46 protein-coding genes (1 of these 46 running past the window's edge) are annotated in these 57,671 nt (G+C 61.1%); 40 read left to right on the forward strand and 6 right to left on the reverse strand.

All coding sequences use genetic code 11. The annotated features are described in order from the left end of the window. The first annotated feature begins 482 nt into the window (after nucleotides 1–482). The 7 genes from bilR to FGQ67_RS05670 all read left to right on the forward strand — a co-directional run bounded on the left by bilR (nucleotide 483) and on the right by FGQ67_RS05670 (nucleotide 9,200). On the forward strand, nucleotides 483–2,513 hold the full coding sequence (gene bilR / locus FGQ67_RS05640) for a bilirubin reductase, long form (protein WP_249934397.1): 2,031 nt from the start codon (nucleotides 483–485) through the stop codon (nucleotides 2,511–2,513). Between the two features lie 447 nt (nucleotides 2,514–2,960). Next, entirely contained in the window at nucleotides 2,961–3,356 is a 396-nt protein-coding gene (locus tag FGQ67_RS05645; RefSeq protein WP_006235758.1) for a helix-turn-helix domain-containing protein, read from the forward strand. A gap of 181 nt (nucleotides 3,357–3,537) precedes the next feature. Then, the gene (locus tag FGQ67_RS05650; RefSeq protein ID WP_138340526.1) at nucleotides 3,538–6,420 is read left to right on the forward strand and encodes a proton-conducting transporter transmembrane domain-containing protein; all 2,883 of its coding nucleotides are present in this window, start codon (nucleotides 3,538–3,540) and stop codon (nucleotides 6,418–6,420) included. A 12-nt stretch (nucleotides 6,421–6,432) separates the two neighbouring features. Continuing rightward, complete coding sequence (locus FGQ67_RS05655; RefSeq protein ID WP_138340527.1) at nucleotides 6,433–7,041, forward strand: NADH-quinone oxidoreductase subunit B family protein; 609 nt, start codon at nucleotides 6,433–6,435, stop codon at nucleotides 7,039–7,041. After that, nucleotides 7,041–7,757: an NADH-quinone oxidoreductase subunit C gene (locus tag FGQ67_RS05660; protein ID WP_138340528.1), complete on the forward strand. Its 717-nt coding sequence runs from the start codon at nucleotides 7,041–7,043 to the stop codon at nucleotides 7,755–7,757. The genes FGQ67_RS05655 and FGQ67_RS05660 overlap by 1 nt, the downstream gene beginning before the upstream one ends. A 5-nt stretch (nucleotides 7,758–7,762) precedes the next feature. After that, nucleotides 7,763–8,851 (forward strand): hydrogenase large subunit, encoded by a 1,089-nt coding sequence (locus FGQ67_RS05665; RefSeq protein WP_138340529.1) that lies wholly within the window; start codon nucleotides 7,763–7,765, stop codon nucleotides 8,849–8,851. 7 nt (nucleotides 8,852–8,858) lie between these two features. Next, nucleotides 8,859–9,200, forward strand: a complete 342-nt coding sequence (locus FGQ67_RS05670; protein ID WP_138113720.1) for a 4Fe-4S dicluster domain-containing protein — start codon at nucleotides 8,859–8,861, stop codon at nucleotides 9,198–9,200. Between the two features lie 802 nt (nucleotides 9,201–10,002). Here FGQ67_RS05670 and FGQ67_RS05675 read toward each other — a convergent pair. Continuing rightward, nucleotides 10,003–10,632 (reverse strand): response regulator, encoded by a 630-nt coding sequence (locus tag FGQ67_RS05675; protein WP_138340530.1) that lies wholly within the window; start codon nucleotides 10,630–10,632, stop codon nucleotides 10,003–10,005. Beyond that, complete coding sequence (locus FGQ67_RS05680; RefSeq protein ID WP_138340531.1) at nucleotides 10,629–11,801, reverse strand: sensor histidine kinase; 1,173 nt, start codon at nucleotides 11,799–11,801, stop codon at nucleotides 10,629–10,631. The genes FGQ67_RS05675 and FGQ67_RS05680 overlap by 4 nt, the downstream gene beginning before the upstream one ends. Before the next feature lie 172 nt (nucleotides 11,802–11,973). Here FGQ67_RS05680 and FGQ67_RS05685 point away from each other — a divergent pair, with 172 nt between their 5' ends. The 6 genes from FGQ67_RS05685 (at nucleotide 11,974) to FGQ67_RS05710 (ending at nucleotide 20,298) form a co-directional block, all read left to right on the forward strand. Continuing rightward, nucleotides 11,974–12,912, forward strand: coding sequence for an ABC transporter ATP-binding protein (locus FGQ67_RS05685; RefSeq protein WP_138340532.1), 939 nt, complete (start codon nucleotides 11,974–11,976; stop codon nucleotides 12,910–12,912). A 9-nt stretch (nucleotides 12,913–12,921) separates the two neighbouring features. Beyond that, nucleotides 12,922–14,109, forward strand: a complete 1,188-nt coding sequence (locus FGQ67_RS05690) for an ABC transporter permease (protein ID WP_138340533.1) — start codon at nucleotides 12,922–12,924, stop codon at nucleotides 14,107–14,109. After that, on the forward strand, nucleotides 14,096–15,301 hold the full coding sequence (locus FGQ67_RS05695; RefSeq protein WP_138340534.1) for an ABC transporter permease: 1,206 nt from the start codon (nucleotides 14,096–14,098) through the stop codon (nucleotides 15,299–15,301). Before FGQ67_RS05690 ends, FGQ67_RS05695 begins: the two co-directional genes overlap by 14 nt. A gap of 292 nt (nucleotides 15,302–15,593) precedes the next feature. Beyond that, complete coding sequence (locus tag FGQ67_RS05700) at nucleotides 15,594–16,307, forward strand: ABC transporter ATP-binding protein (RefSeq protein WP_249934398.1); 714 nt, start codon at nucleotides 15,594–15,596, stop codon at nucleotides 16,305–16,307. Between the two features lie 8 nt (nucleotides 16,308–16,315). Next, complete coding sequence (locus tag FGQ67_RS05705; RefSeq protein WP_138340536.1) at nucleotides 16,316–18,982, forward strand: ABC transporter permease; 2,667 nt, start codon at nucleotides 16,316–16,318, stop codon at nucleotides 18,980–18,982. 110 nt (nucleotides 18,983–19,092) lie between these two features. Next, nucleotides 19,093–20,298: a DUF362 domain-containing protein gene (locus FGQ67_RS05710; RefSeq protein ID WP_138340537.1), complete on the forward strand. Its 1,206-nt coding sequence runs from the start codon at nucleotides 19,093–19,095 to the stop codon at nucleotides 20,296–20,298. Between the two features lie 164 nt (nucleotides 20,299–20,462). On the opposite strand, the gene FGQ67_RS05715 is transcribed toward FGQ67_RS05710, so the two are convergent. Next, nucleotides 20,463–21,428, reverse strand: coding sequence for an alpha/beta hydrolase (locus FGQ67_RS05715; protein ID WP_138340538.1), 966 nt, complete (start codon nucleotides 21,426–21,428; stop codon nucleotides 20,463–20,465). A gap of 186 nt (nucleotides 21,429–21,614) precedes the next feature. On the opposite strand from FGQ67_RS05715, the gene trhA reads away from it, so the two are divergent. The 8 genes from trhA (at nucleotide 21,615) to FGQ67_RS05755 (ending at nucleotide 30,844) form a co-directional block, all read left to right on the forward strand. Further along, a complete protein-coding gene (gene trhA, locus FGQ67_RS05720) occupies nucleotides 21,615–22,298 on the forward strand; it encodes a PAQR family membrane homeostasis protein TrhA (RefSeq protein ID WP_171025216.1) in 684 nt (227 codons plus the stop codon). 110 nt (nucleotides 22,299–22,408) lie between these two features. After that, nucleotides 22,409–23,782: a hemolysin family protein gene (locus FGQ67_RS05725; protein WP_138340539.1), complete on the forward strand. Its 1,374-nt coding sequence runs from the start codon at nucleotides 22,409–22,411 to the stop codon at nucleotides 23,780–23,782. 24 nt (nucleotides 23,783–23,806) lie between these two features. Then, nucleotides 23,807–24,640, forward strand: a complete 834-nt coding sequence (locus FGQ67_RS10265) for a cyanophycin synthetase family protein (protein WP_229025622.1) — start codon at nucleotides 23,807–23,809, stop codon at nucleotides 24,638–24,640. Between the two features lie 136 nt (nucleotides 24,641–24,776). Continuing rightward, on the forward strand, nucleotides 24,777–25,166 hold the full coding sequence (locus FGQ67_RS05735) for a YtxH domain-containing protein (RefSeq protein ID WP_035136593.1): 390 nt from the start codon (nucleotides 24,777–24,779) through the stop codon (nucleotides 25,164–25,166). After that, on the forward strand, nucleotides 25,166–25,921 hold the full coding sequence (locus FGQ67_RS05740) for a PRC-barrel domain-containing protein (protein ID WP_117634575.1): 756 nt from the start codon (nucleotides 25,166–25,168) through the stop codon (nucleotides 25,919–25,921). The genes FGQ67_RS05735 and FGQ67_RS05740 overlap by 1 nt, the downstream gene beginning before the upstream one ends. Nucleotides 25,922–25,993: 72 nt before the next feature. Continuing rightward, nucleotides 25,994–27,400: a polysaccharide deacetylase family protein gene (locus tag FGQ67_RS05745; protein WP_249934399.1), complete on the forward strand. Its 1,407-nt coding sequence runs from the start codon at nucleotides 25,994–25,996 to the stop codon at nucleotides 27,398–27,400. Nucleotides 27,401–27,728: 328 nt separating this feature from the next. Further along, nucleotides 27,729–29,573, forward strand: a complete 1,845-nt coding sequence (locus FGQ67_RS05750) for a magnesium transporter (RefSeq protein WP_138340540.1) — start codon at nucleotides 27,729–27,731, stop codon at nucleotides 29,571–29,573. A 74-nt stretch (nucleotides 29,574–29,647) separates the two neighbouring features. After that, entirely contained in the window at nucleotides 29,648–30,844 is a 1,197-nt protein-coding gene (locus tag FGQ67_RS05755; protein WP_138340579.1) for an NRAMP family divalent metal transporter, read from the forward strand. 545 nt (nucleotides 30,845–31,389) lie between these two features. On the opposite strand, the gene FGQ67_RS05760 is transcribed toward FGQ67_RS05755, so the two are convergent. Continuing rightward, nucleotides 31,390–33,606, reverse strand: coding sequence for an acyltransferase family protein (locus tag FGQ67_RS05760; RefSeq protein WP_138340541.1), 2,217 nt, complete (start codon nucleotides 33,604–33,606; stop codon nucleotides 31,390–31,392). A 186-nt stretch (nucleotides 33,607–33,792) separates the two neighbouring features. Here FGQ67_RS05760 and FGQ67_RS05765 point away from each other — a divergent pair, with 186 nt between their 5' ends. The 3 genes from FGQ67_RS05765 to FGQ67_RS05775 all read left to right on the forward strand — a co-directional run bounded on the left by FGQ67_RS05765 (nucleotide 33,793) and on the right by FGQ67_RS05775 (nucleotide 36,990). Continuing rightward, complete coding sequence (locus FGQ67_RS05765) at nucleotides 33,793–34,755, forward strand: ribokinase (RefSeq protein WP_138340542.1); 963 nt, start codon at nucleotides 33,793–33,795, stop codon at nucleotides 34,753–34,755. A gap of 30 nt (nucleotides 34,756–34,785) precedes the next feature. Further along, on the forward strand, nucleotides 34,786–35,760 hold the full coding sequence (locus tag FGQ67_RS05770) for a nucleoside hydrolase (RefSeq protein WP_138340543.1): 975 nt from the start codon (nucleotides 34,786–34,788) through the stop codon (nucleotides 35,758–35,760). 219 nt (nucleotides 35,761–35,979) lie between these two features. Next, on the forward strand, nucleotides 35,980–36,990 hold the full coding sequence (locus tag FGQ67_RS05775; protein ID WP_138340544.1) for a LacI family DNA-binding transcriptional regulator: 1,011 nt from the start codon (nucleotides 35,980–35,982) through the stop codon (nucleotides 36,988–36,990). Here the strand turns inward: FGQ67_RS05775 and FGQ67_RS05780 are convergent. Continuing rightward, nucleotides 36,987–37,796, reverse strand: coding sequence for a substrate-binding domain-containing protein (locus FGQ67_RS05780; RefSeq protein ID WP_138340545.1), 810 nt, complete (start codon nucleotides 37,794–37,796; stop codon nucleotides 36,987–36,989). The two genes, FGQ67_RS05775 and FGQ67_RS05780, sit on opposite strands and share 4 nt — an antisense overlap. A 360-nt stretch (nucleotides 37,797–38,156) precedes the next feature. Between FGQ67_RS05780 and FGQ67_RS05790 the strand changes: the two genes are divergently transcribed. The 13 genes from FGQ67_RS05790 to FGQ67_RS05850 all read left to right on the forward strand — a co-directional run bounded on the left by FGQ67_RS05790 (nucleotide 38,157) and on the right by FGQ67_RS05850 (nucleotide 51,542). Then, nucleotides 38,157–39,608, forward strand: coding sequence for an alpha/beta hydrolase domain-containing protein (locus FGQ67_RS05790; RefSeq protein ID WP_249934400.1), 1,452 nt, complete (start codon nucleotides 38,157–38,159; stop codon nucleotides 39,606–39,608). 34 nt (nucleotides 39,609–39,642) lie between these two features. Next, entirely contained in the window at nucleotides 39,643–41,259 is a 1,617-nt protein-coding gene (locus tag FGQ67_RS05795; protein WP_138340548.1) for a glycoside hydrolase family 140 protein, read from the forward strand. A gap of 83 nt (nucleotides 41,260–41,342) precedes the next feature. Next, nucleotides 41,343–42,626 carry a PTS sugar transporter subunit IIC gene (locus FGQ67_RS05800; protein ID WP_171025218.1) on the forward strand — a complete coding sequence of 428 codons (1,284 nt, stop codon included), beginning with the start codon at nucleotides 41,343–41,345 and terminating at the stop codon, nucleotides 42,624–42,626. A gap of 90 nt (nucleotides 42,627–42,716) precedes the next feature. Then, nucleotides 42,717–43,019: a PTS sugar transporter subunit IIB gene (locus FGQ67_RS05805; RefSeq protein WP_138340550.1), complete on the forward strand. Its 303-nt coding sequence runs from the start codon at nucleotides 42,717–42,719 to the stop codon at nucleotides 43,017–43,019. 2 nt (nucleotides 43,020–43,021) lie between these two features. Further along, nucleotides 43,022–43,339, forward strand: coding sequence for a PTS sugar transporter subunit IIA (locus tag FGQ67_RS05810; protein WP_138340551.1), 318 nt, complete (start codon nucleotides 43,022–43,024; stop codon nucleotides 43,337–43,339). Nucleotides 43,340–43,618: 279 nt separating this feature from the next. Next, nucleotides 43,619–45,019, forward strand: a complete 1,401-nt coding sequence (locus FGQ67_RS05815; protein ID WP_138340552.1) for an L-fucose/L-arabinose isomerase family protein — start codon at nucleotides 43,619–43,621, stop codon at nucleotides 45,017–45,019. 2 nt (nucleotides 45,020–45,021) lie between these two features. Continuing rightward, on the forward strand, nucleotides 45,022–45,858 hold the full coding sequence (locus FGQ67_RS05820; protein WP_199576976.1) for a transketolase: 837 nt from the start codon (nucleotides 45,022–45,024) through the stop codon (nucleotides 45,856–45,858). After that, nucleotides 45,851–46,792: a transketolase family protein gene (locus FGQ67_RS05825; protein WP_138340553.1), complete on the forward strand. Its 942-nt coding sequence runs from the start codon at nucleotides 45,851–45,853 to the stop codon at nucleotides 46,790–46,792. Before FGQ67_RS05820 ends, FGQ67_RS05825 begins: the two co-directional genes overlap by 8 nt. Nucleotides 46,793–46,848: 56 nt before the next feature. Beyond that, nucleotides 46,849–48,336, forward strand: a complete 1,488-nt coding sequence (locus FGQ67_RS05830; protein ID WP_171025219.1) for an FGGY family carbohydrate kinase — start codon at nucleotides 46,849–46,851, stop codon at nucleotides 48,334–48,336. A 96-nt stretch (nucleotides 48,337–48,432) separates the two neighbouring features. Next, nucleotides 48,433–49,068 (forward strand): YczE/YyaS/YitT family protein, encoded by a 636-nt coding sequence (locus tag FGQ67_RS05835; RefSeq protein WP_271735540.1) that lies wholly within the window; start codon nucleotides 48,433–48,435, stop codon nucleotides 49,066–49,068. Between the two features lie 131 nt (nucleotides 49,069–49,199). Continuing rightward, complete coding sequence (locus FGQ67_RS05840) at nucleotides 49,200–50,138, forward strand: ROK family protein (protein ID WP_138340555.1); 939 nt, start codon at nucleotides 49,200–49,202, stop codon at nucleotides 50,136–50,138. A gap of 136 nt (nucleotides 50,139–50,274) precedes the next feature. Further along, nucleotides 50,275–50,763, forward strand: a complete 489-nt coding sequence (locus FGQ67_RS05845; RefSeq protein ID WP_138340556.1) for an S-ribosylhomocysteine lyase — start codon at nucleotides 50,275–50,277, stop codon at nucleotides 50,761–50,763. 134 nt (nucleotides 50,764–50,897) lie between these two features. Beyond that, a complete protein-coding gene (locus FGQ67_RS05850) occupies nucleotides 50,898–51,542 on the forward strand; it encodes a DUF4867 family protein (protein ID WP_138340557.1) in 645 nt (214 codons plus the stop codon). Nucleotides 51,543–51,738: 196 nt separating this feature from the next. On the opposite strand, the gene FGQ67_RS05855 is transcribed toward FGQ67_RS05850, so the two are convergent. After that, nucleotides 51,739–52,845, reverse strand: a complete 1,107-nt coding sequence (locus FGQ67_RS05855; RefSeq protein WP_138340558.1) for an ATP-binding protein — start codon at nucleotides 52,843–52,845, stop codon at nucleotides 51,739–51,741. 384 nt (nucleotides 52,846–53,229) lie between these two features. Between FGQ67_RS05855 and FGQ67_RS05860 the strand changes: the two genes are divergently transcribed. The 3 genes from FGQ67_RS05860 to FGQ67_RS05870 all read left to right on the forward strand — a co-directional run. Then, the gene (locus tag FGQ67_RS05860) at nucleotides 53,230–54,660 is read left to right on the forward strand and encodes a 6-phospho-beta-glucosidase (protein WP_138340559.1); all 1,431 of its coding nucleotides are present in this window, start codon (nucleotides 53,230–53,232) and stop codon (nucleotides 54,658–54,660) included. A gap of 347 nt (nucleotides 54,661–55,007) precedes the next feature. Beyond that, nucleotides 55,008–56,807, forward strand: a complete 1,800-nt coding sequence (locus FGQ67_RS05865) for a histidine kinase N-terminal 7TM domain-containing protein (protein ID WP_171025220.1) — start codon at nucleotides 55,008–55,010, stop codon at nucleotides 56,805–56,807. After that, a protein-coding gene (locus FGQ67_RS05870; RefSeq protein WP_138340561.1) for a sensor histidine kinase crosses the window boundary here: on the forward strand, nucleotides 56,804–57,671 show its 5' portion. 632 nt of this gene lie beyond the right edge of the window; only the first 868 of its 1,500 coding nucleotides appear in the window; its start codon is at nucleotides 56,804–56,806; its stop codon lies beyond the right edge, outside the window. The genes FGQ67_RS05865 and FGQ67_RS05870 overlap by 4 nt, the downstream gene beginning before the upstream one ends.

The following is a 57,671-nucleotide window of genomic DNA, read 5'->3' on the forward strand; positions in this document are numbered from 1 at the left end:
GCGCCTTTAGACGCGAGCCCGGGGCCCGTGGGTTATACCCTAAGAGCAAACCACCCTTTTTAAGGGTGGTTCTGATTATCCCGGGACTGTGTTTTCGGTCCAATTCTCGGCTTCTTAAACAAAATCTCGATCTGTAACATCTAGACCCGATTTGGGCGGCTAAGTGTTACAGATCGAGATGTTTCGGCAGGACGGTCTTCGTTTGTCTAAATCTGTAACACGAGGGACGGATTTTGCCGAGTTGTTGTTATAGATTGAGATTTTTTAGCAGGCGGGTTTGGTTTGTCTCGATCTGTAACAGTAAGACCCGGTTTTGTCGCGTAACTGTTACAGATTGAGACAAACCGACGGGCCGCCTCGCCCCATCCACCTGCCGCCACCTGATATTCGCCGATTTCCGTTGTGCCGCCGTGCTCCCATGCCATATCCTCTAGACAACTACGCGGCATCATCGCCGCCGCGCCTACAAGAGAGGAATGTCCATGACCACACCTGCATCCAAGCTGCTCCAGCCCATTACGGTTGGCCCCCTTGAGCTCAAGAACCGCATTATGTTTCCGCCGCTGACCACCGGCTACGAGGAGCGTGACGGCTCCATTGGCGAGCGCAGCCTGGCTTTTTACGAGCGCTTGGCCCGTGGCGGCGTGAGTTACATCGTCATCGGCGACGTTGCTCCCGTCATGACCGCAAGCCCCACGCCCAAGCTGGCGACCGACGCCCAAATCCCCACGTTTAAGGCCCTGGCCGATGCCGTCCACAAGCACGGCGCCAAGGTCGCGCTGCAGCTGTTCCACCCCGAGTACGACGTGCCCGGTGTCGGCCGCATGGTCATGGGATCCATGGCCGCCGCCAAGGCCGCGCAGGAGGCCAAGGCCGCCGGCGACGAGGAGACCTTTGCCGCCAAGATGGCCGAGTCCAACGAGATCCGCAACCAGGCCTACGCCAAGCTGCACCACGACATGCAGCACTTTGTGAACGAGGCGAGTGTGGAGCAGCTCACCCAGATCAAGGAGGCTATCGCCGCCTCGGCCGCTCGCGCGCAGCAGGCCGGGATCGATGCCATCGAGGTCCACGGCGACCGCCTGGTAGGTTCGCTGTGCTCGGCCATCCTCAACCAGCGCACCGACGAGTACGGCGGCTCGTTCGAGAACCGCGTTCGCTACGCGCTGGAGGTCGTCGCTGCCATTAAGGAAGCCGCGCCGCAGCTGATGGTGGAGTACAAGCTCCCCGTGATCATGGAGAACCCCGACGGCACGCCGCGCGGCAAGGGTGGCCTGCAGCCCGACGAGGCCTGCGAGTTTGCCAAGCTGCTCGAGGGCGCGGGCATCGACATGATCCAGGTCGCGCAGGCCAACCACACCGGCAACATGGGAGACACCATTCCGCCCATGGGCGCCATGCCCTACAACTGGACGCTGCCCGTGGCCGAGCGCGTCAAGGCCCTGGTTTCCGTGCCGGTGGCAACCGTCGGCCGTGTTGTCTCGGTCGAGGCCGGCGAGAAGATTCTGGAAGACGGCGCGGCCGACATCATCGCCTACGGCCGCTCGCTCATGTGCGACCCCGACATTGCGCTGAAGGCCGCCACGGGCGAGCCCGTTCGCGAGTGCCTCAACTGCAACAAGGGCTGCGTCGATGCGATTCAAAATCGCAGGTACATCTCGTGCGTGCTCAATGCCGAGAACGGCGACGAGGCGACCATAGCCATTAAGCCGGGCGAGGGCGACAAGAAGATCGCCGTGGTGGGCGGCGGCATCGCCGGCCTAGAGGCCGCACGCGTGGCGGCCAAGCGCGGCTACGACGTGACCGTTTACGAGGCGAGCGATCATCTGGGTGGCCAGATTGTGCTGGCGGCTGCGCCTCCGCGCAAGGACGAGATCATGCGCTCGGTTGAGTACTACGAGAAGATTCTGCCCGGCCTGGGCGTGAAGGTTGAGCTCAGCCATGCCGCTACCGCTGAGGACCTCAACGCCGCCGACGCTGCGATTGTTGCCGTGGGCGCGCACGACGTGGTCATCCCCGTTCCGGGTGCCGACTCGGACAAGGTCGTCTCGAGCTGGGACGTGCTGGCCGGCAAGGTGGAGCTTACGGGCCGCGTCGCCGTCATTGGCGGTGGCCTGGTGGGCACCGAGACTGCCGAGTACCTGCTGCAGCGCGGCTGCGAGGTGGCGATTGTCGAGATGCTCGACAAGATTGCCGCGGGCGAGTCCGAGACCATTCTGCCGCTGATTATGAGCGACTTTGCAGAGCACAACGTGGAGCAGCACGTGAAGACCCGCCTGACCGCCATTACCGACGAGGGCGTGGAGGCCATTCGCACTACCGAGGACGGCGCCGAGGAGCCGGTAAAGATCGCCTGCGATTACGTGGTGATGGCCGTGGGCTCCAAGGCCAACGCGTTTGACCTGGATGGCGTGACGGTGCCCGTGACCTGCGTGGGAGACTGCTCGGGCGAGCGCACCGCCGACATCGCGAGCGCCATTCGCACGGCATATCACGCGGCCAACGAGCTGTAGTTAACTTCGCGGCCAGGCGGGGCGGTAGCACGGATCCGTCTCGCCCGGCTGTGTCCCGTCGGATGTCAACCGGTGCGGGGCCTGCAAGCGCGCAGGTCTCGCCCTTTTTGTTTTGCTCCGGTGGATGGCAATGCGCGGTAATCATGAGGAGTGAGGACGTCTACTGCCTCGCAGATCACTCAAAATTATTGGGGGAGGGGTTAATAACCATATCCTCTATACCAAAGGACATAAAGAGATGCCAATTTTGTTGACAAGCGAATGACGATTAGCCGTGAGTCAGCTACCAGCGTAAATAATCGATAAAGAAATGTCGTAATTTGGTGCCAAATGCCCAGATAACGCCGCGTCTATTTTAATTAACTGCTTTGAGCAAACAGTAAAATGCTACTATCTAACTTGCACGTAAGAAGGCAGATTAACGGTTAAGGCTAAGAAGTGGCAGGTATGTCGGAAGCAACTAGGACTCGCACGCATGCGCCCGAGGTTAGGCAGCGCGCCGTCGAGATCCTCCAAGAGGGGGTCGGTCATCGCGCCCTCGCTGCGGAGCTTGGCATTCCCCAGGCCACGGCTCGTCAGTGGGCCCGCGCGTATGCCGTGGGCGGTGCCGACGCCGTTCTCAATGCCGGTTCGCATCATCACACCTATTCGTACGACGTAAAGCTCGCTGTGGTTAAGGACCGTCTGGAAAACGGCTTGACGGTTCGCGAGGCCATGATCAAGCACAAGATTCCCAGCGAGTCTTCGGTCAAGGCTTGGTGCCGTCAGTACCGTGAGAGCGGTGAGTCCGCACTGGTCGATAAGCCGCGCGGTCGCAAGCCGCGCGTTAAAAAGGCGGAATAGCAAACGGGATGGTGCGCCCACAGGGGCGCATTTTTCTTGCCGCCCCTCTACTCCAATGCGGACAGGCTCCTTGCCTCGTACGCCTAAAACTCCCCAGTTGACCGAAAACCTGTCGCCGCTACTCCTCAATTGAGCTATAACGTTAAACAATTGCAGCGTTTTTGCATGGGGGAGTGATGGTATGACGCTACTGTATTTCCTTACCCTGTTTCCGCTGGTACCGGCGCTGGGCATGCTGCTCGCGCGCGGTGACCGCGCCCGCGATGCGGTGGGGCTCATAGGCTCCGGCATTATTATGGCGGTGACAGTTGTAGTCGCCGTCATGTTTTTTGGCATGGGTCCGCAGAGCTTTGAGGTTGCCTCCGGCACCTCGCATGTGCTCTCGATCATCAGCTCCGTCATCGACGTCATCCTGTGCGCCGTAATCCTGTACAACGCGTACAAATATAGGAACGCGCTCGCCATGGTGCTCGGCATAGTCCAGCTGGTGGGCTCGTTCGCCTTTGCAGCCATGACGCTGCCCGCGGTCGAAGCCGTCACGGCGACGCCGCTCTACCTGGACTACATGAGCGTGATCATGGTCCTCGCCGTCGGCATTGTTGGCAGCCTCATCTGCGTGTATGCCTTGGGTTATATGAAGGACTTCCAGGCCCACGACGAGCACGAGGCCGCACTGCGCGGGCAGACCGCGCCCGACCGTCGCCCGCAGTTCCTGGCGCTTATGTTCCTGTTCCTCTCGGCCATGTTCGTCATCGTGACGAGCGACAACCTTGAGTGGCTGTTCTGCGGCTGGGAAATCACCACCGTGTGCTCGTTCCTTATGATTGGCTACACGCGCACGCCCGAGGCCATCAAGAACGCTTTCACCCAGATCATCCTTAACATGCTGGGCGGTATCGCGTTTTTGGCGGGCCTTATGTTCTTGCACGTTAACGGCATGCCGCTGACCATCTCGGGCATGATCGAGCTTTCCGGCGCCGGTACCGCGCAATCCGCACTGCTGGTGATGCCGATCATCCTGTTGTCGCTCGCCGCACTCACCAAGGCCGCACAGATGCCGTTCCACACGTGGCTGTTGGGTGCTATGGTTGCCCCCACTCCCACGAGCGCCCTGCTGCACTCGTCAACCATGGTTAAAGCCGGCGTGTTCCTAATGGTCAAGCTGAGCCCGCTCTATGCTATCTATCCCGTAACCGGCTTTATGGTCACGAGTGTGGGCGCCATCACGTTTTTGCTTGCTGCCCTCATGGCCATCTCGCAGAGCAACGCCAAACGCGTGCTCGCGTACTCCACCATTTCCAACTTGGGCCTCATCAGTGCCTGCCTGGGTGTCGGCGCGCCCGAGGCCGTATGGGCGGCCATCTTTCTGATCCTGTTCCACACGGTGGCAAAGTCGCTGCTGTTCCTGTGCGTGGGCACGGCCGAGCATCATATCGGCAGCCGCGATATCGAGGACATGGACGGTATGTTCAGCCGCATGCCGCACCTGACGCGTCTGATGATGCTGGGCATCATGGGCATGTTTGTGGCGCCGTTTGGCATGCTCGTGTCCAAGTGGGGCGCCCTGGTGGCGTTCGCGCAGACTGGCAACGTGCTCATGATCATGGTGCTGGCCTTTGGCTCGGCCGCGACGTTCTTCTTCTGGGGCAAGTGGCTTGCCAAGCTTTCGGGTGTCGACCCCACGGCTCAAAACGTTGAGGTCAATGTCCATAAGACCGAATGGATGGCCCTCAACACCATCGCCGCGCTGCTGATTCTGTGCTGCGTGGCGTTCCCGGTTATCTCGAGCGGTCTGGTGTCGCCTTACTTGGCCATGGTGTTTGGCCGCGTGCCGTACGTTATTGGCAAGGACGCCATGTACCTGATGGTGGTTATCGTGGCGTTTATCGCCGTGGTGCTGCTGACTTCATTCCGCGTGAGCAACAAACCGCACGTCAACGTGTACCTTTCGGGCGTGGGGACCGACAAATATCGCCATTTCCGCGGCTCGATGGGACACGAGGTGAAGGCCGAAAAGCGCAATTGGTACTCGGAGGACGCCCTTGGCGAGAAGCGTATTGGCCCCGCGGGTAGCGTCGTGTGCTGCAGCATTATCTTGTTTGCGCTGCTGTGTTGCGCGTGGATTGGGCCCGAGCGACTTGCCATGAGTGCGCCCTCGGTGCTGCGCGGCAAGTATTTTGAAGGTTCGGGCGTCGTGGGCATTTTTATTGGCACCGTGGCATTTGCCTTACTGGCGCCGCTTGTGGGCGGCCTGATCGACGGCATCGACCGCAAGCTGTCCGCCCGCATGCAGGGCCGCGTGGGCCCGCGCCTGCTGCAGCCCTTCTACGACGTTGCCAAGCTGCTGCGCAAGGCCCCCGCCAGCGTAAACACCATGGACGATACCTATATGGCGTGCGCGCTCATCTTTACCGTGGTGGGCGGCGGCATCTTTGTGTCGGGCTCTAACACGCTACTGTGCGCTTTTATGGTGACGCTCGCCGCGATCTTTGTGGTGCTGGCGTCCGCCTCGACGCAAAGCCCGTTTGCCCAGGTTGGCGCCGATCGTGAGTTACTGCAGGTTATGAGTTACGAGCCCGCCGTTTTGCTGATGAGCGTGGGCCTGTACCTTGCCACCGACAGCTTTGATTCCATCGCCGTGACGGGGCAGTCGGTCCCCATCATCGTGCACAGCGCGCCCATTTTCCTCGCGTTGCTCGCGGTGCTTACCATCAAGCTGCGCAAGTCGCCGTTTGACCTTTCGTACTCGCATCATGCGCATCAGGAGATCGTCCAGGGCGTCGCCACCGAGATGAGCGGCGGCACGCTGGCCAAGATGACCCTTATGCACTGGTGCGAGACCGTGCTGTTTTTGATGTGGGTGGGCATGTTCTTTGTCTGGGACAACCCCGTGAGCTGGGTTGTAGCCCTGGTCGTGATGGCCGCGACGTATTTTGTCGAGGTCCTGATCGACAACACCTTCGCCCGTAGCACCTGGCGCAGCTGCGTTAAGCTCGGCTGGGGCGTGGCGCTGGTGTTTGGCCTGCTCAACCTTATGCCCATCCTCGTCGACGTATTTATTTAGGAGGCGGCATCCATGGATCATAAAATGTCGCGCTCGCCGTGGGTTATTCATTACGACGGCTCGAGCTGCAACGGATGCGATATCGAGGTGCTGGCCTCGCTCACGCCGCTGTTCGATGCGGAGCGCTTTGGCGTGGTCAACACCGGCAACCCCAAGCATGCGGATATCTTTTTGGTGACGGGGTCGGTCAATGCCCAGAACCTGCCCGTCGTGCGCCAGATCTACAACCAGATGCTCGAGCCCAAGTGCGTGGTGGCCTGCGGTATCTGCGCGTGTTCGGGCGGCGTATTCCGCGATGCCTATAACGTGATCGGCGGCGTGGACCGCGCGATTCCCGTGGACGTGTACGCGCCCGGGTGCGCCATTCGCCCCGAGACGGTGATCGATGCCATCGTGGAGGCGTGTGGCATCCTGGACCAGAAGGAGGCCGTGATGCGCGCCGGCGGCGACCCGCTTACCGTGGGCGGCGCCGCAACCTGGGACGGTGGCGTTGAGCTGGGCGAGGACGGGTTTGTGGCTGCGGTGGCCGGGACTGATGATGCCGGTGACGTGCCTGCCGGGGAGCCCGCCGCTGGCGACGCGCCTGCTGAGAAGCCCACCTCTGCAAAGGAGGCCGAGTAATGCAAAAGGCTATCTATACTACCGTCGGGATCGACGAGCTCCTGTCGCATGTCCAGGCGCTCAAGGGCGTCGGCGCGCGCTTTGTGCAAATGCACGCCGAGCGCAACGTCGACGACGGCTCGTATCGCCTGGTCTATACGTTTATCAACGTTCGTGCTGCTCAGGAGCATATTGCGCGGGACGGCAGCTATGCGATTGAGAACCTGGTGGTCGAGGGCATCGACCAGTACCAGGAGATTCCGTCCATCAGCTCGTACTATCCGGCGGTATTCCCGTTTGAGAACGAGGCGCACGACCTGTTTGGTCTTGTCATCACCGATATGCAGATTGACTTTAAGGGCTTTTTCTACCAGGTCTCGACTGCCGAGCCCATGAGCGTTATCACGCCCGAGGTGAAGGCCGCGCGCGAGAAAGCCATGAAGGTCCGTGCCGCTGCCGAGGCCAAGGCGCGCAAGGCCGCGGCCGAGAAGGCTGCTACTGCCACGGCCGCTGCGGGGGAGGGCACTGCGGGCGCTGGCGACGCCGCGGGCGCCGCTGCTCAGCCCGCTGCGGCTGCCGGCTCCGATGCTCAGCACGATGAGGCCGCTGCGAAGGCCGCGCTCAAGGCTGCCGAGATGGAGGCAAAGCTCGCCGCCATGGATCCCGAGAAAGCGGCCAAGGTCCGCGCGGCGCTTGCCGCTAAGGCCGCCCGCGACAAGCAGAAAAAGGAGGCGTAAGGTCCATGGCACATCGCTCCGTTATTCCGTTTGGCCCGCAGCACCCGGTGCTGCCCGAGCCGCTTCATCTGGACCTGGTGATCGAGGACGACCGCGTCATCGAGGCAATTCCGCAGATCGGCTTTGTGCACCGCGGACTCGAGAAGCTCACCGAAAAGCGTGATATGCACCAGTTTGGCTACATCGCCGAGCGCATCTGCGGCATTTGCGCCGTGGGTCACAGCTATGGCTATGCCAGCGCCTGCGAGCGCATGCTCGACATCGAGGTGCCCGGCCGCGTGCAGTATATCCGCACCATTTTGCACGAGCTTTCGCGCATTCACTCGCACCTGCTGTGGCTGGGCCTGCTTGCCGACGCCTTTGGTTTCGAGGCGTTGTTCTATCGTTCGTGGACCCTGCGCGAGCAGATTCTCAAGATCTTCGAGAGCACTTGCGGCGGTCGCGTGATTCTGTCGATTAACGAGATCGGCGGCCTGAAGCACGATATCGAGGACTCCGAGCTGGCCGGAATTGTCCAGACGCTCGATGCCATGCGTCCCGACTACGAGGCCCTGGTGCATACGTTTTTGGACGATGACAGCTGCGGCGAGCGCTTGCATGGCGTGGGTGTGATCAGCAAGAAAGATGCGCTGGAGCTTTCGATGGTCGGTCCGTTTGGGCGCGCATCGGGCGTGGATTACGACGTGCGCATGTTTGACGACGGTGCCTATGCGGATCTGGCTGCGTTTGAGCCCATCGTTGCTACCGATGGCGATTGCTATGCCCGCTGTCAGGTACGCTGTGCCGAGGTCACGCAGGCCATGGACATCATTAAGGAGCTTGTGGGCAAGATTCCGCACGACGGGATCGGCGGGCGCACCAAGCTCACGCCGGCCGACGGCGCACGCGGCGAGGTTGTGATTGAGCAGCCGCGCGGCGAGGCGTATTACTATGTGCGCGGTAACGGCACCAAGAACCTGGACCGCTTCCGCGTGCGCACGCCGACGTCGCAGAACCTGGCGGGTCTGACACATGCGCTGCAGGGCGTGCTCCTTGCCAACGTGCCCATGATTATCCTGACCATCGACCCCTGCATTAGCTGCACGGAAAGGTAGGCGCGGCATGAGTTTACTGACATTTGCCAAGACGGCCTTAGGTTCTATGGTCAAGCAGCCGGTCACGGTGCGCTATCCGCAGGAGAAGCTGACGGCACCCGAGCGCTTGCGCGGGCATATCGTCAACGACATGGACGTGTGCATCTGCTGCGGCATGTGCGCGCGCCGCTGCCCGGCGGGCGCGCTCGCGGTCGATCGCAAGGGCGGTACCTGGTCGATCGACCCGTACGCCTGCGTGGTGTGTGGCGAGTGCATCGAGAGCTGCCCCAAGCACTGCCTGACTATGGACACCGCCCGTACTCCAGTTGCGGCGGATAAGACTCCCACGGTAGAAACCAAGCCGGAGTAACGCCGGAATAGAGCTGGGATAGGGGCCGGTGGGGCAAAAATGCCCCACCGGCCCCGCGCTTAAACGCGCGGTTGTGCCGTCGCGAACAAAACTATGCCGGATTACTACGATAAATCGCCCACCTCCAACCACACCGCATTTGGCAAAATCAAAACCGCAGGTAGACGGCTTGTAGTTTTGCGAAAAAATCACGCGTGGTCGGGAATCTCGTTTTTATCGTAGTAAACCGGCATAGTTTTGAAATGACACCATATTCGTAACATCACTTGATCTCCCGTGGACAGAGGGAAACGGATCATTTTGGCCTCGCGAGGACATCCGTGTGGCCCGTTCGCCATGAAATGGGCCTATCTACTACGACGTTTGGGCGGTGGCCCTCAACCACGGCAAAAAATGCGAAAAGAAAACCGCAGGTAGAACGCCTGCGATTTTCTGGAAAACGGGGGTATGGTCAAGGGTATCGAGTCAAACGTAGTAGATGGGCAGGTTTCGTGGCGAGCGGTTCCGGGTGATTCCTTGGGGACGGAGGAAAACGGATCATTTTGGTCCCGCGAGGCTTGCGGAGGCGCTCGTGCAGAGCCGCTCGGACAAAACTATGCCGGTTTACGGGGCTAAGTCATGCGCTCCCAACCATGCCGATATCCGTGAAAATAAAACCGCAGGTAGACAAGCCGTCATTTTACGGAAAACGCGGGTATGGATGGGGGCCCTGAGCTTAGCCCCGTAAACCGGCATAGTTTTGAAATGGCATTAAATCGATAACAGCTATTTTGCTCTGTCGGAGCGGTTGGCCGTTGGGTAATTACCCTCGCAGGTAGGCGATGGCGATCTGCGTGCGGTTGCGTAGGCCCATTTTGGCAAGGATCGAGCTGATGTGGTTGCGTACGGTGCCTTCGCCCATATAGGCGGTGGCGGCAATCTCCTTGTTATCGAGGCCGCGGGCGATGAGCTCGGCGACTTCGAACTCGCGGTCGGTCAGGCCGGCAAAGGCCGCGGGCCGGCGGGGCGTGCCCGCTTCGACGCCCGCCCCATCAAAGTCGATATCCTCGATCGCCTTGCCCTCGAGCACGCGTTTACCGTCCATGACCTGTGCCAACGCCGGTGGAATGGCGGCGACATCGGTTTTAATCAGGTAGCCGCGGGCGCCCAGCTTGAGCGCCGACACTATGTACTCGTCATCCGAGAATGTCGTCAGAAACACCATGCGCGCCGAAGGGTCGCGCTCAAGAATCTCGTGCGCCGCCGATAGGCCGTCGCGTCCCGGCATCTGAATGTCGAGCAGCGCGATATCGGGTGCGTGTTCGGCATAGAGCGAAACCGCGTCGTTGCCGTTGGCGCCGGTACCCACCACCTCGATCTGCGTCTGGGCGCCCAGGATAATCTTGAGCGAATCGACCACCAAGCGGTCGTCGTCGACAACTATGAGCCTCATCGGGCGTCATCTCCTTGCTGTTTGGGGACGGTGGCAAACACGCGCCATCCGCCGGCGCTGGCACGCGGGCCGGCGGTGAAGGCGCCGCCAAGCGCCTCGATGCGCTCGCGCATGGAGGCGAGCCCCATGCCCTCCGCAGCGCCGCGGCCGCTTGCTTGGACCCCGCCCGCGCCATCGTCGGTAACGACGAGCTGGTAAAACGACGGATGCTCCATGCACCGCACGGTAATGGTTTTGGCATGGGCGTGGCGCATGGCGTTGGAAAGCGCCTCGCGCAGCACCGCCGCAAAGCAGTTGGCGACGTTGGCGGGCGCATGCTCGGCCAAAACCTCAAGCTCAATCTGCGGACCGCTGTCCGAGCATGCGCCTTCAACGATGCGCTCGAGCTGCACGGAGAGGTTGGTCGCATTGTCGTTGAGCGCGTGAACGCTGGCGCGCACGAGTTGGAGCGCCTCGTCAACCGTGCGTTTGACGTCGGCGAAATCGGCGGCAACCCTGGGCTCGTCGGCATGGACCACGCGCAGGGCTTCGGTTTGAAGCGAAGCGCGCGTGAGCTGGTGGCCCACGTTATCGTGGATCTCGCGCGCGATGCGGGCGCGTTCGGCGAGCGTCGCGAGTTCGACTTCGTAGTCCTGGCGGTCGGCGAGGTCGCGGTTGCGTGCCTCGAGTGCCAGGGCGCGTTCTTGCAGCTTGTCGCGGGTGCGACGCATGCGTTCCTGTTCGCGCTCCAGCTGCGCGGTGCGCAGCGACAGCAACGTGGCGGCGACCGAAAGGATGGCGGTTAACAGCAGCGTTCGGGTGGTGAGCACGCCGCCACGAAGGTCCGCGACAAGCGCGCAGACAAACACGGCGCCAATCGCCAGCGCGGGCCAGATTCGTTCACGGCGAACGCGTCGCGCGATGTCATAGAAGGCAAGGGGTGCGAACGGCATAAATGACGGCACGAAGATGGCCGCGATGATGTAGGCGTAGCTCGCGGCCTCGCTCGCGCGATGGGCGTGTTCTTCTCGTGCGACTTCCGACGCCGAGGTGGCTATAACGCCAAGGCAAAACGCCACAACCAGACGAGCGTCCACGGCAAGACCCATGGCGGTCGCAATACAGCACGCCAGCACAATCGATTTGTCGAAAAGCCTGTTCATACGGGTATTGTACGCGATGCCGCGCATGGGGGAGGCGCCACCCGGAGCAACCGTGACATTCCTCCCACGCGGCAAAGCGGGGGGCACCGGCGGGCCGCGCGACCAAGCCCCGCACTCGTGACAAAGCTCACTGGTGTGCGCCGCCCGCTCCTGCGATGATGCAATCGTACCGGGCTACGACCAACAGAAGGGCCGCCTCATGACAGATATCGTCCACGTCGAAAACCTCGTCAAGCGCTACGACGATCTTATCGCGCTCGACCACTTTAACCTGAGCATCGCCCCTGGCGAGATCTTTGGCCTGCTGGGCCCCAACGGCTCGGGCAAGACCACGTCCATCAACTGCATTTTGCAGCTGCTCGCCTACGACAAGGGCACCATCGAGCTGTTCGGCGAGCCCATGACGCCCGCCCGCTACGACCTCAAGCGCCGCATCGGCGTGGTGCCGCAACAGGTGGCGGTGTTCGATGAGCTCACCGTGCGCGAGAACATCGACTATTTCTGCAGTCTCTACGTCAACGACCGCAAACGCCGCCGCGCGCTGGTGGACGAGGCGATCGATTTTGTCGGCCTGGGCGACTTTACCAAGTTTCGCCCCGGCAAGCTCTCGGGCGGCCTGGCGCGTCGCCTCAACATCGCTTGCGGTATCGCGCACAAGCCCGAGCTCATCTTCTTTGACGAGCCCACGGTGGCGGTCGATCCACAGAGCCGCAATGCCATCCTGGAGGGCATCTGCCGCCTGCGCGATGAGGGCGCCACGGTGGTGTATACCAGCCATTATATGGAGGAAGTCGAGCAGATCTGCAGCCGCATCATGATCATGGACGGCGGACGCGTGCTGGCGCAGGGCACCAACGACGAGCTCAAGCGCATGATTCAGATGGGCGAGAAGATCGTGATCGAGGTCGGCGAGGTGCCGAGCGCGGCGCTCGGTGCCGTCGCGAGCCTGCCGCATGTCCTGGACCTGTCGGCGACGGCGGGCCAGCTCACGTTTTCGTGCGAGGCGAGCCCGCATAACCTGACGGACATTCTCGATGCGCTGCGCTCGCGTGACGTGGCGCTCGGCCGCATTTATTCCGAACCGCCGACTCTCAACGACGTGTTCCTCGAGATCACCGGCCGCGAGCTGCGCGACTAGGGGGCGGCCATGTTCAACACCATCATCACCACGGTCAAGACGCTGCTGCGCCGGCCGAGTACGTGGGTCTGGGGCGCTCTCTTTCCCATCGCGCTTTCCACGATGTTCATGTTTATGTTTGCGAATCTGAGCTCCGACGGCAAGATCGACCCGGTGCCGGTTGCCGTCGTGGCGGACGAGGCTTGGGACGCCTCGACCTTTAAGGACGTGGCGACGTCGCTTGCCAAGGAAGGCGATGAACAACTGCTCGAGATTCACGAGTGCGAGGATGTGGACGCCGCGAGCCGTGCGCTCAAGTCCGGCGAGGTCGCGGGCATTTACACGGTTGATGTCGCGGGCACGCCCAAGCTCACACTGCTTTCGAGTTATGACAGCTCGCGCGCCTCGTCGGTGCTCACCGACCGCAGCATCCTTGAGACGGTGGCAAGCTCGTATACACAAAATGCCGAGCTCATGTCCCAGATTGCCCAAGACAACCCGGCGGCGCTCGCCGACCCGGAGGCGGTTGCGCGCGCCCTGTCGCTCGAGGGCGGCACCCGCCGCGTAAGCCTGACGCGCACCACGCCCGACGGCACGGTCATCTACTATTACGCGCTTTTTGGCCTGGTCGCGATGATGTCTGCCGAGTTTGCCGCCTTGAGCGTTGTCGATCTGCAGCCCAATCTGTCGGGCCTTGGTGCGCGTCGCTGTGTGGGCGGTCTTTCCAAGACGGCGTCGCTGGCCGGTATCTTTGTGGGCTCGTGGCTGGTCTCCTTCGCCTCGATGACGATTGCGATCGGCTACGTGCGCCTGGTCGTGGGCGTCGACTTTGGCGGGCGCGAGGGGCTGTGTCTGGTGGGCGGTGCCGCTTCCGCGCTTGCCGCCACGGGCCTGGGACTCTTTGTGGGCACGCTTCCCGTTAAGGGCGGCAAGGCGTCCAAGTCGGGCATCCTCACGGGCTTTGCCACCACGTGCGCCTTGTTCGCCGGCCTCTACGGCGAGCCGGCGATGGCACTTGCCGACGACGTCGCCCGCGCCTGCCCGGCCGAGTGCTGGCTCAACCCCGTCAAGCTCATCTGCGACATGTTCAACCGCCTGTATTTCTTTGAGGACCTGGGCCCCTTTGTCGTTCGCTCCGGCGCGCTGGTCCTTATAGCGCTGCTGTTCGTTGCCGCCGCCACGCTGACCTTTGGAAGGAGCCGCTATGAGCACCTTTAAGACTGCGCTTCGCATGGCGCTGGCGCACCCGTTCTACCTGCTCATCTATACGGTGTTCATCTCGCTCATGGGCGTATTCATCGCGGCATCGGTGAGCTGGAACTCGTCGCAGCTCACCGAGTACAAGCCCTACGATGCCAACGTGATCGTGGTCGACCGCGACGACAGCGACCTTTCGCGTGCGCTTACCAAGCATCTGGGTTCGCGTTTTGAGCTGGTCACGGGCATCGGCGACGATACGTACGACCTTGCGGACGCGCTCTCCAAGAGCAACAGCGCCAAGGGCAGCGCCGACTGCGTGTTCTTTATCCCGGAGGAGTTTGAGGACGACCTCGTTGCGGCTGCCCGCGCGGGGGAGGCCCTGCCCAAGCTCGACGTGACCTACGGTTCCGGCACCATGGCGGCGGCGCTTTCGTCTGCCGAGGCCTCGCGCTGGATCTCGCTCGCGGGCGCTGCGGCGGCGCTTGAGCCCGCTGCTTCTAACGGCGACGTTGCCAAGGCCGCCGAGCATGCCGCTGCAAAGCGCGCGGAGGTCCAGATCGAGCAGGTCAAGGTCGACTCGACTGCCGCCGCCACGCTCGAGTCGTACTTCAACTTTGGCGCGTACGCGATCATCTCGTCGGTCATCGTGTCGGTGGGACTGGTGTTCTCGGGCATGAACGAGCCCGAGCGTGTGCGTCGCATGGAGGCCGGCCCGGTCTCCGAGCGCCAGCGCTCGCTTGCCGTGTTCGCGGCTGCTGCAGTGCTCACCGTCTGCATCTGGTTTGTGTCGAGCATGATGGGCGTCGTGGGCTTTGCCGGCGCGGTTGCCGAGGTCGGCGTGGGTCGCGTGTGCCTGGCGCTGGCGCCGACGTTTGCCCTGGCGTGCACGCCTCTGGCCGTTGGCTTTGCCCTTTCGAGCCTGGGTGCGCGTGAGGAGCTGCTCAACGGTATGGGCAACCTGCTCGGCATGCTCATGACGTTTTTGGGCGGCGCTTGGATGCCGTTGTCGCTCATGGGCTCGGCCGTGCAGACGGTGGCGCACTTTGTGCCGACGTATTGGGTGAACGACGCGATCGGCAAGGCGCTCGCTTCGGACCTGACGTCTGCCGTGTTGGGCGACATCGCCTGCGACCTGGGCGTCACCGTGCTCTTCGCCGCCGCCATTGCCGCCGCAGGCCTGGCCCTCGCCCGCAACAAATCCCGCGCCTAGCCACCTAGTCATTGGGTACTCATTGGGGACAGACTTAAACGACTAGTCATCGGGGACAGTCTTTGCCGAACCGCCGGCTTGCCGGTCGGGTTGCCAAGGACTGTCCCCAACTGCCGGTAGGAAAGGAACGTCCCCAACTGCCGGGCGGCGAAAGAGTGTCCCCAGCGACTAGTCATTTAAGAACGTCCCCAATGACTAGTCTGAAACAAAACCCCGCTCTCGCCCAAAAATAGTTCGCCAAGGTTTACTATTACCCTCATAAAGTAGTACAAGGCTAACAATGGGGGATAGCATGGCGACGAAGCAAGCCTACGTCCAGGTCAAGGGGCTCAAAAAGCACTACGGCGATGGAGATGCACGCCTGACGGTGCTCGACGGCATCGACACGTCCATCAACCGCGGAGAGATCTGCGTCATGCTAGGGCCCTCGGGCTCGGGCAAGTCGACGTTTCTTAACCTGATCGGTGGCCTGGAGGATGCCGACGCCGGCTCCATCATGGTGGACGGCTGCGACCTTACCGTGCTCAAGCCCGCCGACCTGGGTGAGTATCGCCGCCGCGAGCTGGGCTTTGTCTTCCAGTTCTACAACCTGGTGCCCGATCTCACCATCCAGGAGAACATCGAGGTCACGGCGCACCTGTCCAAAAACCCGCTCAATGTCGACGACCTGCTGCGCTCGCTGGGCCTCTACGAGCACCGCAACAAGTTTCCGCGCCAGGTCTCGGGCGGCCAGCAGCAGCGCTGTGCCATCGGCCGCGCACTCGTCAAAAACCCGGGCCTGCTGCTGTGCGACGAGCCCACGGGCGCGCTTGACTACAAGACGTCCAAGGAAATCTTACAGCTCATGGAGGGTGTCAACCGCACCTACGGCTGCACCATCATCATCGTCACGCACAACGCCGCCATCGCGCGCATGGCTAATCGCGTGCTGCGCCTGCGCGACGGGCGCATCGTCGAGGATGAGCTCAACGAGTCGCCCGTCGCGGCCGCCGAGCTCGATTGGTAGGCGGCACCATGACACCTCTCGCAAAACGTCTCCCGCGCGAGCTGCGCCGTAATATCGGCAAGTACCTGGGCATCTTTTTGCTTATGTGCGGAAGCATCGCCCTTACCTCGGGCTTTTTGCTCGCGGCCCACTCCATCGGCTGCCTCATCGACGGCATGCGCGACGAGTACATCATCGAAGACGGCCGCGTGACCACCTCCTTCGAGGCTACCGACAATCAACTCAAAGCAGCCGAGGGCGCAGCTGACGATGCCGGCGGCGTCACGCTCTACAAGAATTTCTCCATCGACGCCATCATCAAAAAGACCGCCGGCGACGACGGCACCAAGCGCACGCTGCGCACCTATGCGCACCGCACCAAGGTCGATATCGCGTCCTACTGCGAAGGTAGGCAGCCTAAGGCGGACGATGAGGTGGCCATCGACCGTGTCTTCGCCACCAACAACGACCTCGCCGTGGGCGATAAGGTCGAGCTTGAGGGCCGCACCTACACCATCTGCGGCATCATGACACAGCCCGATAGCCAGGCGCTGTTCCTCAACAACTCCGACTTTACAATTAACACCGTCACCTATGGTGTTGCCGAGGTTACCGACGCCGGCTTTGCCGCGCTCGAGGATGCCGGCGGCGCGCCTGCCTACACCTACTCCTTCACCTTTGCCGATCGCGACCTCCCCACCGCGGATCGCATCGATGCGGAGCAGGATATGGTCGAGGCACTGACCGATGCCGATGCGCGTGTGGACGATCTGATCGACGCCGATTCCAACCAGGGCATTGGCTACGCGCGCGACGACGTGGACGGCGACTCCATGATGTGGATGACGTTGCTCGACATCATCATCGTGATCATGGCGTTTGTCTTTGTGGTGCTCACTGACGCCACCATCGAGGAGGAGAGCGCCATCATCGGCACGCTGCTCGCCAGCGGTTATCGCCGTCGCGAGATCGTGCTGCACTACCTGGCACTTCCCGCCATCGTGGGCGTGGTCGCGGCGCTTTTGGGCACTGCGCTCGGCGTTGTGTTCTTTACCGAGCCCATGCGCAGCCTCTATTACGGGTCGTACAGCCTGCCGCCCTTCCAGGTGTACTGGAGCTGGGAGATCTTTGTGAAGTGCGCCGTGGTTCCCGCCGTCGCGCTCATCCTCATCACGCTGGTGGGTCTGCTTCGCAAAATGGGCAAGACGCCGTTGCGGTTCCTTCGTCACGAAGCGAGCGGCAAGTCGGGTACCAAGCGTGGTATGCAACTGCCGGAGCGCATGGGTTTTGTTTCCCGCTTCCGCCTGCGTATCTTCCTGCGCAACCTGGGCAACTTCGCCACGCTCTTCGTGGGCATTGCGTTCGCCTCGCTGCTGCTGCTCTTTGGCCTGGCGATTCTGCCCACGATGACGCACTACGCGGACAACCTCGAGACAAGTCTGGTCGCCGAGCACCAGTACACGCTCAAGGCGCCGCTGGAGCTCGAGGGAACTGCCGAGGAGCGCGAGCAGTGGTCGGCACTCGAGCGCTTGCAGTCGGTTGACGGCGCGCTGCTTTCCGCCGCCCAGGATGCCGATGACGAGCTTGACGATGCGGCCGATGCGGCGCAGGCGGCAGCCGATGCTGCAACCGCATCTCCGTCTGCCGAGAGCCTGGCCGCGGCGCAGGACGCGCTCGCCAAGGTCCAGGACAAGAAGGATGCGCTCTACGCGCGCCTTGACGATCTTGCCGATGCCCTCGGCTGCGACCGCGATGAGGCCATCGGCCTGATCGACAAGGCCTCTAAGATCGACACTGACAACGACGATATCCACCCGGTCAATACGACCGACAACGGCGCGAGCACAATCGCACAGGCCGAGAAATATGCCGTCTACCAGCTGCAATACGACCGCGGCGATGGAAATGGCGAGGAGACGATTTCCATTTACGGCGTCTCGCCCGATTCGCGCTACTGGAAGGACCTCGATGTGGGCGATGGGCGCGTCGTCTTTGGCGGCGGTCTGCTCGATAAGTTTGGCTGGAACGAGGGACAAAAGGTTGCGCTCCGCGACAAGTACGAGGGTGAGCATTATTCCCTTGAGTACGCGGGCAAGGACTGTGCCTGGGGCTCCAAGTCGGACATGAATATCTACATGAGCATCGACGACTTCAACGAGCTGTTCGACAACGACACCGCCTACTTTAACGGTTACGTGAGCGACAAGAAGCTCGACTTTGATGCTCGTTACTTTGCCGGCGACACCACGCCCGACGACATGCGCGCCGTGGGCGACCAGTTCATCGGCATGATGAGCAAAATGATCGGCATGATGGTTGGCCTCGCGGTGTTTATCTTCCTGCTGTTTATGTATCTGCTGACCAAGGCTGTGATCGACCACAGCGCCCGTTCGATTAGCTATATGAAAGTCTTTGGCTATCGCGATAGCGAGATCTCGCATCTGTACATCCGCTCGATCACGCTGTGCGTGGCGGCGTCGCTCGTGCTGAGCCTGCCGGTCATTATTGGCTCGCTCACGGCCATCTTCCGCTCGATGCTGCTCGCCTACAACGGCAATATCGAGATCTACGTGCCCGCTTGGTCCATGGCCGCATGTGTCGGCATTGGCTTTGCGACCTACCTGGTCGTGGCGCTGCTACACACGCGCTCCATCAAGCGCGTCAGTCTGGCCGAAGCCCTCAAAGTCCAAGAGTAGTCATTTAAGAACGTCCCCAACGACTGGGTTTCGCGCTTGACTTTGACCCTACTTCAGCGGGTACCATCCTCTTATGTCTGTAACGCCATATAGACCGAGGGGATAGATCTATGACCGCAACTGCACCCGCAGCACCCGCTAAGGTGTACTTCACCAACCTGCGCACGCATGCTCGCGAGAGCCAGCTCGACAAGCTCAAGCGCCTCATCCGTCACGCCGGAATTGAGCAGATCGACTTTGAGAACAAGTTCGTCGCCATCAAGATTCACTTTGGCGAGCTGGGCAATCTGAGCTTTTTGCGCCCCAACTACGCCCGCGCCGTCGCGGATGTCGTGAAGGAGCTGGGCGGCAAGCCCTTCCTCACCGATTGCAACACGCTCTATGTCGGTAGCCGCAAAAACGCGCTCGAGCACATCGATACCGCCTACCAGAACGGCTTTACCCCGTATGCCACGGGCTGCCAGATCATCATCGCCGACGGCCTCAAGGGCACCGACGAGGCGCTCGTCCCGGTCGAGGGCGGCGAGTACGTACACGAGGCCAAGATCGGTCAGGCGCTCATGGATGCCGATATCGTGATCAGCCTCACCCACTTTAAGGGCCATGAGCAGGCCGGTTTTGGCGGCGCCATGAAGAACCTGGGCATGGGAGGCGGCAGCCGTGCCGGCAAGATGGAGCAGCATGCCGCCGGCAAGCCGAACGTCGCGACCGAGCACTGCATTGGCTGCCGTGCCTGCGAGAAGATCTGCGCGCACAGCGCCATCTCGTTCGACGACACCCGCGAGCGCGAGCTTGCCAACGGCAACACCCGCACGGTCCACGTGGCTGCCATCAACCACGATCGCTGCGTGGGCTGCGGCCGCTGCATCGGCGTGTGCAACCAGGACGCCATCAAGCCCGGCTATGAGGCCGCGGCCGACGTGCTCAACTGTAAGATCGCCGAGTATACGAAGGCCGTTGTCGACGGCCGTCCGAGCTTCCATATCTCGCTCGCCATGGATATCAGCCCCAACTGCGATTGCCATCCCGAAAACGACACACCTATCGTCAACGACATCGGCATGTTCGCGAGCTTCGACCCGGTCGCCATCGACCAGGCCTGCGCCGATGCCGTCATGGCGTCCGAGCCGCTGCCCAACACCGAGCTCACCGATAGCGCGGCCAAGATGGAGCATAACCACGAGCATCTGGAGGGCGAGCAGGCGCACGACCCCTTCTGCATTACGCATCCCGACACCGACTGGCGCGTGTGCATCGCGCATGCCGAGAAGATCGGCTTGGGCACGAGCGAGTACGAGCTCATCGAGGTTAAGTAGCGCCTATCTATTGGACAAAATAAGCGCCTTTGTAGCGTAAGTTGAGCAAAAGCCGCCCACGAGCACAACGCTCGCGGGCGGCTTTTCGGAAGTGCGGTGAAAAAACGAATACCGCCGACCGCAAACCGATTTTTGGCAACAAAACCCCAGACGTTGCTTTTTGCCTAAAAATTCTTGTCGAGGAAGTCGTCGACCGTATTCCAGTAGAGCTCGGGGTCAACTTGCGCACTCTTGGCGTGGGTGGCGCCATGGATAGTGAGCTTTTGCTTGACCTTGCTGGCGCACACGTCGTAGTTTTGGTCGAGCATGCTGTACGGCACAAAGGTGTCCTGGTCGCCGTGGATAAACAGCATGGGAACTGTCGCGTGTTTGAGTTGCTCCACACTGCTCGCCTTATGAAAGTCGTAGCCCGCGCGCACGTTGCACACCAAGTTTGCTACATCGAGCAAGGGAAAGCTGGGCAGGCCGAACACGTCCTTGAGTTGCAGAGAAAACTCGTCCCAAACACTCGTATAACCGCAGTCCTCGATAATGCATTTTACGTTTGCGGGCAGAGACTCCCCCGCGACGTTCATGGCGGTTGCCGCACCCATCGACTCGCCAAAGACCAGGATGCGCGCCTCGGGGTCAGCCTGAACGATTCGCTCGATCCATGCGACGATGTCGAGACGCTCGGGCCAGCCCATGCCGATATAATCGCCGCCGGAACGCTCGTGGGCGCGGGCGGCAGGTGCGAGCACGTTCATGCCGCGGTCGTGGAATCGCTTGACGTATCGGGCCATACCGATGGGCTCGTTGGTATATCCATGCAGGCAAACGGCGTAGTCGTGCGTGCTCTCCGACGCAGCAAAATACCAGGCGGCAAGCTCGGTCCCGTCGTCCGCGGCGAGGCTGCTGCTCTCGCGGTTTTCCTTAAACCACGCCCGCGCCTCGGTCTCCTCGACGTCCATCTGCTCGCCCTTTTCGGCGTCCTTGCCGTCCTGCATCATCTTCATGGTGTAGGGCGCTTGGGGATTCAGGGCAAAGTCGAACAAGAAGTTGCCGGCAAACCCCAGCAGCGCGACAACGAGCACCAGCGCAACGATGCCGGCTATCTTGAGCTTTCGATGGGAACGTGCGTTTTGAGACATAAGAAGCTTTCCTATAAGATGTTAATACATCAACATTTAATGCAAGCGCATTATGGACGTTCACCGTTGATGCGTCAACAGGCAAAGAATGGGTAAACAAAGGGTCACGTATGGTGCAAATTTCGCACGCACCCAGACGCTTTGATATAGTGTTGAGAACTCTTTACGTTGGAGGATGTAACCGGCATGTCCGATTCGAGCGACAGTTCTAAGCCGCGACCCAAGACCGCGGCCGTTCCACACTACACGGTGGGTGAGGAGATCATGAACTCCGTCACCCATGGTGTCGGCTGTCTGCTGGGTATCGCGGGCCTGGTGCTCCTGATCGTATTCGCTGCCCTGCGCGGCGGAGGCCCGGCCCACATGGCTGCGGCAATTGTCTATGGCGTCAGCATCATCCTCGAATACCTAGCCTCCACGCTCTACCACGCGATTCAGCCCGCGCGCGCCAAGCGCGTGTTTCGCATCATCGACCACAGCTGCATCTACCTGCTCATAGCCGGCAGCTATACCCCGTTTTGCCTTATCACGCTCGCAAACGACGGCGGCCCTGTGCTGTTCTTTGCCGTATGGGCCATCGCCATTATCGGCATCGCCCTCGAGTGCTTTATGCGCGAGCGTCAACCGCACTGGGTAAGTGGCCTGGTCTACCTGCTGATGGGCTGGCTCGTTGTCTTTAAGCTGCCCGACCTGGTGGCACTGCTCAACCCCGTGGCACTTGCCCTGCTCGCCGTCGGCGGCGTGTGCTACACCGTGGGCGTGCCGTTCTATATCGCCAAAAACGTGCGCTATCTGCACAGCGTGTTCCACCTGTGGGTGCTCGCCGGCAGTATCTTCCAGTTCATGGCGGTGATTCTCTTCGTAATTTAGCGATCACGCCTGCGCGCCCGCGTCCTCGTTTGGGCGCCGGTGCAATTGCCGTATCCGTCATCAACGTTTTGACCTAACGTCCCGAATCTTGGAGGTTCGAGAAACTCCCGATGGACATAACCATCTCCCTTATCACTACCCTCGTTTTGACCCTCATCAACGGCTACTTCTCTATGTCCGAGATGGCGCTCACCACGGCCAAGCGCGCCGTGCTGGAGCACGATGCCGAGGAGGGCGACAAGCGCGCCGAGCACGCCATTAAGCTTGCCGCCGACTCCGACCAGCTGCTGGCCACCATTCAGGTCGCCATCACGCTCGTGGGCTTCGCCTCGTCCGCCGTTGCCTCGACGAGCCTGTCCGACCCGCTCGCCACATGGCTCATGAGCTTTGGCATCGCGCCGCTCTCCGCCATCGCGCGCGGCCTGGCGCCGGTCATCATCACCGTCGCGGTCGCCTTCGTGTCCATCGTGATCGGCGAGCTTGTGCCCAAGCGCATCGGCCTGGCCAATGCCGAGGGCGTGTCCAAGCAGGTCGTGGGACCGTTGTCGTTTTTCCAAAAGATCGCCCATCCGCTCGTGTGGCTGACTGGCGCTTGCTCCGATGGCCTGGCCCGCATCCTGCGCATCAAGAGTGCCGACGACCGTCAGAACGTCTCTGAAGAAGAGATCAAGTACATGGTCTCGGAGCAGGACGACCTGCTCGACGAGGAAAAGCGCATGATCCACGAGATCTTCGACCTAGGCGACACCGTTGCCCGCGAGGTCATGGTGCCGCGCGTGGACACCACCATGTGCGAGGACGACGAGACCGTCGCCGACGTGCTGTCCACCATGCGCCAGACTGGCTTCAGCCGCATCCCCGTCTACCACGAGGATCCCGACAACGTGGCGGGTATCGCACATATCAAGGACCTGATCCAGCCCGCGCTCGACGGCAAGGGTGACCAGCCCATCGCCGGCTTTTTGCGCGACGCCGCCTTTGTGCCCGACACCAAGGACATCCTGCCGCTGCTGTCCGAGATGCAGACCTCGCACGACCAGATCGTGGTGGTCGTGGACGAGTACGGCGGCACGGCCGGCATCATCACCATCGAGGACATCGTCGAGGAGATCGTGGGCGAGATCGAGGACGAGTTCGACCCCGACAACAAGTACCTCACGCGCCTTTCGCGCCGCGAGTGGCTCGTCGATGGGCGTTTTTCGTGCGATGACGCGATTGAGCTTGGTTGGCCGCTCGAGGAAAGCGATGATTATGAGACCATCGCCGGCTGGATCTTGGAGCTTTGTGACTCGGTGCCCGACATCGGAGAGGTGTTTGAGGTCGCGGGGTACAAGTTTAAAGTGCAGTCGATGCGTGGCCAGCGCATCTCGCTCATTCGCGTGATCGCTCCGGCCGAAACCGATAAGAAGGATTCCGAGTCTTCGGTAAACGAGCCGACGACGTCGGGTGCGGGTTCCGCGAATCCGCACGACGGCGACGAGTAGGGCAAGGAAGAGTAGGGGAGAGTTATGGCAGGCCTGTTCAACATCCTTAAGGTCACCGTCAGTGAGGACAAGATCTGCGCGCACGTGCTGGTGAACCCCGGCATGCCGCTCATGACCTCGGAGGACATCGAGGCCACGGCGCGCGTGTACTACCTGGTGCCGGCGATTGCCAAGCACCTGTGCCTGGGCGATTCCGGCCGCGAGTTCCAGGACTGCATGGGTCAGACCGAGCTCTGCCACCTGCTGGAGCACGTGACGGTCGAGCTCATGAACGAGACCGGTCTTGCCGGCAGCATTTCGTGCGGCCGCACGCGCGTAAGCGAGCACGACGAGCGCGTCTTTGAGGTTGAGCTTTCGTGCCCCGACGACGCGCTGGCCATCGGTGCGCTGTCGTCGGCAACCTTTATGATGGACTGGGCGTACCTGCACGCCGACCAGCCTGCCCCCGACGTGGAGGGCACGGTCGCGGGCCTGCGCAACCTGGTACTGGGCATGCGCGCCGAGGCCGAGGGCAAGGATCCTCACGAGGCCGTCGCCGCTGCGAACGGCGAAGATGCTGCCGAGGACGAGGGCGCTGACGAGGGCGATGTGCCGGTCGACGCCGAGCCCGTTGCCGATGCGACCGCCGAGCCCGTTCCCGCCGAGCCCCAGGGCGTCCCCAACTTTGACGACGAGCCCCAGGTGGCGATTGATACCGAGGGCGCGGTTGCCGAGAACCATGAGGCCTCCGCTGCCGTCTTTGGCGGTGCTGCGACGGTTCCGGCAGGACCTGCGCATGAGGGCGGCCTGCCGCTCGTGGACGGCGCCGGCGAGGACCCGGGTGCCACGGTGGCCATGCCGGCTATGCCCCAAGAGTAGGCCTACGCGTTTATCACCATCACGTACCTGCGCCTTTGCCGTACGCAGATGAGCGGAGCGGCAAGTGATGCGCTGCGGGTATAATGGACAGCATTCAAACGGTGGGCACCGACGTGCCTGCAGGAGAGGAATGATCATGGGTAAGACTTTCAGCTTTGTCTCCGGCGCACTTTTTGGTGCCGCTGCCGGCGCTATTGTCGGCGTTGCTCTGGCCCCGCGCTCGGGCGCCGAGACCCGCGCCATGGCTGCCGATATCGCCAACGACGCCTGGGACAATATGCGCGACACCTACGAGCACAGCGCCGAGGAGGCCCGTGCTGCGGTGAATGACTTTGGCCCGATGGTCGACGCCAAGACCGATGACCTGCGCGCCAAGGTCGACCTGGCCCGCGAGCGCATGGACCAGCTGCGCGAGCAGCTCAACGACGCCATTTCGGGCGGCAACGTGACGCCTGCCGCTGACGTCGTGGTCGAGAACGCCGTCGAGGCTGATACCGAGGCTGCGGAGCCCTCGACCGAGGCATAATGCGCGCCGGGGATTTTGTCGGCGCCAAGATCTATCGCAAGCCTACCGAGGACAAGCGCACCAAAAAGGACGGCACGCCGCGCAGCCCTAAAAAGCTCGGAAAGATTCACTTTCCGGTCTTTACTCCGGGCGGTACGCGCGTGGTCGGCTTTATGGTCCGCCAGTCCGATATCGCGGGCATGATCGAGCGCCCCGACCGATTCGTAGCGCTCGACGCCATTGGTGTCTACGAGGGCGCCATTGCGGTCGATGACGTCAAGGACACGTACGATGCCGCCGCCGCCAAGCGCCTCGACATCAACCTGGACGATTGCATTATCTGGGTCGGTATGGACGTGCGCACGGAATCGGGCGACGTCGTGGGCTATTGCTCGGACGTTGAGTTCAAGCCACGCTCGGGCATCGTGCAGGCATTCTATGTGACCGCCGGTGCTGCTTCGAGTGTTTTGGTTGGTGACACGCAGGTGCCGCCGACGATGCTGCGCGGCTACGAGAACGGCGCGATGATTGTCTCGGACGAGGTCAAGGCGCTCGGGTATTCGGGCGGCGCGGCCGCCAAGGCTGCCGAGGCCAGTGTCGTGGTGGGCGATAAGGTCAAGAAGGGCGCCAAGGTGCTCGATGACAAGGGATCGGTTGCCGTGGACAAGGGCAGTCGCGCACTGGGCAAGCAGCTCGGTAAGACGCGCGGCATGTTCAAGGCCTTTAAGGACGAATACCAAAAGGCGAGCGGAGGCTCGTCAAAAGCTACAAAATAGCGACGTACCAAATGATGGGAGGCAAGCCGGAGACCTGTTGCTCCGGCTTGCTGTGTTTATGGGGGAGGGCACATGCGCCAAAACGGATCCAACTTAAACGGGCGTTCGGGTGCGCGTCCGACGGCGCGCCGCGACCTGGGGCAGCTGCCCAGCGGTCAGCGCCGTCGCCGCCGTAAGCCCGGCGCGATGTACCTCAACCATAGCCGCGGGTTTAGCGATCGCAGCGCGCGCATCGGCAACGGGCGCTCGCCGCGCCGACCGTCCCGTCTGCCCTATGCGCTTATCGCCGTGGGTTGCGCGCTCGTGCTGTTTATCGCTGCCGTCGTGGGCTACGTCAACCGCAGCGTGGACGTGGAGCTCAACGGGCAAAAGACCGCGGTGCGCGTGGGCTCTACGTTGCAGAATCTCATCGACGACCAGGAGTTGACTGACACCTACGACGCAGGCGACCTGCTGGCCGTCGATGACAGCGTGCTCAAGCGCCATGGGGGCGAAAAGCTGTCGGTGAAGGTCGACGGCAAGCGCGTGAAGCAGGGCAAATGGGATAGCCGCGAACTTGAGGGCGGCGAGAAGGTGACGGTCAAGGATGGCCGTAACACCTACGAGAAGCACGAGGTTCAGGCTATGGTTATCGAGCCCAAGCTCAAGGTCGAGGGTACGGGCGCTATCGAGTATGTGCAGACGTGGGGTGTCCGGGGCCGCTCCGAGGTGTGGGTTGGTGAGCAGTCGGGCAAGACGCAAGACCGCGGCGAGGTTGTGCCCGCCACCGATTGCGTTGTTGCGTGCGCCAGCGTGGCGCCCAAGGGCAACAAAAAGTACGTGGCGCTGACGTTTGACGAGGGTCCGAGCGGCGCTACCAAGCAGATCTTGCAGGTGCTCAAGGAAAAGGGCGTCACCGCGACGTTCTTCCTTTCGGGCGATGCGGCCGAGGCCTCGCCTGCCGCGGCCAAGGCGATTGTCGATGCCGGGTACGAGATCGGATCCAACAGCTACAGCGATGATTCGCTCAAGGGTCAGGACCGTGAGGCGGTACGCGAACAGATCACGAAAGGCACCGATGCGATTAAGTCGGCGACCGGTGTGAAGACGATGCTGCTGCGTGCTCCCTACGCTGCCTTTGACGAGCAAAACTGGATTGATGCGATGGACCTGGTCTCCGCCGTGGTCTCGTGGAATATTGACTCGGGCGACTGGCTGCTCAACGGTGCCGACGAGCAGGTCTCGACGGTGCTCGATTCGGTGACGCCGGGCAATATCGTGCTGCTCACCGATAGAGACGAATGCGCCGAGCAGACGCTCGAGGCGCTGCCGCAGATTATCGACGGCCTCATTGCCGACGGCTACAAGATTGTGACGCTCAGCGACCTGGTCAAGACGGACACGTCGCTGAGCAAAAAGCTCACCTCGCTGACGAAGGCCACCATGCCCAAGGACGCCGTGTTCCCCCAACTTGTCGAGGACGACGACACCACAGAGTAGTCATTGGGTAGTCATTTAAGAACGTCCCCAATGACTATGTCACGGATGCGTCAGCGTTTGGTATGCCTGCAATGTGCAGCGCATAAATTCGATGCCGCAGGGCGATGCTGATGCTATAGTTACTGCGGTTAATGAGGGTCAAGAGAAAGGTTACAGGTGAAATCCAAACCTCGACCATACAGTCGATGACCCCATGCAGGTGCTTTCTGCGCATGCACGGGGTGTAAGCGTCGAGCGGCGTGCCGCCCGCGCATGCGTATACATATCCAGAAGCCCCCGGACGCCGCACGCGCGGCCGCGTCCGGAGGAATAATGATGGGGAGCACCATTGAATTATCTGAGTGAGATGCTCAAATTGCCGGTCTTGGACGTCGACGGCGAAAAGCTCGGCGTTGTGAACGATTTTGGCATTGCTACCGGCGAAGTTTTTCCGCACGTGACGTCGCTCGCGTTCCGCGGACCCGGCAAGACGCCGTTTATGATCAGCTGGCGCAAATGGGTCGACCGTATCGACGAGACGGGCGTACACCTTAAGTCGCCGGCCACCGAAATCCGTTTTTCGTACCTGCAGCCGACCGAGCTCCTGCTTGCCCGCGACGTGCTCAACAAGCAGATTGTCGACACGCAGGGCATGAAGGTCGTGCGCGTCAACGACATCAAGTTTTCCATGTCGGGCGAAAATCAGCTGCGCCTGCTGGGCGCCGAGGTCGGTGCCCGCGGTCTGCTACGCGCCATCAGCCCCGCGCTCGAGCATATCGTCGAAGGCTTTATGAAGCACCTGGGCAAGCCGCTCAGTGAGGACATCATCGCTTGGTCCTACATGGACCTGCTCGACCGCTCGACCAAGAACATTCAACTCTCGGTGTCGCACAAGACGCTCGGCGAGCTGCACCCTGCCGACATCGCCGACATTATCGAGCAGCTCGACCCGCGCCTACGTGCGCAGGTGTTTGCGCAGCTCGATACTGCCCAGGCCGCCGAGGCCATCTCGGAGTTCGATGACGATGAGCTTATGACCGAGATGCTCGAGGGTCTGTCCGACACCGACGCATCGTCGATGCTGGCCATGATGGACCCGGACGACGCCGCCGATCTGATCGACGAGCTCGATTACGAGAAGGCCGAGAAGCTCTTGCGCCTGATGGGCGTCAAGGAGGAGAAGGCGATTCGTAATCTGCTGGGCTACGAGGACAACACCGCCGGCCGCATCATGACCTCGGAGTTTGTCTCCCTGCCTGCTACGGCAACGGTCGGTGACGCCATCGAGGCGATTCGCGAGCTCGACGAGGACTTCGAGAGCGTCTACTACGTCTATACCGAGGATCCGAGCGGCATGCTGACCGGCGTGCTTTCGCTGCGCACGCTGATCGTGGCCGACCGCGACGCCACGCTGGGTCAGCTGGCCTATCGCGACCTGGTCTATGTGTCGCCCGACGAGGACCAGGAAGACGTGACGGACGAGATGACCAAGTACGACCTGGTTGCCATCCCTGTCTGCGACGAGAACCGTCATATCCTGGGTATCGTGACCTTTGATGACGCCATGGACGTTATCGCCGAGGAGCACCAGGAGGACCTGCAGATCGCAGGCGTCGGCTCGGGCGATAGCGCCTCCGACGACTCGACGAATGTGCTCAGCTGGTTCGTGCATCGCCAGTACTGGGTTGTCGTGTGGGGCATTGCCTCGTGCATCATGGCAACGGTGCTGGGGACGGCGCTCGGCTCCGCGCATCTGGTGGTGTTCCCCATGTGCGCCATGCCGCTCGTGCTGCTGGCGGCCTCGCGCATGGTGTCGTTCGTCAAGAACTACTTCCTGGAGTATGACGGTCACGATGACGAGCCCAAGCCGTATCTGGGGTTCTTCTTCCAGAGCACGGGCATGGGCCTGATCCTGTCGCTCGTGACCTACCTGTGCGCCCAGCTGGTGCGCACCGCCGCGTTCCCCGACGCGCCCATGTTTGAGGAACAGCTCTTTACCGGCTGCTTTAACATTGCGGCCATCGTCTGCCTGATTGGCAACATGAGCGCCGTGATTTACCTGATGGTGCTGTTCTGGCGTGACGAGCATGACCTCAACACGTCGGGCACCGCCATGAACGTTATTGCCGTCATGATCTCGTGCGTAGCGTACTGCGCCGCTGCGGTGCTGCTCACCATGTCGGTCATGGGTTAGGTGGTCGCGTGCAAAATACCAAGCAAAAGTCGGGCACCAAGCAAAAGTTGACCATCGCGGCCATCTTTGGCGCTATGGGTCCCGGTCTGCTGGCGGCGCTTTCGGGCAATGACGCCGGCGGCATCGCCACGTATTCCAGCGCGGGCGCCAGCTATGGCTACAAGATGCTCTGGATGCTTCCCGTCATGACTGTGCTGCTCATCGTGACGCAGGAGACCGCGGCCCGTTGCGGTTGCGTGACGGCTAAGGGTCTGGCGTCGCTCATCCGCGAACGCTTTGGCGTGCGCAAGAGCGTGCTCGCCATGGCGGCGCTGCTGATTGCCAACACGGCCGTGACTATCTCGGAGTTCGCGGGTATCGCGAGCGGCCTTGCCCTTTTTGGTGTCCCGGCGAGCATCTCGGTGCCGTTGGTGGCGCTGCTGGTGTGGATGCTTACCATGTCGGGTAGTTTCCAGCGCATCGAGAAGATTCTGCTGCTGGTGAGCTGCGTGTTCGTGACCTATATTGTCGCCGCGTTTATGGCTGGCCCCAACTGGGGTGAGGTCGCGGTCGACCTGGTCGTGCCTAACATTCAAAATGACCCCAGCTACGTGTCGCTCGTGGTCGCGACGATCGGTACCACCATCGCGCCGTGGATGATTTTCTTGGCGCAGAACAACGTGGTCGATAAGAACGCGGGCGAGGACGATATCGTGCTGCAGCGCATCGATACCGTGAGCGGCTCGCTTGCCGCCGATGTCATTGCCGGCTTTATTATCATCACGACTGGTACGGTGTTGTTCCCGGCGGGTATTCAGATCAGCGATGCTGCCGATGCTGCCCGCGCGCTGGAGCCTATTGCGGGTCAGTGGTCCACGGTACTGTTTGCCTCGGGCCTGGTCGCGGCGAGCTTCTTGGCCGCCTGCGTGCTGCCGGGCGTTACGTCGAGCGCTATCTGCGAGGCATTTGGCTGGGAGCGCGGTGCCGACCGCAGCTGGGACGAGGCCCCGGTCTATCGCGGCATCATTACGGCCATCATCGGTATCTCTGCCGTGCTGGTGCTTATGCCCGGCGTCGATCTGTTCCAGATTATGATGACCTCGCAGGTCATCAATGGCGTGCTGCTGCCCGTGGTTCTGGTGTTCCAGGTGGTTATCGCCGCTGACCGTCACATTATGGGTGCCAACCGCAACGGCCGCGTGTGGAACGTGCTCACTTGGGCGACTATCGCCGTGATTACGGTGCTGACGGTCGTCATGTTTGTGCTGCAAGCGATGGGCTACAGCGCTTAGCGCCTCTTTTGGACTCCAAACAGGCCGCTGCCATGGGTTGCGGCCTGCATTTTGCCTGTTATAGGGGGTTAGTAATATGTGAGTGGACAAAAAATGCCAAATATGAGTACTGTTGCTAAGTGAATAGCATTTACATCCAAGAAGATAATAAACATAACCTATAGTATGTTCATTAATATTGGCTCCAATACGCCTTAAACCAGTCAGGTTGGCTGCTTTAGGGGGTTGTAGGGTTCGCTCGGACGTCATTTTGGGTGGTTTTGCCTGCTACTAAAACGGTAACAGTACTCATATTTGCCACTTTTTGTCCACGACCTCTTGGAGTCGGCTCGAAAAGAGTGATTTTGGGTTGTTTGCTGCGGGTGTGGGCTTAGAAACAACGCTCGGGGTGGCGAGGCGCTCAGAATTCGGTCGCAAGGAGGGCGTTCCTCGGCTGTGCCAGGAGTGTCCCTAGGTGCCGGCACATAAGGAACGTCCCTAACATCCGGAGGGGGTGCCTGCCGTGGCAGGCACCCCCTCCGGATGTGGGAAGTTTGCGTCGCAGGTTACTTGTCGGTGCCCAGCGTGTGCGGCTTGAGAGCGAGCGCATTGACGAGCGCGTCGGTGGCAGACTTGACGGCCGCCGGCTGCGGATCGTTGACGTGATCCTCGGGATGCACGGGCAGGTCCTTCTTGACTGCATCGTGGATCAAGTTGAGGTACTCAGTCACGCCTGTGGTCGACAGGTGCGTGCCATCGCCATCAAACAGGTCGTTGCGATTGGCACTGTATCCGTACCAGTCGATAACGCGCACGTTCTTGTAGCGCGTAGCGGTGTTGGCGATGGCCTGGTTGGTAGAGCCAACCCACGGCTGCGGACTGCGCGTGTTCACAAACACCACAATACGCTTATCTCCTGCATCGGCCATGATGGCGTCGATCTGGTCGTCGGTTACCAAGCCGTTGGTGCCCAGGGCAAAGACCACGATCTTGCCGGCAAGGTTCTGTTGGAGATAGCCCTCAAATGTCGCGCGGCCCGCATCAAACTGGCGGCCCTTTTCGGCATCGATATGGCTGTGCGGGAACACGCCGTCAAAGGAATCAACGGCGCGCAGCGACACGGAGTCGCCGATCATCAACAGGTCATAGGAGCCATCGGGGAAGCCGTCGTTGTCCTTGTCGGTGTCGTCGGCCGCCTGTTGGTCGGCGGGCGCGGTGTTCTTGGCTTCCTTGTTCAGAACTTCGGCGCCCTCGCCGCTCAGCGCAGACGTCTCGGGCACAAAGATCAGACCGCCCAGTGCAACGACCAACACGACAGCGCAGGCTGCGCAGACAGGGACGTGCGCGCGTGCCCAGTTGGCGGGCGTGGTGGTGCCATCGCGGAATTCGGCGACGGTGCGGCCGAAGGCACCCTTCCTAAATGGCGTTTCGATAAAGCGATAGGAACACTCGGCTACGGCGACCACCAGCAGCACCTGCAAAATGTACTGCCACCAGGGCGTATCGTTGATGTTGGCGACCGGGTTCATGAGCAACAGCAGCGGATAGTGCCACAGGTAGATACTGTACGAGCGCTTGCCAACCCACACGAGCGGCTCGGCGGACAGCGCGCGGGCAACCATTCCCTGGGGCTGCACGCAGGCCGCGATGACCATGAGCGTGAGGATGGAGCATAGCAGTGTGCCGCCGCGATACTGGAACGCGGTGTAGCCGTTGGTGAGCGCGACCATGGCGGCAAGGCCAACCAGACCCACGACGCCCAGTACATCGATGGATGCGGGCGAGGACCAAAAGCGCACGAGGGCGCTCGGCTGTGCCGGGGCGGTCTTGGCTGATTCGTCGGCCTTCTCGCCAGGCTTGCCCTCGGCATTCTTGCCGTGCTTGGCGGCGCCAACCAGGCGGTCGAGCCCCAGACGATGTGCGAGGCGCACGGGCGCCAGATCGCGATCGGGGATAAAGGCCATCCAGGCACCCAGCAGCAGCGAGAACACGCGGGTGTCGGTGCCGTAGTACACGCGGCTGGGGTCGGCGGCAGGGTTGTAAAGCACCATCATGGCGAGGGCAGATACCGCGGCAAGGCCCAGAACCACGCGGCGCGTGTTGGGCTTGCTCACATGCATGGATACCATGGCAAACAGCAGTGGCGGCCAAATCAGGTAGAACTGTTCCTCGATGGCAAGCGACCAAAAGTGCGTGAGCGGCGAGGGGTCGCCCAGGGCATTGAAGTACGAGACGTTTTGGGCAATCTGCCACCAGTTGTTGAAGAACAGCAGCGACGGCAGGATGTCGGGACGCATCTTGGTGAGCATCACGTGGTTAAAGATGGTGCACAGCGCGCAGGTCACGAACACTACCGTTACCACGGCGGGGACCAGGCGACGGATGCGGCGGATCCAGAAGCTCTTAAGGTCGATGCGGCCGGTCTTAGCGACTTCGTTGAGCAGCAAGCGCGTGATCAGATAGCCCGAAAGCACAAAGAAGATCGTGACGCCGAGCAGGCCGCCCTGAGCCCACGTGAGGTTGAGGTGATAGAGCACCACCGCGACGACCGCGAGCGTACGCAGACCGTCGAGGGCGGGAATGTAGCGGGACTTGAGACGAGCGGGCGCCTGTTCTTTTGCGGCGCTGTTGGTGCGGGCGCCCTTGTTGGTGGGCGTTCGATGCGGGCTCGGGCCGCGTCGCGACTCGCCGGTGCGGCGGTCGGCGCGCGGGCGTTCGTGCGGCGCCTGGTTATCGGGCGCGCGGCGCGGTCCGCGTGGGCTCGATGGTGGGAATTGCTCCATAAAACATCATCCAATGACGAGAATAATCAGCACATATTCATTGTAGCTGCCTGCTCCTGTGAATGCTTGCTGCTGGCGCAACCTCAAGGGCGCGTTCACATCAAAGTGAACTAAAGTTATAGAGGTGCGAGGGCGCACGATCGACGGCCGACGGTGGGCATAAGGCCCGCAGATGAGGAGGTTCCCATGGCAGATCGCGGCATCGTTGCGGTGTTCGGCAGCATGAACATGGACCTTTCGGTGGCGTGCGAGCGCATGCCGCGCGCGGGTGAGACCGTCGGTGGCAGCGGTTTTATCACCAACGCCGGTGGCAAGGGCGCTAACCAGGCCGTCGCCGCCGCGCGCATGGGTGCGCGCACGTGCATGATTGGCGCGGTCGGCCGCGACGCGTTCGGTGCATCGCTCGTGGCGGGGCTCCAAGATGCTGGCGTGGACTGTGACTTTGTGGCGCGGCGCGACGACGTGGAGACGGGCACGGCGACCATCATTCGCTGCGAGGGCGACAACCGCATCGTGCTGTCGCCGGGCGCCAACCATGCACTCGCGGGCGAGGACGTTGCCTGCGCGCTGGGGCGTCTGGTGGCCGATGGGCTCGACGGAGACGCCAGCGATATTGCCCCGGCTGCCGGAAGCGTCTTTATCGCCCAGGGCGAATGTGACCTTGCAGCGACTGCCGAGGCGCTTTTTTGCGCTCACGAGCTGGGGTTCTATACGATCTTTAATCCAGCGCCTGCTTGTGAGTTGCCTGCGGAGGCCTGGCCTGCGGTCGACTTGGTCTGCCCCAACGAGACTGAGTGCCAGGTTCTGACGGGTATCCTGCCCAAGGACGATGAGAGCTGCGCCGCGGCGCTCAATGCCCTGCTCGCCAAGGGTGCTGGAGCTGCGGTCATCACGTTGGGCGGCGCCGGCTCGGTTACGCTCGGCGATGGCGGTGATCTGCTGCGCATGCCGGCACTTTCGAGCACGGTAGTCGATACCACGGCCGCCGGCGATACGTTTATTGGCGCGTTGGCAGCGGCTCGCCTAGAGGGCTTGCCGCTCTTTGAGTGCATGGCGGCGGGTGCACGCGCCTCGGCGGTGACGGTGTCGCGCTTGGGCGCGCAACAGTCGATTCCCACGCGCGCCGAAGTTGAACATTGGTTTGGTTAAACGATAAAGACGGAGAAGCGGAGTAGAACAATGGCAATCAAGAAGCTGATCCTTGATCTGGATATGGGCGTGGACGATGCGATGGCGCTTGCCTATGCCATCGCGAGCTCCGAGGTGGAGCTCGTGGGCATCACCACGTGCTTTGGCAACGTGCGCGTCGAGCAATCGGCGCACAACTGCCTGGCAGTGCTCGATCTGCTGGGTCGCCCCGAGATTCCGGTGTACCTGGGCGCCGATCGTCCCATTAAGGCGACTGAGCCCTATACACCGCCGGCGTCCACCACGCTCATCCACGGCAAGAACGGCATTGGCGGGGCGAGCGTGCCCGCGTCGCCGTACGAGCCGGTAGGGGCGACGTCGGCCGACGGTAACGCGGCGGTCGATTATCTGATCGATGCCGCGCGCACCTATGGCCCTGATCTGATCTACGTGGCGACCGGTCCGCTCTCCAACCTGGCACTTGCCTTGGAGCGCGATGCGGCGGCGATGATGTCTATCGGTCGCGTGGTCGTGATGGGCGGCGCCCTGACCGTGCCCGGAAACGTGAGTGCGGGCGCCGAGGCCAACATGGCAAGCGATCCCGAGGCGGCCGATGCCGTGCTACGTTCGGGCCGCAAGCTCACCATGGTGGGGCTGGACGTGACGCACCGTGTGGTGCTCACGCGCCGCGATATCGCGGGCTGGACGGGTTCGGGCACCATGGCGGGCTGCGCGTTTGCGGGCATGGTCGAGCACTATATCGGTTCGTACGAGATGAACGCACCCTACCTGGGCGGCTGCGCGCTGCACGATCCGCTGGCCGTTGCCGTGGCGATTGACCCCACGCTCGTGGGCGCGCTCGGTTGCAATTTACGCGTTGACCTGTTGGGCGAGTATCGCGGCCGCACCATTTGCGACGAACGCCGCGTGGCCGATCCGGACAAGAGCGCGCTTGTCGCACTGACCGTTGACGCCCCGCGCTTCCTTGCCGGGTTCAAGACGCGCATGGCCCGCGTCCTAGGCTAACCGTTTCGTACGCCCCGTCCCATGTAGCCAATTTGGGACGGGGCTTTTTTAGCTACCGAGTAAATGTGCCCGTTGGGGGAATAGTCGTGCCACTTCGCTTGACAACAGGCTAAACTAGCTCATAAATATTTACTACTCTGTTTAGATTGAATTTGCGGTCGTTTATTTGCCGAGCCATCGAGCCCCGATGCTCCACCACGACCGTTGCTAGGGGGAACAATGGCCAAAGCAAGCGTCCGCGAGATCAGCCGCATCACCGGTTTTTCGCCCGCAACCGTGTCCAATGCGCTCAACCGCAAGCGCAGCGTGAGCGAGGAGACCGCCAAGGTCATCCTGGAGTGTGCGCAGTCGCTCGGCTACCAGCAGTCGACGCAGCTCGAGAGCATCCAGTTTGTACTCGCGCGCAAGACGGGCGCCATCCTGGACGAGAGCACCTTCCACCCTGCGGTCATCGAGGGCGTGGAGCGCCAAGCGCGCCGCCACGGCATGAGTACGAGCTTTGTCTCGCTCGACTTTAGCGACCTGGACGCCGTACGTCCGCAGGTCGAGGGCCTCATCGCCGACCCGGCTGCCGCCATCGTGCTGATGGGCACCGAGCTGGGCGAGGAAGACTACGCTTTGTTCGCCAACGCTGCCGCCCACTTGATCGTGCTTGACGGTTGGAGCGACCGCCAGTACTTCGATGCCGTGGTCATTGCCAACACCGATTCGGTGCTTCGTGCCGTGGATTACCTTATCGAGAAGGGTCACAAGCAAATCGGCTACCTGGCAGGCGACCTGCGCATCCGCAATTTTAAGGACCGCGAGCGTGGCTATCGCCAAGCGCTTGAGGACGCGGGCCTTGAGACCAATCCGACATGGCGCGTCACGCTGGACACCACGCTCGAGGGCGCCTATCGTGACATGGGTGCTTGGCTCGATACGGTCTCGCACGACGATCTGCCGACGGCTTTCTTTGCCGAGAACGACGTGCTCGCCGTGGGTGCTATGCGCGCGTTGAGTGAGCATAGCATTCGCGTGCCCGAAGATGTCTCGATGATTGGCTTCGACGATCTTTCCGTGGGCGCCTTCTCCAACCCGCCGCTCACCACGGTGCATGTTCCCAAGCACGAGGTGGGCGAGATCGCGGTGCGCCGTCTGGTGGGCAACATCCGCAATCCCAAGAGCTATACCTGCAAAACGGCCGTGTCGACCTATTTTGTCGAGCGCCAGAGCGTGCGCGAGCTCTAGGCAGAACGGCGCTTGATGAGCGATGCCCCCAGCTCGATCTTGAGCGGGTGGTGTTCGGCCTCGTCGATAATCTCGACGAGGCGCCGTGCGGCGATGGCGCCCATATACTCCGAAGGAACATTGAGCGTGGTCAGTTGTGGCTGCACGTAGGTTCCGCCGGCGTTGTTGTCGAAGCCGACGATGCGTACGTCATCGGGCACGCGATAACCACGCTCGATAAAGGCCTTCATGGCCCCAATAGCTATATCGTCAAAGACAGCGACGTAGTTTTGGGCGAGGGGTTCGCCCGAATCAATAATGTCGAGCATGCCGGCGTATGCCTCGTCTGGAGCGACGGCGAGCTCGTGGACGGTGCCGCACTTTTCCGAGCCCGATAGCTGACCGATGGCGTGCTCGTAGGCGAAGCGTCGTTCGGTGAAGTTGCCCACGGTAACGGGCGTCGTTAACAGCCCGGGGACAGATCCATACTTCGAATACAGGTACTGCACGGCTAGCATCATGCTGGCGGCATTGTCGATCTTGACCGTATCGACCCCAGCGCTCATGCATGAGTCCAACAGCAGCAGGGGACAGTCCAGCGATGCAAACGGCATAAAATCCGACTCGAACATCTCAGTTGCAAGGATGATGACACCATCGTATTGCGCTTCGGCGATGTCGGCGATCTGTTGCTGAGTGTTTTCGAACGGCGAGTAGTTCACCAGCGAAAACGAGAATCCCGCGTGTCTAAGGGTGCCCTCGACTCCGGCGAGCATATCGGCGAAGAAGGGGGTCGTAAAGATGCGGCGCCGGTTAAAGGCAACCAAGGCAACGGTTCCGCTCTTTTGGCGCTCGAACTTAATCTTACTAAAGTCGTAACCCAGAGCTTCGGCGGTGCTCAGTACCAGCTGCCGTGTTTTTTTTGCTTACGCCGCGTCGATTGTTAAGTGCAAGGGAAACGGCCGCTGCCGAAATTCCCAGCTGGTCAGCGATTTGTTTTGCAGTAACGGCCATGGTGGTTCCTAACGTTTGTGAACTTACCATAAGCTTAACACCAGGCTGTTTATTAAGCTAAATAATTAGTAACTCAACTTAAGAATCAATAGAAGTTAAGTAGCGTCCCCAGTAGAGTCTGTCTCAGCAAACGCAACAGCAAGGGGGACGAGATAATCAGCGGTATTTTTGAAATGCCCATTACGGATGAGAGCTATCCGTTTTCGAGCGCCGAGCGCTACTGTCATCTGAGTGCAAAGGATTACGTCGAGCGCGAGTATCGCGTTGACGGTACCGCCAACGTGTATCGCACCGCCGACGAAGACGGCGGCGTGGAGGTCATGACTGCCGACGCCCCTTATTCCAATCGGATCGTTGTTCGTGCTCCGAAAAATCCGGCGCAAGCGAGTGGCAATGTGGTCGTGGAGATCATCAATCCCACATCGTTTATGGAAATCGAGCGCATGTGGATTCTGGGTCACGGCGAGTTTGTGCGCTCTGGCGATATCTATGTGGGCATTACCAGCAAGCCCAATACCATCGCCAAGCTCAAGGAATTCAATCCCGATCGCTATGCCTTCATGAGCTGGGCAAACCCAACTCCCGAGCGGCCCTTTGACTTTGATCCGGAACAGCTCGAACGCGACGGCGCGCTTCCCGACATGGACATCTCCTACGAGACTGGCCTGTTTTGGGATATGCTGACCGATCTTGCGTGGCTCTTGCGCGGAGACTCCGACCTTAACCCGGTCCGCGACTATCCTCGCCAGGCAATTTGCCTTACAGGATGGTCTCAGTCCGGCGCCTATCTGTTCCGCTACCTTAACAGTTTTGCCTATCGCGAGGAGGTGCGCCGTGACGGCCGCGTGTTTGACGGATACCTGTCTGGCGGCGGCATCCATTCGATGTGCATTCCCGTCAACCAGTATGAATGCTGCCGGGAATACGCACACCATCTACTGCGTGTGGAGCACGTCGAGGAGCCGTTTATCGCCCTTCAGACCGAAAGCGAGAACGGTCGCTTTGAGAGTTGGCGCACGCTTATGCCCGATAGCGACGATCCCGATTTTAAGTACCGGCTGTACGAGGTGACGGGTGCTTCCCACGATACGCAGTGGAGTTACGTCGACTATTACCAAGACGACGAGGATCTCAAGCGTATCGACCATCTGCCGGTGTATGTCGGTAAGCATGCCGAGGCAAACGCCTATCCGTCGCAGTATCTGTTCCATGCTGCATTCCGCAATCTGTTCCGCTGGGTCCGTACGGGTGCGGCTCCGGCAACCTGTCCACGCATTGAGCTGGACGCGAGCGGCGAGAACGTAAAGGATGCCCTGGGAAATACCAAGGGCGGACTTCGCACCTGCCTGCTCGAGCATCCGTTTGCCCGCTACTCCAACACGAGCTTGGTGGAGCCGGGGCAGGGCACGGTCGATAAAACGAGCGATAAGGACGGGCTGTTTGGCCACATGGAGTCGTTCTCGGCATCGATGCTCAAAGAGCTGTACGGGTCGCTCGAAAACTATCGCGCTCTGTGTGAGCGCGATACGGCGATCGAGGTGTCACAAGGCTTTATTTGTGCCGAGGATGCCCAAGCGATCGTTGACTTTGCCATGGCATCCGCTCGTGAGCGAGGACTGAACTAGCAGGACTAAGACCGGAGAGGGGTCTGCAATGGATATGACGTTGAATCAAGCCGCTGTTGCCGAGATTTGGCGCCCGGTTGTACTGACGTTTGAGAGCGCCTGTTCGTTCGATAACCCGTTTTTAGACGTTGAGATTTGGGCGGAGTTCACCGGCCCGAGTGGCAGGGTAATTCGCCGCGAGGCCTACTGGGATGGTGGGCGTACCTACTGCGTGTCGTTTGCCCCGACCGAGCTGGGTGCCTGGAACTATGTTATCGAGGCTCCCGAGCAGACCGGTCTTAATGGCTGCACGGGCCGCGTCGTGGCCGTGCCGTACGCGGGCGACCTCGATCTGTATCGCCACGGTTTTATCCGCGTTGCAGACGATTCGCGCATGTTTGCCTATTCAGATGGTACGCCGTTCTTTTGGCTGGGCGATACCCATTGGGAGTTTGCCTACCGCGAGAGCTGGGATGCGTCGAACCACCCCGGCATGACAAGCCAATTTCGCGGCATGGTCGACCTACGTGCCAAGCAGGGCTTTACCGTCTATCAGACCAACCTGCGCTCTGACATGGGCGCAGGTGATCGCTATTGGATTGACGGTGGCATGGCCAAGGGTGTGGAAGATGTGCCTAATGTGGCCTTCTACCAGCGGGAGCTCGACCGCCGTATGGCCTATATCGCCGATGCGGGCTTAGTCAATGCGCTTGGGCAAGCGTGGGCGTTTGCCATTCTCGGCGAGCATGCCGTGGAACACCAAAAGCACCTCGCCCGCTACCTGGTGGCGCGCTATGGTGCGTATCCGATGGTGTGGACGCTTGCCGGTGAGGTTGCCGGTTACCACAAAGAAGGTCGAGCCGCCATGATTGACGGCTGGCGTGAGGTCGCCTTGGAGATTGAGGCACGCGACGGTTATGGTCATCTGGCGACAGCGCACTATACCAACGAGCGCCCCTTTGCCGATTACTACCAGGATGAGCCCTGGATGGACTTTACGCTCAACCAAGCCGGTCACGGCGATTACATAATCAAGGCAAGCGACTACTTTGACTATCTGTCAGCTCATGACGACAAACCCTTCGTTGAGGGCGAGGCGCTCTACGAGTTTTGCTCGACGCTCGAGGAGATGGGTACGCGCCTGTGCACCGCAGACATGCTGCGCCGTGTGGCGTATATCTGCATGCAGGCCGGTGGCGCCGGCTATACCTACGGAGCCCAGGGAATCTGGGACAACGTGTGGGAAAGCCCTGAGGAGCTCGACCCCTTTATGGCGATCTTCAACCGCTTTGGCATTACTTGGGCCCAGGCGGTAGACGGAGAAGGTGCGGTCCAGATGGGCTACATGCGCTCCTTCTACGAAGACAATCACTTCTGGGAGCTCGCTCCCTACGAAACGACCGATGCGGGCAACCTGTTTGCCAACAAGGCTCCGCTGGCAACCGCCAACCAGGACCTTTCGCGCATCGTCGCGTACTTTGGCGATACCGTGCGCCAAAAGCTTGCTATCGAGGGCGTGCCGACGGGCGCTGCCTATGCAAGCCGATGGTTTAACCCTCGCACGGGCGCATACCGTGACGGCGAGGACGCCCTTGCCGCCACGGGCAGCATCATCCTGCCTGACAAACCCGGGGTTGGGGATTGGCTCCTCGTCCTCGAGCTCAAGGCGTAACCATATTTCCATTGGTCATAGGCGGGAAAGAGTCGGCCGCAATTTCCCGTTTGACAGCTAGATGAATCGTTTAGAGAGGATCAGTGAACACAAAAATGAGCGTTCTCGATTCGATGCAGGGCTTCCTCGAGAAGCACGTGGGCCCCATTGCCCACAAAGTGAGCAGCTTTAAGGTCGTAAAGGGCCTTATGTCCGGCATGATGGCGACCATGCCCGTTACGCTGGGCGTGGCGCTGCTCTCCATTATCAACGGGCTGCCGATCCCGCCGTTGCAGGCGTTCCTTGCCAGCACCGGCATGTCGGCGACGATTACCGACGTGCTCGTCGTTACCATGAACCTCGGCGCCATCTACATGTGCGCCTCGGTCTCGTACTCCTACGGCAAGGTGCTCGAGAACAAAGGCCTTACGTCGACGGTTGCGGCTATTGGCGTTTTGCTCCTGCTGATTCCTCTTGGCCATGCCGAGGACGGCTCGACGTTTATCGCGACCCGTTATCTGGGCAGCTCGGGTCTGTTCGTTGCGCTGCTCGTGGCGTTGATCGTGCCGAAGGCGCTTAACTTCCTTATGAAGCACATCGCCATCCCCATGCCCGATTCCGTCCCTCAGTTCGTTAACGATTCGCTATCACCGATGTTCTGCGCCATCGTTATCTTCACCACGGCTGCTCTGGTTAAGTGGGGCATGGGCATGACGAGCTTCGGCGATGTCTTTAACCTCATCAACAGCACCATTGCCACTCCCGTTATGTTCCTGGGCTCCAGCCCCTGGGCCGTTGTCATTTACTTTACGCTGTGCAACCTGCTGTTCTTCTTTGGTATCCACCCCAGCGTCCTGATGGGCGTGTACATGCCGGTTATCCAGGCCTGCGCTCTTGCCAACACCGAGGCATTCGTTGCCGGCCAGCCACTGCCGTACCTGTCGTTCATCATCATGTTCTCTGTCGGTTCTGTTGACGCCCTTGGCATGGAGCTTGCGCTGCTCACGGCCAAGTCCGAGCGCTACAAGGCCCTCTCCAAGATTGCCCTGGTGCCCGCACTCTTCAACATCTCCGAGCCCATCATCTTCGGTACGCCCATTGCCATGAACCCTTATATGTTCATCCCCTACATCCTGCTCAAGCCCGTGGCCTGCATTGCTGCCGCCGTCGGCCTGATGCTCGGTCTGGGCAATGCATTTAACCCGACCATTTCCATGCCGTTTGTCGTGCCGCTGCCCATCAGCAACTTCTTTACGGGCGGCATTGGCCTGGTCGCAATCGTCCTCGCCGCAATCCTGCTGGTCGGACTGCTGTTTATCCCGTTCGTCAAGATGGCCGATAAGGAGGCACTGGCCGAGGAAGCTGCTACAAAGGCTTCTGCCGAGTAGGTCATTGTCCACAAGTTCGAAGGTTCGGCCGATCGCGTTGATCGCCGAAACATATAAGTCCCTGTGAGGGGTTACAGGAAAGGAACTGCAATGAAAAACATCGTTCTTATGTGCGCTGGCGGCATGTCCACGAGCATCATCATGAAGAACATCAAGAAGGCCGCCGACGCCGAGGGCCTGGAGTGCGAGGTGTCCGCTCACGCCGTCAACGAGGCTGCCACCATTGGCCGCAATGCCGACTGCATTCTGCTTGGGCCGCAGGTTGGCTATGCCAAGGATGAAGTTTGCGCCGCATGCCCCGGGGTTCCGGTCGGCGTAATTCCCATGACCACCTACGGCATGATGGACGGCGTCAAGGCTCTGGCTCAGGCCAAGGAACTGATGGGGCTGTAAGTATGACGGCAGAAGAGATTCAGCTTCAGAGTTTTCAGATCATTGCAGGCGTCGGTTGCGCGCGCAGCTGCTATATCGATGCGATTCATCTAGCTCGTGACGGCAAGTTCGAAGAGGCCGAGGCAAAGATCACGGAAGGCCAGCAGCACTATGCCGAGGGCCACGCTGCCCATGGTGGCCTTGTCCAGCAGACTGCCGCCGGCGAGAACCTGAGCATCGATCTTTTGGTCGTCCATGCCGAGGATCAGCTGATGAGCGCCGAGGGCTTTGGCATCCTTGCCAAGGAGTTCGTGGACGTCTATCGCAAGATGGGCGCGTAGCCACGGACTTTGCTGCCGGCTTATCACCGTGGGTGGTGTACTCGCGGTAACAGGGCGGTGTTGATTCGTTTACATACATGTGCGGATAGGGAGGGCCCTTCGGGCCCTCTTTTGTTCCCCTTGTATGTTCAGTTTGTTTACATACCGTTTAGGCTGATTTCTCTACCGTTTACGGGTATTTCGCGTTACACTTCTAAACAAAAGAGTAAAACATTTAGTAAACAGAACAAAACGAAACACGCGTCTGTTTACTGAACATACAACTAGGGGAGGACGTACATGGATAAGATTAAGCTCGGCTTTGTGCCCACGCGCCGCAGCATCTTTAGCGCGCCGGACGCGCTTAAGTATCGCGGCCTGACGGCTGACCGCCTGCGCGAGATCGGTGTCGACATCGTGGACATCGACGACATTAACGACGAGGGCCTGCTCTTTGACGACAGCCATATCGAGCCTATCGTCAAGAAGTTCCGCGCCGAAGGCGTCGACGGCATCATGCTGTGCCACGCTAACTTTGGCACCGAGTACGTTTGCGCCCGTCTTGCCCGCGAGCTCGGTCTGCCTGTGCTGCTGTGGGGTCCGCGTGACGAGCGTCCCGAGCCCGATGGCACCCGCCTGCGCGATAGCCAGTGCGGCCTGTTCGCCACCGGCAAGGTTCTGCGCCGCTTCCAGGTTCCCTTTACCTATATGACCAACTGCCGCCTGACCGACCCCGAGTTCGAGCGCGGCGTCTGGGACTTTTTGGCCGTATGCAATGTGGTCAAGACCTTCAAGCACACTCGCATCCTGCAGATGGCGACCCGTCCGTTCGACTTCTGGTCCACCATGTGCAACGAGGGCGAGCTGCTCGAGAAGTTCAATATTCAGCTTTCGCCCATCCCCATGACCGAACTCGTTCAGGCTGTGCACGACGCTCAGGCCGACGAGCAGGCCATGGCCGCCATGCTCGACCACATTCGTCACAGCTTTGAGATCTGCATACCCGAGGACAAGGTCCCCGCGGTCGCAGGGCTCGCCATCGCTATGAAGCGCCTGGTCGAGAAGTACGGCTGCAACGCCGGCGCCATCCAGTGCTGGAACGCCCTGCAGGACGAGCTGGGCATTATGCCCTGCGCCGCCAACGCCATCCTCAACGAGATGGGCATTCCCATCGTATGCGAGACCGATATCCACGGCGCCATCACTGCGCTGATGGTCGAGGCCGCCGACCTGGGCCGTCACCGCGGCATGTTCGCCGACTGGACCGTGCGCCATCCCGATAACGAGAACGGCGAGCTGCTGCAGCACTGCGGCCCCTGGCCCTGCAGCTGCGCGGCCGTCAAGCCCAAGCTCACCTACCCGCTGGCTTTCGACCACCCCGGCGCGCTGACGGCCGAGGCCAAACACGGCGATCTCACCCTTGCCCGCTTTGACGGCGACAACGGCGAGTATTCGCTGCTGCTGGGCAACGCCCGCGGCATCGACGGCCCGGCCGGCATGGGCACCTACCTGTGGGTGGAGGTCGAAAACCTCAAGCGCCTTGAGGCCAAGATCGTCGAGGGCCCCTACATTCACCACTGCGTGGCCATTCACGCCAACGTGGTGCCGGTGCTCTACGAGGCCTGCAAGTACATTGGCATCCAGCCCGACCTGTACGACCCCATTGAAGAAGACGTCAAAGCCTACCTGCGAGGAGAGTAGAAATGGCAACTATCGAAGAGCTTGAGTCCCTGCGCTGGGACCTTCGCCGTGATTGCGTCGATATCATCATGGCTGGCGCCGGCGGCCATATTGGCGGCGACATGTCGGTGATCGACGCCCTCATGACCCTCTATGCCAACCACCTTAACATTTCGCCCGAGACCGTCGACGATCCCAACCGCGACCGCTTCGTGCTCTCCAAGGGCCACGCCATGGAGGCCTACTACGCGGTGCTGTGCCACGAGGGCTATCTGGACCTCGACGACGTCAAGGCCCGTTTCTCCAAGTTCGGCAGCCCCTACATCGGCCACCCCAACAACAAGCTCAAGGGCATCGAGATGAACTCCGGTTCGCTGGGCCATGGCCTGCCCGTGGCCGTCGGCATGGCGCTTGCCGGCAAGATGGACGGCCGCGACTACCGCGTCTACACCATCATGGGCGACGGCGAGCTTGCCGAGGGCTCGGTCTGGGAAGGCGCCATGAGCGGTGGCAACTACCAGCTCGATAACCTGTGCGCGCTCGTGGACCGCAACCGCCTGCAGATCAGCGGCAGCACCGAGGACGTCATGAAGCAGGATTCGCAGGAGGAGCGCTGGGCTGCCTTCGGCTGGAACGTGCTCTCCATTCCGGGCAACGACGTTCGGGCCATCGACGCCGCGCTGACGCTTGCGGCCGAGACCTGCGGAAAGCCCACGGTCATCATCCTCAACACGGTGAAGGGCTATGGCTCGCCCGTTATGGAGGACAAAGCCGCCTGGCATCACCACCTGCCCAACGATGAGGAATATGCCCAGATCATCGCCGATTTCGCTGCCCATAAGGAGGCCATCAATGGCTAACAAGATCGCCAACCGCAAGGTTATCTGCGACACGCTGCTCGAGGCCGCCGAGACCGATAAGGACATCGTCGTCCTGTGCTCCGACTCCCGCGGCTCCGCATCGCTCACGCCGTTCTTCGATCAGTATCCCCAGCAGTCCGTCGAGGTCGGCATCGCCGAGCAGGACCTGGTGAGTATCGCCGCCGGCATGGCTTCGTGCGGCAAGAAGGCCTGGGCCGCCTCGCCGGCGTCCTTTGTGACCACGCGCTCGTATGAGCAGTGCAAGGTCGACGTCTCGTACTCCAACACCAACGTCAAGCTCATCGGCATTTCGGGCGGCGTGTCCTACGGCGCTCTGGGCATGAGCCATCACTCCGCGCAGGATATCGCTGCCATGAGCGCGATTCCCAACATGCGCGTGTATCTGCCGAGCGATCGTTTTCAGACTGCCGAGCTCGTGCGCGCACTGGTTGCCGACAACAAGCCGGCCTATATCCGCGTGGGCCGCAACCCGGTCGAGGACGTGTATGCCGAGGGCGAGTGCCCGTTTCAGATGGACCGCGCCACCTGGGTGCGTCGCGGCACCGATGTGACGATTGTCGCCACCGGCGAGATGGTCCGCCATGCCGTGGACGCCGCTGATCTGCTCGCCGAGCAGGGCATCTCCGCCACCGTGCTCGACATGTACTGCGTCAAGCCGCTCGATGCCGAGGCCGTGATCGAGGCCGCCGGTGCCACGCGCGTCGTCGTGACCGTCGAGGAGCACAGCCCCTTTGGCGGCCTGGGCTCCATGGTCGCGCAGGTCGTGGGCGAGCATTGCCCGCGTCCGGTCAAGTGCCTGAGTCTGCCCGACGCGCCGGTCATCACCGGCACGAGCCCCGAGGTCTTTGCGCACTACGGCCTCACTGGCGAAGGCATTGCCAAGACCGTTGCCGAGTTCCTTCCCGCAGAGTAATTGGAATGTGACAAAGGGACAGTCCCTTTGTCACATTCATTTTGAAAGGGGTGGCCATGGGCCGCTACATCATCGGAATCGATCAATCCACGCAGGGCACGAAGGCGTTGCTGGTGGACGAGGGCGGCCATCTGATTCATCGTGCCGACCGCTCGCATCGCCAGATTGTCAATGATGCCGGCTGGGTGAGCCATGATCCGGTCGAGATCGCCGCCAACGTGTTGGCCGTGGCGCGTGCCGTAGTGGAGGAGACCGGGGTCAATCCGGCCGACATTGCCGGTATTGGCATTTCCAACCAGCGCGAGACCACCGTTGCCTGGAGTCGCACGACGGGCGAGCCGCTGTGCGACGCCGTGGTGTGGCAGTGTGCCCGCGCCCGCGAGTTGTGCGATGAGCTTGCGGCGCGCGAAGGCGTGGCAGAACTGGTGCGTGACACGACGGGTCTGGTACTCTCGCCCTACTATCCGGCGGGCAAGATGGCTTGGATCCTCGCGAACGTTCCGGCGGCTGCCGAGGCCGCGGCCGCGGGTGAGCTGTGTCTGGGCACCATCGATGCCTGGGTGGTCTGGACGCTCACGGGCGGCGCGGAGTTTCGCTGTGACTGGTCCAATGCCAGCCGCACGCAGCTCTTCGACCTGCGCCGTGGCTGCTGGAGCGAGCCGGTGTGCGAGGCCTTTGGCATCGATCCGGCCTGTCTGCCGCAGGTGACCGATTCCGACGGTCTGTTTGGCACAACGGACCTGGATGGCTTTTTGCCCGCACCCGTGCCGGTACACGGCGTGCTGGGCGACAGCCATGCGGCCCTGTTTGCGCAGGGTTGCCACAGCCGCGGCATGGCCAAAGCGACCTATGGCACCGGTAGCTCGGTCATGATGAACGTCGGCAACGAGTTTGTCGCCAGCTCGCACGGGCTTTCGAGCTCGCTTGCGTGGCGTATGGATGGCGTGACCGAGTATGTACTCGAGGGCAACGTGAGCTACGCCGGCGCCGTCAAGACCTGGCTGCGCGACGACCTGGAGCTCATCAACAACCCCGAGGAGGTCACCGACCTGTGCTACGCCGCCAACCCGGCGAGCCATGTTTACTTTGTGCCGGCGTTTACCGGCCTGGGTGCGCCGCACTGGGCAAGTGATGCCGAGGGATGCGTTTTTGGCATGACACGCACCACGGGCCGCGCGGAGTTCGTAAAGGCTGCCGACGAGTCGATCGCCTATCAGATCTTTGACGTCATTGATGCGATGGTCGAGGATTCGGGCGCGGCGCTTGCCGAGCTTCGTGTTGACGGCGGCCCCACGCGCGATGCGTACCTGATGCAGTTTGAGAGCGATTTGGTCGGCTCGCCCATCCGCATTGCGAGCAATGACGAGATGAGCGGTTTGGGCGTGGCTTGGGCCTGCGGTATCGCGCTGGGCATGTACACACGCGATGTCGTCGACGTTTACGGCGCCCGCGGCATCGTGGAGCCTGCCATGCCCGCTGACGAGCGAGCCAAAAAGATCGCCGGCTGGCGCCATGCCGTCGAGGCGACGATTGCGTACGAGTGACGCCTTGGGGCGATGTTACGGAGCGCTATTCGTGCCGATAGGTGAAGATGCGAACGAGAGAGTGATGTGATGCGGTAGAGTCCAACGCGTCGAATGATGGTCTACGTATGTGGGATTCTATTCCTGAGCTGCGGCGTTGTAATGAATGCACGCACGGGGCTTGGTGTAGCGCCCATGAGTACGGTGCCGTACCTGATGTATATCATCGAGGGTTTGAGCCTCGGTACGGCATCGTTTATCGTGTATTGCGTATTCGTGGTTGCCCAGCTTCTCCTGGTGCGCTACCCGGATGTCAAGATTCTCTTGCAGATACCCGTCAGTCTGCTGTTTAGCGTTTTCATCGACGTGCTGGATATCTGGCTGTTTCCATTTACCGCAACGGGACTCATCGATGGCCTGGTCATGCTGGTCATCGCCGTATCGTTCACAGCGCTCGGCGTGACGCCGATCGTCTCCGCGCGGCTCGTTCCCGTTGCGCCCGACGGCATGGTGCAGACGCTCTCCCAGGTGTTTCACTGTGAATTTGGTAAGGCGAAGTATTTCTTTGACGGGAGCTGTGTGGGCATCTCACTGGTCTACGGGCTTGTGCGTACGGGTGCTGCGGTGGGCATCGGTATCGGCACCGTAGCCTCCGCGCTCCTGGCGGGCGGTATCTGCACGTTTTGGGGTCGTCTGCTCAACCGCAGGCTCATGGCCTTTATGGAGGCTCCTGCGAGCGTGTGGGCCCGGTAACGCGACCTTTATTCCAATCCCGTAGCGTGTCCGCTGCGTAAGGCCCGCGACGTCGCCGAAAACGGCACGCTCGCGCGCGTTGCGCTGCGCAGCAGGGCGTCAACGAGCGCATCATCAAAAAGGAGGCGGCCATGAGGCAGCTGTTTGGAATTGATATCGGCGGAACGAACGTTAAATGGGCGGTTGTGAGTGAGAACTACGAGTTTGGTGACCGTGGCTCCGTGCCGACGGCGTTCTCCTCGCCGAATGAGCTGGTAGACGCGCTTGTGGCGCTGGTGGAGCCCTACCGTGAGCGCATCGCGGGCGTGGGCATCTCGGCCCCGGGCGGCATCTTCAGCCACGAAGTCGATCCGGACGGCACCATCCACCGCGGCGGTGCACTCACCTATATGGACGGCTTCCCGCTCGGTCGTGCGCTGTCCGAGCGCTTGGGCCTGCCGGTGACCGTTGCGAACGACGGCAAGTGCTGTGCGCTGGGCGAATATGCCGCCGGTGCACTGTGCGGCACGAGCGTCGGTTGCGTGGTGGTGATCGGGACAGGCATCGGTGGCGGCATCGTAATCGATGGCCGCGTGTTGACGGGCGTGGGCGGTTTTGCGGGTGAGTTCAGCTTCCTGTCCAATGACATCAACAAGCCGCTGGACTGCCACGACACGTTTGCGGCGTCGAGTGGATGGCGCGGGCTGCGCGACAACGTGGCTTCTGAGCTTGGCATCAGTGACGAGGGCGAGCTTGAGGCCCTTGACGGCCGCCGCGTTTTCGAGCTGCTCACAACCGGCGAGCCGGACCAGGTTGCGGCGGTGCAGCGCGGGCTGGATGCCTATGCCGAGCTCTTTGACCGCGCGCTCGTTAACCTGCAGTGCGTCATCGATTCGGCGGTGTTCGCCATCGGCGGTGGCATTAGCTGCCACCCTGAGCTCTTTGAGGCCCTGAATCGCAAGATGGACGACGTCATGTCCCACTACACGGGCTTTTTGAAGGACATGCCGCGTCCGCATGTGGTCCCCGCGCAGCTCGGTAACGATGCCAACATCTACGGTGCCGTGGCGACCTGTTTGCAAACGCTGTAGGGGGCACCCTCTCTGTGGGAGGTGCCCGTTAAAGTAGTCAATTTGGGACGGGGCTTTTTTGACTGCTATCATGGGTGCGATTGTTGCGACCAGCAAAAAGAATCCCGTCCCAAAATGACTACCGAGAGGATCTGCCATGGAGCGCATCGCGAGTTTTTCCGTTGACCATCTGCTGCTTGAGCCTGGCGTGTATGTGAGCCGCGTCGACCGCGATCCTGCGACCGGCGTCGCCGTCACCACGTTTGACCTGCGCTTGACCACGCCCAACAAGGAGCCGGTCATGAACACGGCCGAGTGCCACACCATCGAGCACCTGGGCGCGACGTTCCTGCGCAACCATGCCGAGTGGTCGTGCCGCATTGTCTACTTTGGGCCTATGGGCTGCCGCACGGGCTTTTACCTGGTCGTGTTTGGCGAGGTGACGAGCGAGGAGATCCTGCCGCTCGTGCGCGAGCTGTTCGAGTTTGTTGCCGGATTTGAAGGCGATGTCCCCGGTGCCGCTCCCGAGGAGTGCGGCAACTACCTGGACCAGAACCTTCCCATGGCCAACTGGCTCGCCCGCCGCTATCTCGACCGCGATCTGGCCGATATCGATGAGGCTCACCTGCACTATCAGCAGGCGTAAGGCTGCTGGCAGGAATAGCGTTTGCGCCAGAAGCGCTCCCGCTCTTTGTGGGCGCTTTTTCATGCTGGGCGCTCAAAACGGAACGAGATAGTTCTAGAATGTTCATACTGTCACATAAACGAACAGGAGCGAGCATGCATATCTACTCTGTATCAGATCCCGAGTTCAAATCTTATGGCCGCGTGTGGAACGACGTTTCGTCCAACCTGACCGCTCCGCTCGTCGGGGCGCTTTCCGCTACGCCCATCCCCGAGGGCAGCAAGTACGTAGCAAGCGCGCCGGAGCTCGAGGGCGTCAAGGATGCCGATAAGCTGGGCTTTCTCATGTTTGGCGGTCGTCCCTTCCAGCTCGGCTGGTGCAACGGCCACAACACGCAGCTCAACTGCTTGGAGTATCATCGCGCCAGCGAATTCAACCTGGGCGCCCGCGACTTTATCCTGCTCGTGGCGCATCGCTGGGAGATCGAGGACGGCAAGCTCGACACTGCGTGCGTCAAGGCGTTCCGCGTGCCGGCGGGTACGGTCGTCGAGGTCTTCAACACCACGCTCCACTACACGCCCTGCATGGTCGACGACGGTGGCTTCCAGGTGATGGTGGCGCTGCCCGCTGGCACCAATGGTCCGCGCCCCGAGGCCGCGGCCGACATGCCTGCCGCCGGTGACAGCTACTGCTACTGGAAGGCAGACAAGTGGGTCCTCTGCCACGCCGACAGCCCCAAGGCTGCCGAAGGCGGCTACGTAGGCCTCATTGGCAAGAACCTCGACATCGCCTGCGACTAGAATCTTCCGTCTCAATCTGTAACATCTAGCGGGCTAAATCGTCTCTACCTGTTACAGATTTAGACAAACTGTAGGGGACAGACCGAACAATCTCAATCTGTAACACCAAGCCCGGTTTTGGCGGCCTACCTGTTACAGATCGAGACAAACCGCCCCCAACCACCACAAAGGTGCCTGTCCCCATTGCGGTGGTTGTCTAGAGCTGGCTGCGCAGGTGGTCAGCCATATATGGTACGGCGAAGCGCACGTAACCGCGGCGCGCCTGTTCGATTACGCCGGCGTCGATGAGGCGCCGGCGATACTTTTGCGCATAGTCGGGTGTGACTGACATGCGCTCGGCCACATCGGAAATGCGCGACACGCCGTCTTCGTCATCGGTCATTGCAGCGAGAAACGCAACATCTTGGTCCGATAGCGCGGCGAGCGTCGTTTCGCACACATCGTTTTCGAAATCGGCCTTTGACGCTTCGATTGCTCCGTCGACTTGCTCTGGCGTTACGTGTTCTCCTGCCTGGCAACGATTGGCGATGTTGTAGCCGATGAGCTGCAGCATGTAGGGCGAGCCCTGAGTTGCGCGAGCAGCGTCCAGCCGAAGATTGCCTGGAATATCAAGGTCGAGCTCTTCGAAAGCTCGCTGATAGTAGGCATCCACATCTCCAACTGAAAGCGGTTCGAGCGTGACCTTGCGTGCGCGGTTGAGAAATGTCAGTACGCGGTCGTTGAGTGTCGCGGAGACTGCTCCCGGGAGGCCCGCCATGACGAGCGCGACGTTGAGCCCCTCGCCGACCAGCTCTTGATAGGCGGTGACGAGCTGTCTGATCTCGGGCGAATTGGCCTGGAGCTCATCGATGAGGATGAGGATGCCGTGTCCCTGCTCGGTCAGCTTGCGCGCCAGCTGCGTGAGCTTGAACTGGAAGCTTTTGGTTTCCTGCACATCGCGCGTGAACTCAAGGCCGGCTGAGAAGCCGAAGACGCTCAGGCTGCCGCCCGCAAGTTTGGGGAGCCGATGCTTGTTGGCGTAGGGCTCGCCCGCTTCCTGGATCTTCTCAACAATACGCTCGAGCATATCCTCGGAGGCTACGGTGGGCGTGGCGACAACAAAGCCGAGCTTGCGTGCGCGATCGGCAAGTTCCCACAGCAGAACCGTTTTGCCGCTGCCTCGCTGGCCGAGCATGAGCATGGCTCGGTCTCGATTGCCCGGCTCCTGCTCAAGGCCGGAGATGAATGTCGAAATCACGCTCCCGCGCCCCACCAGATAGGACGGGCGATTTCCAAATGAGGGGGAGAAGATGGTTTCAGTCATGAGTCTCCTTTCCTTTTTTTCCTATTTTTTCCTTTTTTTCCTATTCAGTCAAATATCCCGCCGGCGAAGGCGGCTACGTAGGCCTCATCGGCAAGAACCTCGACATCGCCTGCGACTAGAATCTTCCGTCTCGATCTGTAACATCTAGCGGGCTAAATCGTTTCTACCTGTTACAGATCAAGACAAACCGCCCCCAACCACCACAAAGGTGCCTGTCCCCCTTGTGGTGGTTTGGGCAGGCGGGTATCAAAAAGTGTCAGCTGTGGGCGGTCGCCGGGCCACCGTGTGCGAAAAGAAGTGTCGACCTGTGCCGTTGCCGTTGGTTGGCACCCCGTTTGCGGGGATACTGAAACCACGACAAGCAGCGTATGAAAGGATCGATGCATGGCTTTCCGTAAAGACTTCCTGTGGGGCGGCGCGACGGCTGCCAACCAGTGCGAGGGCGCCTACAACGTGGACGGCCGCGGCCTGGCCAACGTGGACGTGGCTCCGCACGGCCCCGAGCGCTACGCGGTGGTCTCCGGCCAGCGCAAGATGCTCGACTTCGAGGACGGCTATTACTATCCCGCGCAGACCGGCATCGATTTCTACCACCACTACAAGGAGGACATCGCCCTCTTTGCCGAGATGGGGTTTAAGACCTTCCGCATGAGCCTGGCATGGACCCGCATCTTCCCCAACGGTGATGAGACCGAGCCCAACGAGGCTGGCCTGGCCTTCTACGAGGATGTATTCCGCGAGTGCCAGGCGCACGGCATCGAGCCGCTCGTGACCATCACGCACTTCGACTGCCCGATTCACCTCATCAAGGAGTACGGCGGCTGGCGCAACCGCAAGCTCATCGACTTCTACAAGAACCTCGCGACCACGATCTTCACCCGCTACAAGGGCCTGGTGAAGTACTGGCTCACCTTCAACGAGATCAATATGATTCTGCACCTGCCGTTTATGGGTGCCGGTCTGGTCTTTGAGGAGGGCGAGAACAAGGAGGCCGTCGAGTACCTGGCCGCCCACAACGAGCTCGTCGCCAGCGCTTGGGCAACCAAGATTGCCCACGAGATCGACCCCGAGGTCAAGATCGGCTGCATGCTCGCCGCAGGTAGCTACTACCCCTACAGCTGCCGTCCGGGCGATGTGCGCCAGGCGCAGCTCGACAACCAGGACAACTACTTCTTCGTCGACGTCCAGAGCCGCGGCTACTACCCGGCCTATGCCGTCAAGAAGCTCGAGCGCTTGGGCATCGATGTGGGCATGACGGACGAGGACCGCGAGATCCTGGCTGCCAACACCGTCGACTTCATCAGCTTTAGCTACTACAGCACCCGCTGCTCTGCCGGTGCCGATAACCCCGATGTCGAGCGCACCCAGGGCAACGCCTTCGCCGGCGCCAAGAACCCCTACCTGCAGGAGAGCCAGTGGGGTTGGGCCATCGATCCGCTAGGCTTCCGCATTACGCTCAACGACCTGTACGACCGTTATCAGAAGCCGCTGTTTGTGGTTGAGAACGGCCTGGGCGCCAAGGATGTTGTCGAGGAGGATGGCTCCATCAACGACGACTACCGTATCGACTACCTGCGCCAGCATATCGCCGCGATGCGCGATGCGGTGACCGAGGACGGCGTTGACCTGCTGGGCTACACCACCTGGGGCCCGATCGACCTGGTGTCTGCCGGCACGGGCGAGATGTCCAAGCGCTACGGCTTTATCTATGTGGACCGCGACGACGCCGGCAACGGTACCCTCAAGCGTTCCAAGAAGAAGAGCTTTGACTGGTACAAGAAAGTTATTGCTTCTAATGGTGAGGACCTGTCCTAAGGGCACTGAGGCGCTCAACCTTGGGGCTCCAACCCTCCTCGCGTACCTAAGTACGCTACGTCGGGCTTGTCGCTCCCAATCTTGAGCACCTCAGGCCCTTAGGGGGCGGGTCTGGCCGCTGTGAATTTCGCGTGCTCATCCCCATAGCCTCCTGACCAAGGCGCCCGGCGAGTAGTTAATGCTCGCCGGGCGCCTTGCCGTCTGCGGATTTTGGGACATGTGGCCCGCTTTTTGGGCCCGCCTGTCGGTACACTAAAAGCACTATGGGTACCCGCGCACGACATACTGGCCATGCGGCCGCCCGATCCGCGCCCGTAGCGGATCCTAGGGGCGGCAGGCTCTTCGCCATGCCGCGATTCCTGGTTGGCATAACGCATCAGGCGTATCGTCACCGCGTCTTCATTATTGCGGGCGCTATCACCGCACTGTTCCTCATGCTTTTGGCGGTCTTGCCGGCGCTGTTCGCCTTCGAACCCAAACTTTCTAACGTCGTGCCCGCCTATAACGAGGTGTCCGAAGAGGTCGTGGATGCGCTCGTCCATTCGAGCTCTCTCCCGTTGCTTGTCGCCGCAATTGTATTTTCGATTTGGGGCGTATCGGTCTATCTGCGCTGTTTGGACTATGTGTTGCGCCGCCGCCTTGTTGCCATCGCCGCCATCTGCGCCTTGTGGATGATCGAAGTCATTCTCAAGTACAAGTCGTTCACGCCGTTCTATGCCACCGTGCTGTGGTACCTGTACTACGTGCCCATGACGCTCATTCCGCTGCTCTACCAGTTGTGTGGTCTGCGCCTTGCGGGCCTGGAACAACACCGCCTGGGTCGCCGCTACTGCGCCGCGCTGTGGATTGTGGCCATCCTGCTTATCGGATTTGTGCTCACCAACGATTTTCACCAGCAGGTCTTCCACTTTGACCGCACAAGCGACACCTGGAGCAACGACTACACCTACGGCTGGGGTTATTTTGCCGTCCTCGCGTGGACGGCCTTTGACTTCGTGGCCTTTTTTATCCTGGTTGGTCGGTCCTCATCCTTTCGCATCCAGCGTTTCTCGGGCACGGCGGCGCTCGTACTGCTGGGTGGCGCATTCTTTGCCATTTCGTATGCGTTGCGCGTGCCCTGGGCATGGAGGCTCAACTTTTCGCTCGTCTATTGCGTCCTGTGCGTGGTGGCGATGGAAATCTGTCTCGATTGCGGTGTCATTCCGTCGTATCACGACATCGCCGGCATCTTCGACACCTTGCCGCTCGACCTCAAAGTTCTAACGCGCGATCTGCAGGAAGTCTATGCCACGCCGGTGTCAAAGCCAATGCCGGTAGGCGTGCGCGAGGAGTTGCGGACCCAGGAGCACGGCCGCGCCCATGCCTTTGCCGTGGCGTCCGATCCCGATGTAATGTATCGCACCTTTCCGCTGCTGGGTGGATCGGCGCTGCTTGCCCAAGACGTGTCGGAGCTCAACGAGCTTAACCGTGAGCTGGCGCATCGTCGCATGGAGCTGCAGCGTCAAAACGAGCTGCTCGCCGCCGACTACGACCTTAAGACGCATTTGGCAGATCAAGAAGCCGAGACCTTGCTGGTCCAAGACGTGGACCAAGCGCTTGCCCGCGCGCTCGAAGGGATGTACGACCTGCTGAGCTCGCTGCCGCCGTTGACCGACGAAGCGTCTTCGCACGAGCGTTACCGCATGCTGCAGCGCGCCAAGATGCTCGTCGCCTATTGCAAGCGCAAGGGGTCGCTCACGTTGGCACAGCACGGGGAGAGCGGTTTTGATCGCGGCCGCATTCAGCTCATTGCCAACGAGCTCGCAAGCGACCTGCGCACCATCGATATCGATTGCGCCTCGATTATCGCCATACGGCGCCCGCTGCACGCCAGTACGGTAAGCGCCCTGTACGACTGCGTGTATGACTTTGCGTTTTTTGCCTACACCACCGACCATCCGGCGCTTATGTATCACTTGGGCGACCATGACCGATGCAGTGTCGAGCTGCGTGCCACGCTTTTTTCCAACGATGATGAAGATCTTTCGCAGACGCCCGCTGCGCAAGAGCTCGAAAGCGCTCTGCAAGGGCGCAACGTGGCATACCGATTTGAGGGCGAGCCCGGCCAGCTGCGCATGATCGTCTTGATGCCGAGGGCGGGTGAGTGACGATGCAGATTTCGCTCATTCTTCCCCAAATCGTTGCGCTCGATGTTGTCTTTGCCCTGGCTGCGTGTCTGCAGACGATCCACGTCCCGCTCATCGCATCGCGCCGCTCGCCCTATAACCGTAAGGTGATTTGCGCCTACGAGGCGAGCCTTGTGCTTCATCTGATGATTTCGGCGCTTATCCTGTTCGCGTCGTCTGGCTCGCATCTGGTGGCGCCGCTTGACGTTTGCGCCAGGGCAATGGGCGGAGCGTTGTGGCTCAATGCCGCGATCTTTGCCTATGGCGTGGTGCTTATGGTGCACTATCGTCGCCCCGTCATGCTGGTCGAGCTGCTGCTTGTTGTCGCCGTTACGCCGCCGGTGGTGCTTGCCATGGGCTCGGCGTGGACCGTTGTCCTTATCGCAGAGGGAGCGTTCTTCCTGTTCCGTTCCATCGCGGCGCTCTTGATGGACGTCCGTAACCGCCAGGAGGATATCACCGCATTCTCGACGATTGAAACCATCAACGTGATTCCCGTGGGCATTCTGTATCTAGACCCGAGGGGCCGTCCGTTGCTCATGAACCGCTGCATGCGCAAAAACCTGGTGGAACTTCATATGCCAACCGATCTACGCGACATGAGCAGCACATGGAACGACCTGCGCAAACTCAGCATGCAAATGCCCGAAAGCAGCAGGAACCGTGTGCGGATTAATCTGGACCGCTTTGGTGAGGCGCGGGCGGTGGTCGAGGTCTCTCCCGCCGAGATTCGCCTATTTTTGTGCGATCGTGTTATGGTTTCGGGCCGTTCGTTCGAGCGCATTATCGGTCTTGATGTGACAGAGTACGCGCATGCTCATGACCGCTTGGCGCAAGCCAACCACC

The organism is Collinsella aerofaciens (genome assembly GCF_005845035.1).
GTDB classification, from domain to species: domain Bacteria; phylum Actinomycetota; class Coriobacteriia; order Coriobacteriales; family Coriobacteriaceae; genus Collinsella; species Collinsella aerofaciens_I.

Coding starts and splice junctions, on each gene's coding strand:
- FGQ67_RS05845 (WP_138340556.1), top strand. CDS start 50,275: ATGGAGCGCATCGCGAGTTTTTCCGTTGACCATCTGCTGCTTGAGCCT.
- FGQ67_RS05700 (WP_249934398.1), top strand. CDS start 15,594: ATGGCGACGAAGCAAGCCTACGTCCAGGTCAAGGGGCTCAAAAAGCAC.
- bilR (WP_249934397.1), top strand. CDS start 483: ATGACCACACCTGCATCCAAGCTGCTCCAGCCCATTACGGTTGGCCCC.
- trhA (WP_171025216.1), top strand. CDS start 21,615: ATGTCCGATTCGAGCGACAGTTCTAAGCCGCGACCCAAGACCGCGGCC.
- FGQ67_RS05860 (WP_138340559.1), top strand. CDS start 53,230: ATGGCTTTCCGTAAAGACTTCCTGTGGGGCGGCGCGACGGCTGCCAAC.
- FGQ67_RS05740 (WP_117634575.1), top strand. CDS start 25,166: ATGCGCGCCGGGGATTTTGTCGGCGCCAAGATCTATCGCAAGCCTACC.
- FGQ67_RS05670 (WP_138113720.1), top strand. CDS start 8,859: ATGAGTTTACTGACATTTGCCAAGACGGCCTTAGGTTCTATGGTCAAG.
- FGQ67_RS05680 (WP_138340531.1), bottom strand. CDS start 11,801: ATGCGCGGCATCGCGTACAATACCCGTATGAACAGGCTTTTCGACAAA.
- FGQ67_RS05775 (WP_138340544.1), top strand. CDS start 35,980: ATGGCCAAAGCAAGCGTCCGCGAGATCAGCCGCATCACCGGTTTTTCG.
- FGQ67_RS05790 (WP_249934400.1), top strand. CDS start 38,157: ATGCCCATTACGGATGAGAGCTATCCGTTTTCGAGCGCCGAGCGCTAC.
- FGQ67_RS05725 (WP_138340539.1), top strand. CDS start 22,409: ATGGACATAACCATCTCCCTTATCACTACCCTCGTTTTGACCCTCATC.
- FGQ67_RS05815 (WP_138340552.1), top strand. CDS start 43,619: ATGGATAAGATTAAGCTCGGCTTTGTGCCCACGCGCCGCAGCATCTTT.
- FGQ67_RS05830 (WP_171025219.1), top strand. CDS start 46,849: ATGGGCCGCTACATCATCGGAATCGATCAATCCACGCAGGGCACGAAG.
- FGQ67_RS05710 (WP_138340537.1), top strand. CDS start 19,093: ATGACCGCAACTGCACCCGCAGCACCCGCTAAGGTGTACTTCACCAAC.
- FGQ67_RS05660 (WP_138340528.1), top strand. CDS start 7,041: ATGCAAAAGGCTATCTATACTACCGTCGGGATCGACGAGCTCCTGTCG.
- FGQ67_RS05850 (WP_138340557.1), top strand. CDS start 50,898: ATGCATATCTACTCTGTATCAGATCCCGAGTTCAAATCTTATGGCCGC.
- FGQ67_RS10265 (WP_229025622.1), top strand. CDS start 23,807: ATGGCAGGCCTGTTCAACATCCTTAAGGTCACCGTCAGTGAGGACAAG.
- FGQ67_RS05865 (WP_171025220.1), top strand. CDS start 55,008: ATGCCGCGATTCCTGGTTGGCATAACGCATCAGGCGTATCGTCACCGC.
- FGQ67_RS05745 (WP_249934399.1), top strand. CDS start 25,994: ATGCGCCAAAACGGATCCAACTTAAACGGGCGTTCGGGTGCGCGTCCG.
- FGQ67_RS05665 (WP_138340529.1), top strand. CDS start 7,763: ATGGCACATCGCTCCGTTATTCCGTTTGGCCCGCAGCACCCGGTGCTG.
- FGQ67_RS05820 (WP_199576976.1), top strand. CDS start 45,022: ATGGCAACTATCGAAGAGCTTGAGTCCCTGCGCTGGGACCTTCGCCGT.
- FGQ67_RS05765 (WP_138340542.1), top strand. CDS start 33,793: ATGGCAGATCGCGGCATCGTTGCGGTGTTCGGCAGCATGAACATGGAC.
- FGQ67_RS05855 (WP_138340558.1), bottom strand. CDS start 52,845: ATGACTGAAACCATCTTCTCCCCCTCATTTGGAAATCGCCCGTCCTAT.
- FGQ67_RS05705 (WP_138340536.1), top strand. CDS start 16,316: ATGACACCTCTCGCAAAACGTCTCCCGCGCGAGCTGCGCCGTAATATC.
- FGQ67_RS05645 (WP_006235758.1), top strand. CDS start 2,961: ATGTCGGAAGCAACTAGGACTCGCACGCATGCGCCCGAGGTTAGGCAG.
- FGQ67_RS05825 (WP_138340553.1), top strand. CDS start 45,851: ATGGCTAACAAGATCGCCAACCGCAAGGTTATCTGCGACACGCTGCTC.
- FGQ67_RS05810 (WP_138340551.1), top strand. CDS start 43,022: ATGACGGCAGAAGAGATTCAGCTTCAGAGTTTTCAGATCATTGCAGGC.
- FGQ67_RS05655 (WP_138340527.1), top strand. CDS start 6,433: ATGGATCATAAAATGTCGCGCTCGCCGTGGGTTATTCATTACGACGGC.
- FGQ67_RS05650 (WP_138340526.1), top strand. CDS start 3,538: ATGACGCTACTGTATTTCCTTACCCTGTTTCCGCTGGTACCGGCGCTG.
- FGQ67_RS05770 (WP_138340543.1), top strand. CDS start 34,786: ATGGCAATCAAGAAGCTGATCCTTGATCTGGATATGGGCGTGGACGAT.
- FGQ67_RS05735 (WP_035136593.1), top strand. CDS start 24,777: ATGGGTAAGACTTTCAGCTTTGTCTCCGGCGCACTTTTTGGTGCCGCT.
- FGQ67_RS05805 (WP_138340550.1), top strand. CDS start 42,717: ATGAAAAACATCGTTCTTATGTGCGCTGGCGGCATGTCCACGAGCATC.
- FGQ67_RS05840 (WP_138340555.1), top strand. CDS start 49,200: ATGAGGCAGCTGTTTGGAATTGATATCGGCGGAACGAACGTTAAATGG.
- FGQ67_RS05835 (WP_271735540.1), top strand. CDS start 48,433: ATGGTCTACGTATGTGGGATTCTATTCCTGAGCTGCGGCGTTGTAATG.
- FGQ67_RS05795 (WP_138340548.1), top strand. CDS start 39,643: ATGACGTTGAATCAAGCCGCTGTTGCCGAGATTTGGCGCCCGGTTGTA.
- FGQ67_RS05755 (WP_138340579.1), top strand. CDS start 29,648: ATGGGTCCCGGTCTGCTGGCGGCGCTTTCGGGCAATGACGCCGGCGGC.
- FGQ67_RS05715 (WP_138340538.1), bottom strand. CDS start 21,428: ATGTCTCAAAACGCACGTTCCCATCGAAAGCTCAAGATAGCCGGCATC.
- FGQ67_RS05685 (WP_138340532.1), top strand. CDS start 11,974: ATGACAGATATCGTCCACGTCGAAAACCTCGTCAAGCGCTACGACGAT.
- FGQ67_RS05690 (WP_138340533.1), top strand. CDS start 12,922: ATGTTCAACACCATCATCACCACGGTCAAGACGCTGCTGCGCCGGCCG.
- FGQ67_RS05695 (WP_138340534.1), top strand. CDS start 14,096: ATGAGCACCTTTAAGACTGCGCTTCGCATGGCGCTGGCGCACCCGTTC.
- FGQ67_RS05675 (WP_138340530.1), bottom strand. CDS start 10,632: ATGAGGCTCATAGTTGTCGACGACGACCGCTTGGTGGTCGATTCGCTC.
- FGQ67_RS05760 (WP_138340541.1), bottom strand. CDS start 33,606: ATGGAGCAATTCCCACCATCGAGCCCACGCGGACCGCGCCGCGCGCCC.